General features: G+C 39.5%; 51 protein-coding genes and 1 riboswitch (2 of these 52 cut by a window edge). Of the genes, 23 read left to right on the top strand and 28 right to left on the bottom strand.

Annotation, left to right across the window (positions count from 1 at the left end; genetic code table 11):
• The 3 genes from A6J77_RS08560 to A6J77_RS08550 all read left to right on the top strand — a co-directional run.
• A protein-coding gene (locus tag A6J77_RS08560; RefSeq protein WP_083069975.1) for a fructose-specific PTS transporter subunit EIIC crosses the window boundary here: on the top strand, positions 1 to 471 show its final stretch. The gene continues 1443 nt to the left of window position 1, outside the view; the window shows 471 of its 1914 coding nt (coding positions 1444-1914); its start codon lies off the left edge, out of view; the stop codon is at positions 469 to 471.
• A 289-nt stretch (positions 472 to 760) separates the two neighbouring features.
• Complete coding sequence (locus A6J77_RS08555; RefSeq protein ID WP_083069973.1) at positions 761 to 2470, top strand: ABC transporter ATP-binding protein; 1710 nt, start codon at positions 761 to 763, stop codon at positions 2468 to 2470.
• Between the two features lie 3 nt (positions 2471 to 2473).
• Positions 2474 to 4213 carry an ABC transporter ATP-binding protein gene (locus A6J77_RS08550; RefSeq protein WP_083069970.1) on the top strand — a complete coding sequence of 580 codons (1740 nt, stop codon included), beginning with the start codon at positions 2474 to 2476 and terminating at the stop codon, positions 4211 to 4213.
• 71 nt (positions 4214 to 4284) lie between these two features.
• Here A6J77_RS08550 and A6J77_RS08545 read toward each other — a convergent pair whose 3' ends face one another.
• Positions 4285 to 5046 carry an HPP family protein gene (locus A6J77_RS08545; protein ID WP_003142673.1) on the bottom strand — a complete coding sequence of 254 codons (762 nt, stop codon included), beginning with the start codon at positions 5044 to 5046 and terminating at the stop codon, positions 4285 to 4287.
• 108 nt (positions 5047 to 5154) lie between these two features.
• Between A6J77_RS08545 and A6J77_RS08540 the strand changes: the two genes are divergently transcribed.
• Complete coding sequence (locus A6J77_RS08540) at positions 5155 to 5877, top strand: amino acid ABC transporter ATP-binding protein (protein WP_083069968.1); 723 nt, start codon at positions 5155 to 5157, stop codon at positions 5875 to 5877.
• Positions 5878 to 6098: 221 nt separating this feature from the next.
• A complete protein-coding gene (locus A6J77_RS08535; protein WP_083069966.1) occupies positions 6099 to 6695 on the top strand; it encodes a nitroreductase family protein in 597 nt (198 codons plus the stop codon).
• Between the two features lie 64 nt (positions 6696 to 6759).
• On the opposite strand, the gene A6J77_RS08530 is transcribed toward A6J77_RS08535, so the two are convergent.
• On the bottom strand, positions 6760 to 7587 hold the full coding sequence (locus A6J77_RS08530) for an AraC family transcriptional regulator (protein WP_083069964.1): 828 nt from the start codon (positions 7585 to 7587) through the stop codon (positions 6760 to 6762).
• Between the two features lie 136 nt (positions 7588 to 7723).
• Between A6J77_RS08530 and A6J77_RS08525 the strand changes: the two genes are divergently transcribed.
• The 7 genes from A6J77_RS08525 to dexB all read left to right on the top strand — a co-directional run bounded on the left by A6J77_RS08525 (position 7724) and on the right by dexB (position 17279).
• Entirely contained in the window at positions 7724 to 9922 is a 2199-nt protein-coding gene (locus tag A6J77_RS08525) for an alpha-galactosidase (RefSeq protein WP_083069962.1), read from the top strand.
• Between the two features lie 12 nt (positions 9923 to 9934).
• Complete coding sequence (locus A6J77_RS08520; protein WP_083069961.1) at positions 9935 to 11194, top strand: extracellular solute-binding protein; 1260 nt, start codon at positions 9935 to 9937, stop codon at positions 11192 to 11194.
• 13 nt (positions 11195 to 11207) lie between these two features.
• Complete coding sequence (locus tag A6J77_RS08515; protein ID WP_016897140.1) at positions 11208 to 12074, top strand: carbohydrate ABC transporter permease; 867 nt, start codon at positions 11208 to 11210, stop codon at positions 12072 to 12074.
• A gap of 12 nt (positions 12075 to 12086) precedes the next feature.
• Positions 12087 to 12920, top strand: a complete 834-nt coding sequence (locus A6J77_RS08510) for a carbohydrate ABC transporter permease (protein WP_083069958.1) — start codon at positions 12087 to 12089, stop codon at positions 12918 to 12920.
• 27 nt (positions 12921 to 12947) lie between these two features.
• Positions 12948 to 14393 (top strand): sucrose phosphorylase, encoded by a 1446-nt coding sequence (gene gtfA / locus A6J77_RS08505; RefSeq protein WP_083069956.1) that lies wholly within the window; start codon positions 12948 to 12950, stop codon positions 14391 to 14393.
• A 14-nt stretch (positions 14394 to 14407) separates the two neighbouring features.
• Complete coding sequence (locus A6J77_RS08500) at positions 14408 to 15541, top strand: ABC transporter ATP-binding protein (RefSeq protein ID WP_083069954.1); 1134 nt, start codon at positions 14408 to 14410, stop codon at positions 15539 to 15541.
• 124 nt (positions 15542 to 15665) lie between these two features.
• Positions 15666 to 17279 carry a glucan 1,6-alpha-glucosidase DexB gene (gene dexB / locus A6J77_RS08495; RefSeq protein ID WP_083069952.1) on the top strand — a complete coding sequence of 538 codons (1614 nt, stop codon included), beginning with the start codon at positions 15666 to 15668 and terminating at the stop codon, positions 17277 to 17279.
• A 57-nt stretch (positions 17280 to 17336) separates the two neighbouring features.
• Here the strand turns inward: dexB and A6J77_RS08490 are convergent, their stop codons facing one another.
• Positions 17337 to 18335 carry a LacI family DNA-binding transcriptional regulator gene (locus A6J77_RS08490; RefSeq protein ID WP_083069950.1) on the bottom strand — a complete coding sequence of 333 codons (999 nt, stop codon included), beginning with the start codon at positions 18333 to 18335 and terminating at the stop codon, positions 17337 to 17339.
• A 138-nt stretch (positions 18336 to 18473) separates the two neighbouring features.
• On the opposite strand from A6J77_RS08490, the gene A6J77_RS08485 reads away from it, so the two are divergent.
• From A6J77_RS08485 to A6J77_RS08460, 6 genes are all read left to right on the top strand, one after another.
• Positions 18474 to 19646, top strand: coding sequence for a galactokinase (locus A6J77_RS08485; protein WP_083069947.1), 1173 nt, complete (start codon positions 18474 to 18476; stop codon positions 19644 to 19646).
• Between the two features lie 4 nt (positions 19647 to 19650).
• Positions 19651 to 21132, top strand: coding sequence for a UDP-glucose--hexose-1-phosphate uridylyltransferase (galT, locus tag A6J77_RS08480; protein ID WP_083069937.1), 1482 nt, complete (start codon positions 19651 to 19653; stop codon positions 21130 to 21132).
• 108 nt (positions 21133 to 21240) lie between these two features.
• Complete coding sequence (locus A6J77_RS08475) at positions 21241 to 22170, top strand: alpha/beta hydrolase (protein ID WP_083069934.1); 930 nt, start codon at positions 21241 to 21243, stop codon at positions 22168 to 22170.
• 47 nt (positions 22171 to 22217) lie between these two features.
• Positions 22218 to 22895, top strand: a complete 678-nt coding sequence (locus A6J77_RS08470) for a YjjG family noncanonical pyrimidine nucleotidase (protein ID WP_083069931.1) — start codon at positions 22218 to 22220, stop codon at positions 22893 to 22895.
• 119 nt (positions 22896 to 23014) lie between these two features.
• Positions 23015 to 23165, top strand: a riboswitch (Lysine riboswitch).
• A 94-nt stretch (positions 23166 to 23259) separates the two neighbouring features.
• Complete coding sequence (locus tag A6J77_RS08465; RefSeq protein WP_083070292.1) at positions 23260 to 24675, top strand: YfcC family protein; 1416 nt, start codon at positions 23260 to 23262, stop codon at positions 24673 to 24675.
• An 18-nt stretch (positions 24676 to 24693) separates the two neighbouring features.
• The gene (locus A6J77_RS08460) at positions 24694 to 25866 is read left to right on the top strand and encodes a M20 family metallopeptidase (protein WP_083069929.1); all 1173 of its coding nucleotides are present in this window, start codon (positions 24694 to 24696) and stop codon (positions 25864 to 25866) included.
• An 81-nt stretch (positions 25867 to 25947) separates the two neighbouring features.
• Here A6J77_RS08460 and A6J77_RS08455 read toward each other — a convergent pair whose 3' ends face one another.
• The gene (locus tag A6J77_RS08455; protein ID WP_083069927.1) at positions 25948 to 26226 is read right to left on the bottom strand and encodes a chorismate mutase; all 279 of its coding nucleotides are present in this window, start codon (positions 26224 to 26226) and stop codon (positions 25948 to 25950) included.
• Positions 26227 to 26552: 326 nt separating this feature from the next.
• Between A6J77_RS08455 and A6J77_RS08450 the strand changes: the two genes are divergently transcribed.
• Positions 26553 to 27905: a D-serine ammonia-lyase gene (locus A6J77_RS08450; protein WP_083069926.1), complete on the top strand. Its 1353-nt coding sequence runs from the start codon at positions 26553 to 26555 to the stop codon at positions 27903 to 27905.
• Positions 27906 to 27975: 70 nt separating this feature from the next.
• Here A6J77_RS08450 and A6J77_RS08445 read toward each other — a convergent pair whose 3' ends face one another.
• Both A6J77_RS08445 and A6J77_RS08440 read right to left on the bottom strand, forming a co-directional pair.
• Positions 27976 to 28146 carry a DUF3307 domain-containing protein gene (locus tag A6J77_RS08445; protein ID WP_083069924.1) on the bottom strand — a complete coding sequence of 57 codons (171 nt, stop codon included), beginning with the start codon at positions 28144 to 28146 and terminating at the stop codon, positions 27976 to 27978.
• Positions 28130 to 28795, bottom strand: coding sequence for a SatD family protein (locus tag A6J77_RS08440; protein ID WP_083069921.1), 666 nt, complete (start codon positions 28793 to 28795; stop codon positions 28130 to 28132). Before A6J77_RS08440 ends, A6J77_RS08445 begins: the two co-directional genes overlap by 17 nt.
• A 327-nt stretch (positions 28796 to 29122) precedes the next feature.
• On the opposite strand from A6J77_RS08440, the gene A6J77_RS08435 reads away from it, so the two are divergent.
• Both A6J77_RS08435 and A6J77_RS08430 read left to right on the top strand, forming a co-directional pair.
• Entirely contained in the window at positions 29123 to 30226 is a 1104-nt protein-coding gene (locus A6J77_RS08435) for a dicarboxylate/amino acid:cation symporter (protein WP_083069920.1), read from the top strand.
• Positions 30223 to 31155, top strand: a complete 933-nt coding sequence (locus A6J77_RS08430; protein ID WP_083069917.1) for an ATP-grasp domain-containing protein — start codon at positions 30223 to 30225, stop codon at positions 31153 to 31155. Before A6J77_RS08435 ends, A6J77_RS08430 begins: the two co-directional genes overlap by 4 nt.
• A gap of 187 nt (positions 31156 to 31342) precedes the next feature.
• On the opposite strand, the gene A6J77_RS08425 is transcribed toward A6J77_RS08430, so the two are convergent.
• On the bottom strand, positions 31343 to 32413 hold the full coding sequence (locus A6J77_RS08425; protein ID WP_083069915.1) for a tyrosine-type recombinase/integrase: 1071 nt from the start codon (positions 32411 to 32413) through the stop codon (positions 31343 to 31345).
• Positions 32414 to 32907: 494 nt separating this feature from the next.
• Between A6J77_RS08425 and A6J77_RS08420 the strand changes: the two genes are divergently transcribed.
• Positions 32908 to 33468, top strand: coding sequence for a GNAT family N-acetyltransferase (locus tag A6J77_RS08420; RefSeq protein WP_083069913.1), 561 nt, complete (start codon positions 32908 to 32910; stop codon positions 33466 to 33468).
• 66 nt (positions 33469 to 33534) lie between these two features.
• Here the strand turns inward: A6J77_RS08420 and A6J77_RS08415 are convergent, their stop codons facing one another.
• The 10 genes from A6J77_RS08415 to parE form a co-directional block, all read right to left on the bottom strand.
• Positions 33535 to 34239 (bottom strand): MIP/aquaporin family protein, encoded by a 705-nt coding sequence (locus A6J77_RS08415; protein WP_083069911.1) that lies wholly within the window; start codon positions 34237 to 34239, stop codon positions 33535 to 33537.
• Positions 34240 to 34303: 64 nt separating this feature from the next.
• Positions 34304 to 36139: a type 1 glycerol-3-phosphate oxidase gene (gene glpO, locus A6J77_RS08410; protein WP_083069908.1), complete on the bottom strand. Its 1836-nt coding sequence runs from the start codon at positions 36137 to 36139 to the stop codon at positions 34304 to 34306.
• 21 nt (positions 36140 to 36160) lie between these two features.
• Entirely contained in the window at positions 36161 to 37687 is a 1527-nt protein-coding gene (gene glpK, locus A6J77_RS08405) for a glycerol kinase GlpK (protein WP_083069907.1), read from the bottom strand.
• A 240-nt stretch (positions 37688 to 37927) separates the two neighbouring features.
• Positions 37928 to 38479 (bottom strand): potassium transporter TrkG, encoded by a 552-nt coding sequence (locus A6J77_RS08400; protein WP_227645169.1) that lies wholly within the window; start codon positions 38477 to 38479, stop codon positions 37928 to 37930.
• 57 nt (positions 38480 to 38536) lie between these two features.
• Entirely contained in the window at positions 38537 to 38782 is a 246-nt protein-coding gene (locus A6J77_RS09465) for a hypothetical protein (protein ID WP_227645168.1), read from the bottom strand.
• A gap of 106 nt (positions 38783 to 38888) precedes the next feature.
• Positions 38889 to 39818, bottom strand: a complete 930-nt coding sequence (locus A6J77_RS08395) for a manganese-dependent inorganic pyrophosphatase (protein ID WP_083069904.1) — start codon at positions 39816 to 39818, stop codon at positions 38889 to 38891.
• Between the two features lie 132 nt (positions 39819 to 39950).
• The gene (locus A6J77_RS08390) at positions 39951 to 40802 is read right to left on the bottom strand and encodes an aldo/keto reductase (RefSeq protein ID WP_083069901.1); all 852 of its coding nucleotides are present in this window, start codon (positions 40800 to 40802) and stop codon (positions 39951 to 39953) included.
• Between the two features lie 120 nt (positions 40803 to 40922).
• Entirely contained in the window at positions 40923 to 42104 is a 1182-nt protein-coding gene (locus A6J77_RS08385) for an acetyl-CoA C-acetyltransferase (protein ID WP_083069890.1), read from the bottom strand.
• Positions 42105 to 42309: 205 nt separating this feature from the next.
• Positions 42310 to 44772: a DNA topoisomerase IV subunit A gene (gene parC / locus A6J77_RS08380; protein WP_083069889.1), complete on the bottom strand. Its 2463-nt coding sequence runs from the start codon at positions 44770 to 44772 to the stop codon at positions 42310 to 42312.
• Positions 44772 to 46862 (bottom strand): DNA topoisomerase IV subunit B, encoded by a 2091-nt coding sequence (gene parE / locus A6J77_RS08375; RefSeq protein WP_193756677.1) that lies wholly within the window; start codon positions 46860 to 46862, stop codon positions 44772 to 44774. The genes parC and parE overlap by 1 nt, the downstream gene beginning before the upstream one ends.
• A 273-nt stretch (positions 46863 to 47135) precedes the next feature.
• Between parE and plsY the strand changes: the two genes are divergently transcribed.
• Positions 47136 to 47738 carry a glycerol-3-phosphate 1-O-acyltransferase PlsY gene (gene plsY, locus A6J77_RS08370; RefSeq protein WP_083069884.1) on the top strand — a complete coding sequence of 201 codons (603 nt, stop codon included), beginning with the start codon at positions 47136 to 47138 and terminating at the stop codon, positions 47736 to 47738.
• A 53-nt stretch (positions 47739 to 47791) separates the two neighbouring features.
• Here the strand turns inward: plsY and xerC are convergent, their stop codons facing one another.
• The 11 genes from xerC to A6J77_RS08315 all read right to left on the bottom strand — a co-directional run.
• Positions 47792 to 48727, bottom strand: coding sequence for a tyrosine recombinase XerC (gene xerC / locus A6J77_RS08365; protein WP_083069882.1), 936 nt, complete (start codon positions 48725 to 48727; stop codon positions 47792 to 47794).
• Between the two features lie 84 nt (positions 48728 to 48811).
• Positions 48812 to 50890 (bottom strand): type I DNA topoisomerase, encoded by a 2079-nt coding sequence (gene topA / locus A6J77_RS08360; protein WP_083069873.1) that lies wholly within the window; start codon positions 50888 to 50890, stop codon positions 48812 to 48814.
• 195 nt (positions 50891 to 51085) lie between these two features.
• A complete protein-coding gene (dprA, locus tag A6J77_RS08355) occupies positions 51086 to 52006 on the bottom strand; it encodes a DNA-processing protein DprA (protein WP_227645167.1) in 921 nt (306 codons plus the stop codon).
• A 67-nt stretch (positions 52007 to 52073) separates the two neighbouring features.
• Positions 52074 to 52883 carry a ribonuclease HII gene (locus A6J77_RS08350; RefSeq protein ID WP_083069870.1) on the bottom strand — a complete coding sequence of 270 codons (810 nt, stop codon included), beginning with the start codon at positions 52881 to 52883 and terminating at the stop codon, positions 52074 to 52076.
• Entirely contained in the window at positions 52884 to 53759 is an 876-nt protein-coding gene (gene ylqF, locus A6J77_RS08345; protein ID WP_083069868.1) for a ribosome biogenesis GTPase YlqF, read from the bottom strand.
• 105 nt (positions 53760 to 53864) lie between these two features.
• The gene (lepB, locus tag A6J77_RS08340; RefSeq protein ID WP_083069865.1) at positions 53865 to 54425 is read right to left on the bottom strand and encodes a signal peptidase I; all 561 of its coding nucleotides are present in this window, start codon (positions 54423 to 54425) and stop codon (positions 53865 to 53867) included.
• Between the two features lie 94 nt (positions 54426 to 54519).
• Positions 54520 to 56115: a S41 family peptidase gene (locus tag A6J77_RS08335; RefSeq protein WP_083069863.1), complete on the bottom strand. Its 1596-nt coding sequence runs from the start codon at positions 56113 to 56115 to the stop codon at positions 54520 to 54522.
• 58 nt (positions 56116 to 56173) lie between these two features.
• On the bottom strand, positions 56174 to 56407 hold the full coding sequence (locus A6J77_RS08330; protein WP_083069861.1) for a YozE family protein: 234 nt from the start codon (positions 56405 to 56407) through the stop codon (positions 56174 to 56176).
• Between the two features lie 24 nt (positions 56408 to 56431).
• Positions 56432 to 57085: a YpmS family protein gene (locus A6J77_RS08325; RefSeq protein ID WP_083069860.1), complete on the bottom strand. Its 654-nt coding sequence runs from the start codon at positions 57083 to 57085 to the stop codon at positions 56432 to 56434.
• 17 nt (positions 57086 to 57102) lie between these two features.
• Positions 57103 to 57606, bottom strand: coding sequence for a dihydrofolate reductase (locus A6J77_RS08320; protein WP_083069859.1), 504 nt, complete (start codon positions 57604 to 57606; stop codon positions 57103 to 57105).
• A gap of 55 nt (positions 57607 to 57661) precedes the next feature.
• A protein-coding gene (locus A6J77_RS08315) for a thymidylate synthase (RefSeq protein WP_083069857.1) crosses the window boundary here: on the bottom strand, positions 57662 to 57671 show its final stretch. It continues 944 nt past the right edge of the window; only the last 10 of its 954 coding nucleotides appear in the window; its start codon lies beyond the right edge, outside the window — the gene reads right to left on this strand; its stop codon occupies positions 57662 to 57664.

The following is a 57671-nucleotide window of genomic DNA, read 5'->3' as shown; positions in this document are numbered from 1 at the left end:
ATCGACATGGGTGGACCATTCAATAAAGCAGCTTATGCCTTCTCTATCGGTATCTTTACAGATACTGGTGATGGTAAATTCATGGCGGCAGTTATGGCTGGTGGTATGGTGCCACCATTAGCAATCGCTTTGGCGTCAGTTTTATTCAAAAATAAATTTACTAAGACCGAAAAACAATCAGGTTTAACAAACTTCATTATGGGTCTAACATTCATTACAGAAGGTGCTATCCCATTTGCTGCTGCTGATCCATTACGCGTGATCACTTCTAGTGTACTAGGAGCTGCAGTTGCTGGTGGTTTAACACAATTCTGGGCAACTAATGTACCTGCACCACATGGTGGTATCATCACTATGGTGGCGTTAGGTAACCAACCATTACTACTAATCTTAGCGGTAATTATCGGTTCAATTATCTCAGCCTTAGTTTTAGGTTTCTGGAAAAAACCAGTAGCTGAAGAAGATAGATAATCACTTAAAATAAAAAAATGCACGAAATTGCCGAGAGGTGAGTTTCGTGCATTTTTTTGGTTAATAATATCATGTATTGCAAAATTGGAAAGAGAATCTGCTGTATGAGCAATAAAGTATCAAATATATTTTAAAGCGCCCCTGTTGATTGTCCTGTTTTTGTATTTTTTGAAAAATAAGCTAGTAAAGAATTGTTTAAGAAAGTTGATAGAGGCTTAATACTGCCAACTAATCAAAAATTAGTGGTATGATATTTTAGAATGAGAATAATCGTGCTAGGAGAGAGTGTATGCGGGTTAAAGATATATTACTTAAAAATAAAGGCCAAGCCTTTTTGGCATTTATGGCTAAAGTAGCCGAAGCCATTTTAGAGTTATTAGTGCCTATCGTGATGGCTACATTAATTAACATGGGGATTAATCAAGACAATCCATCAGTAATCATAAGACAAGGGATCTTGTTAGCGGTATTGCCTTTACTAGGTTATTTAACGGCCTTGGTTTGTCAATATTTGGCTTCTAAAGTTGCCCAGGATATTGGGACTGAAGTGCGGTTAGAAATGTTTAAAACATTAAACCGTATGGATAGAAAGCAATTGGATAGTATTACAGCTTCGTCAGTGGTTCTAAGAATCGAAAATGATACACAAAACTTACAATTGGCCATTGCCTTAATGATTCGACTGGGTTCTCGTGTGCCAGTTTTATTAATCGGTTCAATTGTGATGGCGTTTTATGTGAGTCCAACCTTGGCGCCTATATTTATCATCGGTGGATTGGTCATTGGTGCTATCTTGATATACATTAATATTTTTACCAATAAACAAAATGGCCAAATCCAACGTCGTATGGATCAATTATCACGTATTGTGCGTGAAAACTTTTCAGGCATCCGGGACATTCGTGCCTTCGCCAACGAAAAACATGAAGTCGACCGATTCGAAAAACAAAACCTGACTTTAAGAGGCGAGCAATTAACCATGGGCGCCTTCCAAGCGCTAGCTAACCCGTCAAGCCTTTTCTTAGTCAACTTAGCCATTGCCTTTATCTTGTTCTTCGGAGGAAGATTGGTAAATAATGGCCAGTTTATGCAAGGGGATGTCGTTGCCTTAGTTCAATATATGAATAATATTCTCTTGGCTTTAAATGTACTTGTGAATATCTTGCTTGTATTTAGTCGCGGGATTGCTGGGATTAACCGAATTGATGAGGTTTTAGCCATTAAACCAGAAATCTTAAGTGGCCAGGACAAACTTTCTGGGCATGAACCCTTAGCCATTCAATTTGATGATGTAACTTTTGGATACGGAGAGCGTAATACCATTGAAAATATCACAGCTGATATCAAACCTGGTTCCTTCTTTGGGATTATCGGGGGGACGGCATCCGGTAAATCGACCTTAGTTAACCTGTTGTTACGTAATGACGATGTCAACCAGGGCCAAATTATCATTAACGATAGCTTGATTCAAAACTTAGACCTGAATGCCTACCGTCAAAAAATCGGTCTAGTCCCTCAATCAGCCTCTTTATTTACAGGGACCCTTAGAGATAATCTATTGATGGGCAAAAAGGATATCAGTGACCAAGACTTGTGGCAAGCTTTAGAAATTGCACAAGCGAAGGACTTTGTCGCTCAAAATGACCAGGGCTTAGACATGCCCGTTCGACAAGGTGGTAAAAACTTTTCAGGTGGACAAAAGCAAAGGCTAACGATTGCCCGTGCCCTAGTTGGCCAACCGCAAGTTTTAATACTAGATGATTCATCAAGTGCCTTAGACTTCGCCACTGAATCGAAATTACGCCAAGCATTAAGCAAATTAAATACCACGATTATCATGATTTCACAGCGAGTATCTTCAGTACAACAGGCTGATCAAATTTTAGTCATGAATAATGGGCGCAGTGCTGGTGTTGGTAGTCACGATGACTTATTAGCAACCAGTGATATATATCAAGCGATTGTTGCTTCACAGATGCAAGAAGAAAAGGAGGACTAGCAGATGGATAAAACAACATTCTCGTGGCTGATGGATTACATTAAACGTTACCGTTGGACTACAATCGGCTTATTCCTATTTTCAACAATTACTGTTCTTTTTCAAGTTTTAATACCCATTCAAATCGGACAGGCAGTGAATGAAATCGTTGGCCTGGACCAAGTGGATTTTAAAGTTCTGTGGCAAGCCATTATCTGGCTGGGTGTGTTCGCCTTAATTGCAGCCCTAGCTCAGTATTTACAAAACCAGATGTCTAACCGATTAACCTACCATATTATTGCGGACTTACATAGAGACGCTTTTAATAAGATACAAAAACTGCCTTTATCATACGTGGATAACCATTCTTTAGGGGATCTCGTTTCTCGCGTCATTAATGATGTCGATTTAGTCGGTAATGGTTTATTACAGAGTTTTAATAACTTATTCTCTGGAGTGATTTTAATTATCGGGGTTATCGTGATGATGTTATCCCTAGATGTTAAAATCGGGCTAATTGTCATTATTTTGACCCCAATTTCTGTGGTTGTTTCTTATATTATTGCCAGTAGAACCTACCACCGCTTTACTGAACAGGTCAATTTACGTGGGGAACTCGGTGGATACGTGGATGAAATGGCCCAAGGGCAAATGATTGTCCGTGCCTTTACCTTTGAAGACGACGCCATTGAACAATTTACCAGTATTAACCAAAAAGTGCATGAGTCAGGTCTGTGGTCACAATTTTATGGGGCCTTAATTAACCCTACGTCTCGTGTTTTAAACTCCATTGTGTATGCTGTTGTGGGTGTAGTTGGTGCTTTTACTGTATTATCTGGCCAATTGAGTGTGGGGATTTTCTCTTCATTCTTAACTTACGCCAACCAATACAACAAGCCATTTAATGATATTTCTTCTATTATTAATGAAATGCAAACATCTTTAGCTGCGGCTGCTCGCGTCCATGAACTGATGGGAGCTAAGGAAGAGACACCTTCACGCGATCAAGCAGAAATTGCATCGGTTGAAGGTGCAGTTGATTTTAAAGACTTAACCTTCCATTATGATAGCCAACGACCTTTAATTGAAGACTTAAACGTCCATATAAAGGCTGGGGATACAGTAGCCATTGTAGGTCCTACTGGGGCTGGGAAAACGACCCTTATCAACCTTCTGATGCGGTTTTATGACCCAGTAGCCGGCGGGATTCATATTGACGGTGTCAACACCTTAGATATGCAACGTAGCTATCTACGACAAAACTTTGGGATGGTTTTACAGGATTCTTGGATTTTTGAAGGAACCATTTTCGATAATATTGCATACGGTAAGTCGGGCGCAACCATGGAAGACGTGGTTGCTGTGGCTAAAAAAGCCCAAATCCATGACATGATCATGCAGATGGACCAAGATTATCAGTTTAAATTAAGTGAAAGCGGGGCTAATATATCTAAAGGACAACAACAATTAATTTGTATAGCGCGAATTATGCTGACAGACCCAGATATGTTGATATTGGATGAGGCGACATCTTCAATTGATACGATGACGGAGAAGGCGATTCAAGAAACCTTTGATGCAATGATGGTCAACCATACAACCTTTATCGTAGCCCACCGATTGTCAACGATTGAAAATGCCGACCAAATCTTATATATGGAAAACGGCCATGTCTTAGAACAAGGCAGCCATCAAAGTTTATTAGAAAAAGAGGGTAAGTACTTCAATCTATACCAATCGCAATTTGATCATCAAGCTGAATAAGTCCTTGTTGAAGAAGGCACACATCAAAAAGCTAGCGGCAATTTTCGCTAGCTTTTTTGTCTACCCTCATCTTATAAATAATTTAGAATCGTCGTAATATCCCGTTGAGTGACAATTCCAATAATATCTTTAGGTTTTCGGACATCGTCTTCTTCCGAAATCAATAAGACTTCATTTCGGTTGTTGCGCATCAAGTCGACCATTAAATCATCTAATTCAAAAATTGGGGTATCGGGTGAGATGATTTGTTTACTGGTAATTTTCTTATGATGGCTATGATTGATGATTTGCCTTACTTGATATTTGGAGAAGTCCATATAGAACCAAGCATTTTTGGTAATTTCATCCGCAATAAATTTGGTGATGAGTTCTGCAGAAATAACGGATACCAAGCGTTCCTTATTGAAGACGGGTAATTGGGATACTTGATGGTGGTGTAAATCAGTCAAGGCTTTTTCTAGACTATCATCCATATTAATGGCAAAAACTGGTTTGATAAATTTTCTAGTTGACGGTATTTCTGTCAGTAATTTGTTGATTTCAAAGAGTTGTTGATTGGTTTCTTCAGAAGGATAAGCCAGGTTTACTTCAACCTCTGTCTTGTGGTGGGTCAACAAGTTGCGTAACTGGCGAATCTGGTCTAAAAATTGATGGTTACGTTTGATTACTTGGTTTGTTTTGGCCAATTCTTCTACACATTGGAAGAAAGTAGCATCATCATCCGCTAATAATCTCTTCATGGTTTGGTGTAAGGCGTTAAAGTGGCTAATAAAGGCGACTGTTACTGAATAGGGTTTATCCCTAGTAAATTCTTCAGAATAATGACTGGTCATCTTGGCAACCTCCTTCTATCTACTACTTTAATTATAACAAAAAGATGATGGAATAATGAATTGCAATAGTCTTAAGCAAATAAATTACAACCTTAGGTGTGCTAGCTGATTCTGACGTCCAAGCGATTGAAGACTTGGAAGGGAAAAAAATTTAATGATAACACTGTATTGAAGGGGATTGACTTTCAAGTGAACGAAGAGGAAGTTGTCGCGATTATTGGGCCGTCAGGTTCAGGAAAATCGACCTTTTTGCGGAGTTTAAGCTTACTGGAATCACCAGAATCAGGAACCATTGAAATTAACGGGGTTAAAGTCATAGCACCGGATATCAAGAAGCAAGATGCCTTTGCCTTAAGACAGCAAACTGCCATGGTATTCCAACACTATAATTTGTTCAGAAATAAGACAGCTTTAGAGAACGTTACTTTATCGTTAATTTCAAATAATGTCATGAAAAAAGACGAAGCTGCTGAGTTTGGTGAAAAATTATTGAAACAAGTGGGCTTGTCGAAACAAAAAAATCAGTACCCAGTGACTTTATCAGGTGGGCAACAACAACGGGTAAGTATTGCCCGGGCACTTGCCGTACAACCTAAATCAATTCTACTAGATGAGCCAACGTCTGCCTTAGACCCAGAATTAGTGAATGAGGTACTTGAAACCATCGAACACTTGGCAAAAGGACACACAATACTAGTCATCGTGACGCACGAAATGGATTTTGCCCGCAAAGTTGCGGACTGGGTTGTCTTTATGAACGATGGGGTGGTCGTTGAATCAGGACGGCCGGATGAAATCTTCACTAATCCAAAAGAAGAGAGAACCAAGTAATTCCTAAAAGAATATATTGGGGCCAATGAGTATGTTATCTAAATTGTTTTGATATGGTACCAAAAGCGTACCGAATATAGTCCTTTGATAACTTAAAAGTAGAAGATTGCACATTGATGAACTTGATAATTGACTTTTAAAAAGTAAGCATGTAGACTATAAATAGTTCTAATTGGAACTTGTTTTTTAAAAAATTTGAAATTAAGAGGAGTATTTAATTTATGTCAGCTTTTAAAGATTTATTAACTAAACGTCGTTCTCACTACGCTATCGGTGCTAACACTGATGTGACTGCTTCAGATGTAGCTGCTGCTTTAAACGAAGTGATTCCAACTGTACCAAGTGCATTTAACTCACAAGGTGTACGTGTTGTTGTCGTTTCTGGTGAAAAAAACCAACAACTTTGGGACTTGATTAAAGGTGTACAAACAGAAGTATTAGACGCAGGTACATTAAACTACATGACACCAATCATGGATGGTGCGCGTGAAGCAGTTGGTACAATCTTATTCTTCGAAGACCGTGACGCTGTTGAAGCAGGTATCCCTGGTAACCCAGAACGTCGTTCAGTTTACAAAAATCACGAATCAGCAAATGCGCAATTAACAGCTTGGTTAGCATTAACTGAATTAGGTTTAGGTGCAAACTTACAACATTTCAACATTGGCTACGAGCAAGGATTTGACGCAGCAATTCGTGAATTGTTAGATTTACCTGAAGCTTGGGAATTAGTTGCTGAAATGCCATTCGGTTCTATTGAAGCACCAGCTGCAGAAAAAGAAGTTATTGCTGCTGAAGAACAAGTTATCTTAAAATAATCACGTCATATTAGACGTTAACAAAAAGGATCATTTACCTCATGGTAAGTGATCCTTTTTGTGTTCATTCATTGATTTTACGGAATTGAAGGGGACTAACCTGATAAGTTTTCTTAAATGCCTTACTAAATGCTAAAGGATCAGTAAAACCCACGGAACTAGCAATTTGAGAAATGGTCAAGGAGGAATTGATTAACAAATCACAACTTTTCTTCATTTTGACCATTAATATATAATCTTTTATTGACTGTCCTGTTTCTTCCTTAAATATCTTATAAAGATAACTGCGGTTCAAATTTAATTTTTCAGCTATTGTGGTAACTTGTAGGGGGGTATCATATTGACTATGAATAATCTTCAAAGCTTGCTTCATATACTTCTTGTGGTTGTTATGACTTTCCTGCGCTTCCTGGTTTGGAAATTCTTCAATTAAGAAAGCTAACAATTTATATAATTCACCTATAATTTCTAATTCATTACTTTCAGTAAATTTTTTATCCGCATAGGCAATTAAACGATACATTTGATTCAAAATTTTTGAATCCTTTTGACTTGTGGCAAAACATTTTGCCATAAGACTAGATTGCAATAAAATGCTTTCCGCTCTCGATCCGGAAAAACCAACCCATATGTAAGACCACGGCTGATCACCATCTGCTTGATAGTAAGTGACGGCATCTTTAGGTAGGATAAAAATATCTCCAGCACCTAATGACGTCACCTTATTATATATAGTGAATTGCCCACTACCTTCAATAATATAATGTAGTACAAAGTTATTACGAACGCTTGGACCGAAAGCATAATTCGGGGGACAGGATTCAAACCCATAATGATCAATGTTTAAATCAAAATTATTATTATCAAATTCATTGTATGTATTTAAAGTCATCTTTTATGCCTCCCTAATTAGGCAACATTATACCATGTTTAGGAAACAAAATGCCATTTGTAAAGCGCTTACTTATTGGTAAACTTTTAGTAAATAAATTAGTAAATCAATACTAATGAATCAAAAGGAGAAAATTATGGCTCATTTCATCACATTTGATACGGAAACACAGGTTTTTCACCTGAGAAATGCAAGTATTTCATATCTGTTAAGCGTTGAAGAAGGTGGCTTATTAAGTCATCTGTATTTCGGATCACGTATTGAAAACTATCATGGACAAAGAAAATACCCACGTATTGACCGTGGTTTTTCAGGTAATTTACCAGATAGTGTAGATAGAGGCTATTCACCTGATACTTTGCTGAGAGAATATAGTGGCACTGGTGAAGGTGACTACCGTATTCCAGCGATATTAGTGAAACAAGAGAATGGGAGTCAAGCCACTCGATTCATATATAGTCGCTACGAAATCATTTCAGGCAAGCCCGAACTAGAGGGACTTCCGTCATCTTACGTAGGCCATGATGATGAGGCTGAAACGTTAGTCATTTGGTTAGTGGATCCCCATGCTGGTCTCGAATTAGCTTTATCCTATACCATATATGCTGAACGTTCTGTCATTACGCGGTCAGTAAAATTACAAAATATTTCCAATCAAACTATTATGATTGATAAAATCGCATCTATGGCACTCGATTTACCTGCGCAAGATTTTGATTTGATTTCCTTACCTGGAGCTCATGTCAATGAACGTCATATTAGCCGACAATCATTGACATATGGCCAAACACGTTTAGCAAGTCGTCGCGGCACCTCAAGTCATCAAATGAATAATACGATGATTTTGGCGCAAAGACATACAGACGAGTTTCATGGTGAAGCCTATGGTTTTGCGCTTGTATATTCAGGAAATCATGCGTTAGAAATTGAACGCGATCAAATTCAACAAACCCGTGTGGTGATTGGTATTAATGAAGAACTTTTTTCTTGGCAACTTGCATCCGGCGAAAGCTTCCAAACACCTGAAGTCATCATGGTGTATGCCAATAACGGGTTAAATCAAATGAGTCAAACATTCCACGGATTGATTCGTGACCGCGTGGCTCGAGGAAATCATCAACACGCACTTCGCCCAATCTTGGTGAATAATTGGGAAGCAACTTATTTTGATTTTAACGAGGAAAAATTGCGTCCAATCGTAGATGAAGCCAAGCAATTAGGTATTGAAATGTTCGTATTAGATGATGGTTGGTTTGGACACCGAGATAATGATGATAGTTCACTTGGAGATTGGTTCGTAGATAAACGGAAATTCCCTAAAGGATTACGTCAATTTGCCGATTATGTCCACGGTCAAGATTTAAAATTTGGCTTATGGTTTGAACCAGAAATGATTTCTGAAGATTCTGAATTGTTACGTAAACATCCTGACTATCGTTTAGCAGTCCCAGGACGCACACCATACCCGAGTCGTCAACAATTTGTATTAGATATTGGCCGTAAAGAGGTTAGAGATAATGTCATCGCCCAAATTGAAGCCATTTTAGATGAAGGCTACATTGACTATATTAAATGGGATATGAACCGACATATTTCAGATATTTATTCGGCCAATTTACCTGCACATCAACAGGGCGAAGTCTTACATCGATATACTTTAGGTTTGTATGAAATGCTAGAACATTTAACAACAAAATATCCTGATATTTTATGGGAAGGCTGTTCAGGTGGTGGTGGTCGTTTTGATGTTGGTTTCGCATATTATATGCCCCAATCATGGACGAGTGATAATACAGATGCCCTTGCACGGTTAAATATCCAATACGGAACATCCTTATTTTATCCAACTTCCTTGATGACATCACATGTATCCGCAGTACCCAATCATCAAACAGGGCGAATTACACCGTTTGATACCCGCGGTGACGTAGCAATGAGTGGCGTATTGGGCTATGAGTTGGATTTAACGCAACTAAGTTCGGCAGAAAAAGACTTAGTCAAATCACAAGTCGCCGTTTATAAAGAGATCCGACCACTCGTACAATACGGTGATTTCACTCGTTTAGAAAGTCCTTTTGAAGGTAACGCAACGGCATGGATGTTTACCAATGAAGACAAATCTGAAATATTAGTTTTTACTTTTGGGGTATTGAATACAGCCCAAGCATCGATTCATCAAGTGAAATTACATGGACTTCAATCAGATAAAATCTATGAAAATGTGGCTAGTAAAGAAGTTTTTACGGGTAGCGAATTGGAGTGGATGGGATGGTATGAAGCGCCAATGACAGAAGATTTTGTTTCGCACCGTTATCATTTTAAAGCAATGAATTAGGAGGAAAGTGGCATGGAAAGGTTTAAAAAGCTCCGTTATTTGGGTATTGCCTCTGCCAGTGTGCTTGCGTTAGCTGCATGCGGTAATACTGAAGAAACAAGTACGAATGGCAAAACGGTCATTGAATTTTTTAATCAAAAGAAGGAGATGGAGGGTACTCTAGAAGAAATTATTCAAGATTTTGAAAAATCACATCCGGATATAGATGTGCAAATGACGAGTGTACCGGATGCTGGTACTGTCTTAAAAACAAGAATGCTATCAGGTGACGTTCCTGATGTTATCAACTTATATCCACAAAATATTGACTTCCAAGAATGGGCAAATGCTGGTTTCTTCTATGATATGACTGGTCAAGATTATCTAGATAATTTAAAAAATCAATACGCTGATAAATATGCCATTAACGGCAAGGTATACAATGTGCCCTTAACAGCGAATGTATCAGGCATATATTACAATAAGACAAAATTTGAAGCCTTAGGGTTAAAAGCACCTGAAACATGGGATGAATTTGTCCAACTTGTGGATGACATCAAGGCAGCCGGTGAAACACCATTTGCTATCGCAGGGACAGAAGGTTGGACCTTGAATGGTTACCATCAATTATCTTTAATTACGACAACTGGCGGCGCAGATGCTGCAAATGAATACTTGCGATATTCACAACCAAACAGTATCTCAGCTGATGATGATATCTTAAAAGTTGATGCTGCAAAACTAGATTTACTAGCTGATGAAGGCAATCAACAAGCGAATTGGAAAGGTGCCTCTTATAACGATGCCATTGTTGCATTTACATCTGAAGATGCTTTAATGACGACCAATGGATCATGGGCACTAGCAGCGATGCGACAACAAGAGCCTACTTTTGAAATTTCTACCTTTGCGTTCCCAGGTGAAGAGCCCGGACAAAGTGCTACTGTGGGAGCTGGTGATTTTGCCTTGTCTATCGCTGCAGAGACGGAAAATTTAGAAGCAGCAGAAACTTTTGTTGCCTACATGACAACGCCAGAGCCTATGCAGAAATACTATGACGTGGATGGTTCGCCAGTTGCCGTAATTGGGGTGGAAGAAGATAGTGATTCACCACTAAAAGCCTTAAATGAACTAGCCTTCACTGACAAACATTATGTATGGATGGCGCAACATTGGACGAGTGAAGATGACTTCTTCACCGCAACAGCCAACTACTTAATGACGCAAGATATAGAAGCTTTAGCGGATGAACTGAATGCCTTCTTCAATCCAATGAAAGCAGACCTAGACTAGGGGGAAAGATCACATGAGAAAAACAATTAATAAATATTGGGGTTGGGCCTTTTTAATTGTCCCACTACTACTTCAAGCTATTTTCTTCTATTTCCCCATGTTTCAGGGGGCCTTTTACAGTTTTACCAACTGGACTGGGTTAACATATAACTTTGATTTTGTTGGCCTAAACAACTACATTATCTTGATGTCTGATAGTAAATTTATGAAAGCTATTGGTTTCACCTTGATTTTAACTGTGTCTTTAATCGTCGGTGAAATTGTGATTGGCATTTTAATTGCCCGGTTATTAAATTCAAAAATCAAGGGACGCACCTTTTTTAGAGCCTGGTATTTCTTTCCAGCAGTGCTCTCCGGATTGACCGTATCGTTAATTTTTAAACAGGTATTTAACTATGGTTTACCGGCTATTGGTCAAGCATTGAATATTGGCTGGTTACAAGAGTCTCTACTAGGTTCAACTAGTGGCGCCGTATTTGCAGCTATCTTTGTCCTTTTATGGCAAGGTGTGGCTATGCCAATTATCATTTTCTTAGCTGGTTTACAAAGTATTCCCGAAGAAATAATTGAAGCGTCTGCCATTGACGGTGCTAACAGCCAACAAACATTCTTCAGTATCGAATTACCGTACTTGTTACCAAGTATCTCTATGGTATTCATCATGGCATTAAAAGGTGGCTTAACAGCCTTTGATCAAATTTTTGCCTTAACCGGTGGTGGTCCAAGTAATTCAACAACTTCAATCGGTCTGTTAGTTTACAACTATGCCTTTAAGAGTAATCAATATGGTTATGCCAACGCAATTGCCATCGTCTTATTCTTAATTATCGCTGTTGTCTCTATTATTCAAATTCGTTTGTCACGTCGCTTTGAAATCTAGGAGGAAAACCATATGAAAAATGAAGAACGATTCAATCTAATTTGGAAATACGTCCTCCTAATTGTTGGAGCAATCTTAGTCTTGATTCCGCTTTTAGCGACAGTATTTTCATCATTTAAAACAACACAAGACATCATGCAACATTTCTTTGCCTTTCCAAATCCAGCAACACTTGATAATTATGCTCGGTTGATTGCAGATGGTATAGGGCATTATTTCTGGAATTCCGCGGTTATTACGGTACTGTCTGTAATCCTTGTAACCCTATTTATCCCAGCAGCAGCCTATTCTATCGCCCGAAACATGTCGAAACATAGAGCCTTTGCGATTATGTATTCACTATTGATCTTGGGAATCTTTGTACCATTCCAAGTAATTATGATTCCAATCACTGTCATGATGAGTCGCTTAGGCTTAGCAAATATGTGGGGTTTAATCATCTTGTACCTAACATATGCCATTCCTCAAACCTTATTCCTATACGTGGGCTATATCAAATTGAGTGTACCGGATACTTTAGATGAAGCCGCTATGATTGATGGTGCAGATCGTTTTACGACTTATCGTAAAATAATCTTCCCAATGCTGAAACCAATGCACGCAACGACACTCATCATTAATGCTTTATGGTTCTGGAACGACTTCATGCTACCTTTGCTGATTCTAAACAAAAATGCTGAAATGTGGACATTACCTCTATTCCAGTACAACTATACAGGCCAATACTTCAACGATTACGGTCCAAGTTTTGCATCATATGTGGTCGGTATCATCACGATCACAATCGTTTACCTGATTTTCCAAAAGAATATTATCTCTGGTATGAGCAACGGGGCCATCAAATAATCTACTACTGAGAAGAGGAGCATATACATGACATTTCAAAACAAAACCATGTTGATTACCTATTCTGATAGTTTAGGTAGCAACTTAAAAGAATTGAAGACGAATATCGACCAATATTTTGGTCAAGCCATCGGTGGTGTGCATCTACTGCCATTCTTTCCCTCTACAGGCGATAGAGGGTTTGCTCCGGTTGACTACGGTCAAGTTGATCCAGCATTTGGTAACTGGGATGATATCAAAGCCCTAGGTGACAAATACTATCTCATGTTCGATTTTATGATTAATCACATCTCCCGCCAGTCCACGTATTACAAAGACTTTCAGGAGAAAAAGGACGCTTCTGACTATGCCGATTTATTTCTAAGATGGGAAAAATTCTGGCCAAGTGGACGACCAACACAGGCCGACATCGACTTAATCTATAAAAGAAAAGATAAAGCCCCCATGCAAGCCATCACCTTCGCCGATGGTACTACGGAACATTTATGGAATACTTTTGGGGAAGAGCAAATCGACCTAGATATACGCCATCAAGTCACAATGGACTTCATCAAAGATACGATTGAACAGCTAGTGGCAAACGGTTGCGATTTGATTCGACTTGATGCCTTTGCCTATGCAATTAAAAAACTAGATACCAATGATTTTTTCGTGGAACCAGAAATTTGGGACTTACTAGACCGAGTGCAAGCGGTTGCCCAAGAAGCAGGAGCGGATATTTTACCTGAAATTCATGAACACTATACAATTCCTTTTAAACTTGCTGATCACGGCTACTTTGTTTATGACTTTGCTTTACCAATGGTTACCTTGTATTCACTGTTCTCGGGTAACGTAGACCAATTAGCTAAGTGGTTGAAGATGAGCCCCATGAAGCAATTTACCACCTTGGATACCCATGACGGAATAGGGGTTGTCGATGTAAAGGATATTTTAACCGATGAAGAAATTGATTTTACATCCAAAGCCCTTTATAAGGTAGGGGCTAACGTTAAACGTAAGTATTCTTCTGCAGAATATAATAATTTAGACATCTATCAAATCAATACCACCTATTATTCAGCGCTAGGTGACGATGATAAGAAATATTTCATCGCGCGATTGATTCAAGCTTTCGCACCAGGAATTCCACAAGTGTATTATGTGGGTCTACTTGCTGGTAAAAATGATCTAGAACTCTTAGAAAATACCAAAGAGGGGCGTAATATCAATCGCCACTATTACACTAGTGATGAAATTGGACGTGAAATACAACGTCCATTGGTCCAAAAATTATTGCAATTATTTAACTTTCGTAATGAAAGTGAAGCTTTTGATTTAGCTGGTGGTATCGAGGTTGCTACACCGGATGCACATACGATAATCATTACACGCTATAATGCTGACAAATCAGTAATTGCTGAAGCAAACATAAACTTACTTGATTTACGCTACAGTATCTTTGAAAACGACCGTCCCGTTCATTTTGAATAGAAAGAGAGTTTAACATGGTAGAATTAAACCTAAACCATATTTACAAAAAATACCCCGGCGCCACTGACTACGCTGTAGAAGATTTTAATTTAGATATTAAAGATAAAGAATTCATTGTATTTGTCGGACCTTCTGGTTGTGGTAAATCCACTACATTACGTATGGTCGCTGGATTAGAGGAAATAAGCCAGGGGGAACTAAAAATTGATGGTGAAGTAGTGAATAACAAATCACCTAAAGATCGTGATATTGCGATGGTATTCCAAAACTATGCTTTATACCCACATATGACGGTTTACGATAACATGGCTTTTGGTTTGAAATTACGTAAATACGACAAAGCTGAAATTGACCGTCGCGTGAATGAAGCAGGAGAAATACTAGGTTTAACTGATTTCTTACAACGTAAACCAGCAGACCTATCAGGTGGGCAACGACAACGTGTAGCTATGGGACGAGCAATTGTCCGAGATGCTAAAGTATTCCTAATGGATGAACCTTTATCAAACCTTGATGCCAAGTTACGTGTTTCCATGCGGACAGAAATTGCCAAAATCACCCGTAAAATTGAGGCAACGACCATTTATGTTACACATGATCAAACCGAAGCAATGACATTGGCAGATCGAATTGTGATTATGAATGCAACGAAAAATTCTGATGGTTCAGGCACAATTGGTCGCATTGAACAAATCGGTACACCACAAGAATTATATAATAAACCCGTAAGTAAATTCGTAGCTGGCTTTATTGGTAGTCCTTCAATGAACTTCTTTACAGTAACAGTAGGGGAGAATCGTATTTCCAATCAAGATGGTTTGGACATTGCTATACCAGAAGGCCAAGCTAAAATCTTACGTGACCGTGGTTACCTGGGTAAAGAAGTCATTTTCGGTATTCGTCCAGAAGATATTTTGGATACTAACATTGCTATTGAAGCCTACCCAGAGGATACCGTGACAGGTGAGATAGTCGTTTCTGAATTACTTGGTTCTGAAACCATGTTATACCTAAAATTAGGTCAAACTGAATACATTGCACGTGTATCTACTCGTGACACATTTGAAGCGGGTGACAAAGTTACCCTAACCTTTAACATTACGAAGGGACATTTCTTCGACTTGGCAACAGAACAAGCAATTCGTTAATATGCGAAGCATATCTTAGCTGGGGACAAAACTTCCCAGCTATTTTTGATATTATTAGTGCAAGCGCTTGCACAAACTGGTAGAATGGACTTAACAACATAAAACATCATAAGGAGTGCGTGAAATGGAAAAACATTGGTGGCACAAAGCAACTATCTATCAAATCTATCCTAAATCCTTTGCAGATGCGAATGGCGATGGTATTGGGGATTTAAAGGGCATTACCAGCAAATTAGACTACTTGCAAGAATTGGGCATAACTGCCATCTGGTTATCACCAGTTTATGATAGCCCTATGGACGATAACGGTTATGATATTGCGAATTATGAAGCAATAGCAGACATGTTTGGTGACATGAATGATATGGATTTGTTACTAGCCGAAGCCAATCAACGTGGTATTCGTATTATCATGGACCTCGTCGTAAACCATACATCAGATGAACATGCCTGGTTCATGGAAGCTCGCGACAATCCGACAAGCTCAGAACGTGATTATTATATTTGGCGTGACGAACCCAATGACCTAACTTCAATATTTAGTGGCTCAGCATGGGAAAAAGATGAAGCATCTGGTCAATATTACCTGCACTTCTTCAGCAAAAAGCAACCTGATTTAAACTGGGAGAATGCCTCTTTACGTCAAAAAATTTATGATATGATGAATTTTTGGATCGATAAGGGTATCGGTGGGTTCCGTATGGATGTTATCGACATGGTTGGTAAAGTACCTGATCAAGGGATTGTCAATAATGGCCCTAAATTACACGATCATATAAAGGAAATGAACGCTGCATCCTTTGGTAAACATGATTTATTAACTGTAGGTGAGACGTGGGGTGCTACGCCGGAAATTGCCCAATTATACTCAAATCCTGACAGTCATGAACTATCTATGGTATTTCAGTTCGAGCATATTGGTCTGCAACATAAGCCGGATGCAGCTAAATGGGATTTTGAAGACGAACTAGATGTACCTGCATTAAAAAAGATTTTTAATAAATGGCAGACAGAATTAGGGCTTGGTCAAGGTTGGAACTCTTTATTCTGGAACAACCATGATTTACCACGTGTCCTTTCTATTTGGGGCTCAACTGGCCCAAACCGAGTGAAATCAGCCAAGGCATTAGCCATTCTCCTACATCTGATGCGAGGTACACCTTATATTTACCAAGGTGAAGAAATAGGAATGACCAATTATCCTTTTAATAATTTAGATGAAATTGATGATATTGAATCCTTAAACTATGCACGAGAAGCTACGGCAAATGGTCAATCTATGGGGCAAGTCATGGACAGTATCCGCATGATTGGTCGAGACAATGCTCGGACACCTATGCAGTGGGATGAAACGAAACATGCCGGATTCTCAAGTGGAGACACAACTTGGCTACCAGTAAATCCAAATTATCATGAAATTAACGTCAAAAACGCCTTAGCTGATCAGGACAGTATTTTTTATACTTATCAAAAATTGGTTCAATTACGCCAAACTTCAGACTGGTTAATCGATGGCGATTTTGAGCTATTAGATACTAGCGATAAAGTATTTGCCTACATCAGAAGGACACCAAGTGAAGCATACTTAGTAGTCGTGAATGTATCTGATGTAGCACAAACATTTAGTTTTAATGGTACGTATGAAACAATTATTATCAGCAATCATGTGGTGCCAACCGATTTACAACAAATCACCTTGGATGCTTGGGATGCATTTTGTGTTAAGCTGACAAAATAAAAAAATAATATCAAAAAGGGTAACCGCAATCGTTTGTGGTTACCCTTTTTTTGATATTTATCCACTGGAATCACGTATTGTTAGCCGAGTGGCAAGTCTAGTCATAGTAGGTACTACTTCCGGGTTTATCAATTGACGATTCAGGGTATCCACAGCAATTCGACCCATTTCCTCAGTAAAAACGGTCACACTGGATAGGGCGGGGAAAATCTGTTTCGTCAACGGGGTATCATTAAATGAAATAAGGCTCACCCGTTCAGGGACAGCAATACGCGCCTCCTGAAGGGCACGTAAAGCACCAATAGCTAATGTATCATTAGCTACAAAGAAAGCTTGTGGAAGGGCTTCTCCATGTTCAGTGATGGCCTGTTTCATCAAATTATACCCGGCTTGTGCTGAAAAATCACCAATATACGTATATTTTGCATGGTAAACACCAAGTTCAGATGCATAGTTTCGGAAAGTTCTGAACCGTTGATCAATTAACTGTTCCTTACCATCTGTCGTTTTCTCTTCACCGGCAATCATACCTATCGATGTTAACCCATGCTGCATAAAATAATCTAATACTTGAATCACGGCATTATCAAAATCAGTTGTCACACAGGGATGACCAGCATTTAAGGTATCTGAATCCACAAAAACCAATTTGCGATTATAGGACTCTAACCGTTTAATTTGTTGATTAGAAAATTTACCGATGGCAATAATTCCAGCAATATCATCAGCAATTTGAATAATTTGATTATTGAAATAACGGACAATGTCATAGGTTAAATCTTCGGCACGTTTTTCTATCCCAATCCGAATAGCGTAATAATATAAATCATTTAATTCTTCTTGCTCACTATACCATTGGACAACAGCAATTTTTTGTCGCTGTTTTGGTATATTCGTCGTCTTTTGATGTTTGGTATAGCCCAAGTCGTCTGCAATGGCTAGAATACGATGTTTCGTGTCTTCACCAACAGAAAGGGTTTCATCACGGTTCAACACACGTGAAACGGTCGCTTGCGAAACTTTTGCTAATTTTGCAATATCTTTAAGAGTAGCCATATCCTTACTTCCTTTATCATTTATTTTTATCCATTATAACACATTTGCAGCTACATTAGTAAAAGTTTAGTAAATATATCGAATATTTTATCTGAATAATCTATAATAAAATTATCATATAAATCAAGGAGATTGCTTATGGACACGACAACATTAAATCAAGCTTTTACAGACATTTTCAACGAACAAGCTGATGCAACTTTTTTCTCACCAGGACGTATTAACCTAATTGGTGAACATACAGATTACAACGGGGGCCACGTATTCCCAGCAGCTATTTCACTGGGCACTTATGGGGTTGCCCGTAAACGAGATGACCAAATCTGTCGCTTTTATTCAGCAAATTTCAAAGATGATGGCATTATTGAAATTAACCTAAATCAACTGATTCTAACAAAGGAAGATAGTTGGACGAACTATCCTAAAGGGGTCATTAAATTTTTAATAGAAGCGGGTCATCCAATTGATACCGGTTTTGACCTATACGTATATGGGAATATTCCAAATGGTTCCGGTCTTTCATCATCAGCTTCACTTGAATTACTCATAGGGATAGTTGCGGAAGAATTGTATGATTTAACACTAGAAAGACTAGATTTAGTAAAAATTGGTAAAAAAACCGAAAATGATTTTATCGGTGTGAATTCGGGTATTATGGATCAATTTGCCGTCGGGATGGGGGCAGATAAACGTGCGATTTATCTGGATACAAATTCTCTCGACTATGAACTCGTTCCGCTAGATTTAGCTGATAACGTAATTGTAATCATGAATACCAATAAACGCCGTGAATTAGCCGATTCTAAATACAATGAACGCCGGACTGAATGTGAAACAGCACTCGCCGAACTTAACCAAAAGTTGACCATCGATTCACTGGGTGCGATTGATGCCAACACCTTTGATCAATATGCTTATTTAGTTCAAGATAGTAATCGTTTGAAACGTGCACGACATGCTGTTTGGGAAAACCAACGAACGTCACTTGCACGACAAGCATTGCAAACTGGGGATCTATTAGCATTTGGTCGCTTAATGAATGCCTCCCATGTATCATTAGAACACGATTATGAAGTTACCGGAATCGAGCTAGATACCTTGGTCCATACAGCGTGGGCACAGGAGGGTGTATTAGGCGCGCGTATGACGGGCGCAGGCTTTGGAGGATGTGGCATTGCCATCGTCGCAAAAGACAAGGTGGATGCTTTTAAAGAGCAAGTAGGGTGTGTATATACTGAAACAATCGGCTATCCACCACAATTTTATATCGCAGAAATCTCAAGTGGCGCGCGTGTACTAACAAGGAGATGATGACATGGCAAAACTAATTGATGCCTTTGTTACACAGGTTATTGAAAATAGTGATTATACAATAGACGATCATTTTTATTTACGCAATCGAATCTTAGCATTAACTGGTGAAGCAGGTGCCAATCAAGAAACAACTAGAACCACCCTTATTTCCTTACGTGATGCCTTAGTAGATGTTGCTGTTGACAACGGAAAAGTAGGGGATTTAATAGAAGAGCGAGATACTTTAGGTGCTGCATTAATGGATTTTATCACGCCAGCCCCTAGTGTTTTAAATCAACACTTTTGGGATACCTATCAAATTTCTCCAGAAGAGGCAATCCAGGAATTTTATGCGCTGAGTCAACGTAATGACTATATTAAAGTAGGGGCCATTGCTAAGAACATTGCGTATACAAGTCAAACGGCCTATGGACCAGTGGAAATTACCATTAACCTATCAAAACCTGAAAAAGATCCCAAGGCAATCGCTGCCGCCAAAAAAGCGCAATCTTCTAGTTATCCTCTTTGCCAGCTATGCATGGAAAATGAAGGATATCAAGGCAGGATCAACCATCCGGCGCGCGCTAACCACAGAATTATTCGTCTTCAATTAGGCGATGAGAAGTGGGGGTTCCAATATTCACCATATGCCTATTTCAATGAGCATAGTATTGTATTAAACACACAGCATGTCCCCATGGTCATTTCAAAACAAACATTTGAACAATTATTAGACATTGTAGCTATTTTTCCTGGATATTTTGCTGGATCTAATGCCGATTTGCCGATTGTAGGAGGTTCAATTCTAACGCATAATCATTATCAAACGGGACGTCATGATTTCCCTATGGCTAAGGCGCCCTTTGAAAGTCAATTCACGTTTGAAGGTTACCCAAACATCCAAGCTGGGATTGTCAAATGGCCCATGTCTGTGATACGTCTACAAGGAAAAGAGCGCGGAGATTTGGTGACCCTGGCCGATAAAATCCGACTGGCTTGGCAAACATATGAAGATCCAAATCTAGATGTAATTGCATATACAGGGGACGAAGCTCATCATACAATTACACCTATCGCCCGCAAAAATGGGGACAAATTCGAACTAGATTTGGTTTTACGTGATAATCATACTTCATCACAATATCCAGATGGCGTTTATCATCCACATCAAGATGTGCAACATATTAAACAGGAAAATATCGGTTTAATTGAAGTAATGGGCTTAGCTATATTACCCCCACGCTTAAAGGATGAACTCTCGGCAGTTACTGACTATCTATTAGATAAAGAAAATAATATTGCAGCTTACCATTTAACATGGGCACAAGAATTAAAGCAAAATTATCGCCATACTTTGACTCCAGATACAGTGCATACTATTTTAAAAGATGAAATTGCAAATGTTTTTGTACGCGTCTTAGAAGATGCTGGTGTGTATAAAGATACACCAGCAGGAAAAGATGGCTTTAATCGATTTATTCAATCGGTAGGTATCGTTTCTTAAACTTCTCATGGCCTCGTTTCTTACTATTTGGAGACGGGGGTTTTCTTTTTCTCTAATGAAAATCAAATGCTATAATGGCATTAATGAAATTTAGAGGAGAGAAGTCTGATGCAAAAAGAAGTAATAAAGCTATATAATGATCGTGATGATGTGACCTTAACTAGCTACGTGATTGATCCAATCCGCACAAGTAATGTGAATATTGAACGACCGGCCGTGATTATCTGTCCCGGTGGTTCATATATGTACTGTTCAGATAGAGAAGCTGAACCAGTGGCATTGGCATTTAATGCTATGGGCTTTCACGCATTTGTCTTGCGATATTCGGTCTATGGGCAAGGGAAAACAACTGCAGAAATCATTGCAGAAGGGCAATTTCCGGTTAAACCTGATGTTATTTTCCCCCATGCGCTACAAGAAACTGCTAAGGCATTTGAAATTTTGCATCAATATGCGACTGAGTGGCGCATTGATACTGATAAGATTGGCCTAGCAGGATTTTCTGCTGGTGGTCACAATACCGGGATGTACAGTAATGTATGGCATGAAGATGTGATTCAAAATGCAACAAATTTGAAGGGCAAAGCCTTGAAACCAGCATTTAATATTTCTGCCTACGCCCTAACTGATATTGCCTATTATTATCACCAAAACATTGCCAATCCTGACCCAAATATCAAGGCCTATGCAACAGCTATGTCTTTAGCTTGCTTTGGAAAACCACTACCTAGTGAAGCAGAAATTGAACGTTATTCTGTCCCAGCTACTGTGAATGAACATACTGCACCAACTTTTATTTGGGCAACACGTGAAGATGATGTTGTTAATGTACGTGATTCCTTATCACTAGCCTTAGCATTAGAAGAAAATCAAATTCCGTTTGAAATGCATATCTTCCAAGAAGGACCACACGGCCTTTCAGTGGCTAACGAGCTTTCTGCAACCATGCCCAATCAAGTGAATAAAACTGCCGCACAATGGCTACCACTAGCTGAAAATTGGTTGAAAGAAATCATCTTAAAAAGCGTTTATTCCTGAGCGCTTAGGATGATACTATGGTTTTAGCATAATAAAAAGAGGTAAATATGAAGTATAAAAACTTATTATTTGATGTAGATGATACCTTATTAGATTTCCAAGATGCGCAAAAGGTTGCATTGAAATCTTTATTTGAGTCTATGGATATTCCTTATAATGAAGAAACTGAGAAAATGTATAATACCATGAATCAAAGTCTCTGGCGTCAATTCGAACAAGGGATTTTAACCTCAGAACAAGTTGTAAATGATAGATTTGGTATTTTCTTCAATCAACTAGGCATTGAAGTGAATAGTGTTGAAATGGAAAGAAATTACCGGCAGTGTCTAAAAGAAGGTATAAAACCTGTTGAAAATAGTTTGGAACTAGTGAATTCACTTTCTAAACAGGCAAATTTATATATCGTTACAAATGGTATTGCTGAAACGCAATCTTATCGTTTACAAAAATCTGGTTTGATCCCGTACTTTAAAGATGTGTTCATATCTGAGGAACTGAATGCGCAAAAGCCTAGTATAAATTTCTTTAATACAGTATTTTCAAGAATCCCGTATTTTAAAAAAGAAGAAACAGCCATTATTGGGGATTCGCTTACGTCAGATATTCAAGGAGGTATTAATGCTGGAATCGACACCATTTGGTATAACCCAAAAAGGAAAAAAGTAAAAGATCCAGTAATACCAACCTATGATATTGCGCAATTAAATGAAATATACGATTTATAGTTTTTGACTTAATATAACCAATTTTTGTCATGAATGCACAATAGCATATAACATCGATTGTAAAATTTCTTGACATTGTACCTTTTATTTCATAAGATTAGACTTAAATGAATAAATGCGGAATAGAAAGAGGCCGCTAATCACATCAGTATCCATTTGGAGAAAGGGTTATTAGCCGAAACAGTATGATTTACTGTTGGGGGTGTATTAAAAAAATGCATCACTGCCAAAAAGGAATGCCCAATTCCTTCCAGGAGCGCTTTCTATTTTGCGGGCAAAAGTGATTTCTGTATTAAACCAATACCAAGTCGAGCTTTTGCTTGCCTTGGTATTTTTTATTCAAATTTTTAAAAGGAGCTTTTTTATGAAATCAAAACTTTTTCCAAAAAAGTTACAAATGCCTAATGCATTAGTGCTTTTATTTTCAATCATGGTCATCATGATGGTCTTAACCTGGGTTATTCCAGCAGGGGCGTTCGAACGGACACTGGTCGATGATCGGACTGTTTTAGTCCCAGATTCTTTCCATTTTATTGATTCTAGCCCACAAAGTCCCTTCCAGTTGATTCTGGCCTTACCGCAAGCTTTTATTGAGGTAGGATCTATCGTATTCTTCCTCTTTATCACAGGTGGATCATTCAAATTGATTAACGAAACAGGCATTCTTGAAGCCTTAATGGGACGTTTAGTCCGTGCCTTAAAAGGACGCGAGGAAGTTTTCATTCCCATTCTTGTTTTTGTGACTGGTTTAGGTGGTGCCACTTTAGGTTTATCAGAGGAAATTATCCTTTTCATCCCAATCGGTATCGCACTAGCTAGAGCTTTAGGCTACGACGCCATGACAGGGATTGCCGTTTTAATTCTTGGGGCTGCAGTCGGCTTTAATGCCGGTTTTATGAACCCATTCTCAGTAGGCGTTGCCCAAGCCTTAGCCGAATTACCATTATTCTCAGGTGTTGGCTTACGTATCGCCTTATTCATTGTTCTTTGGGCAGTGACAACGATTTTTATTATGCGTTATGCGAAAAAAGTCAAAGCTGATCCAAGCAAAAGCGACGTTGCTGATTTAGAAGCTGCTGATAAAGCTGCAGATGATTACAAAGACTTAAGCGAACAAGAATTACCAGCATTTTCAGCACGTCACAAGTGGATTTCGGTGGCTTTGTTAGCTGGTTTTGCCATGATGGTTTACGGTGTCTTCCAAATTGGTTGGTTTATCGACGAACTAGTCGCAATGTTCTTTACCATGGCAGTTGTTTCCGCATTAATTGGGGGTCTTTCAACTGGCAAAATAGCCGACACATTCGTTTCGGGGGCCGGTGAAATGATGTTCTCAGTACTTGCCATTGTATTTGCCCGCGGTATTTTAGTAGTCATGGAAAATGGGATGATCTTAGATACAATTATTTACTATCTTGTACAAGTAGTGAACATTTTCCCAGCTATTCTAGGTTCAGTTGGTATGTACGTGATTCAAATCTTGATCAATTTCTTTATCCCATCTGGTTCAGGACAAGCAGCAGCAACGATGCCAATCATGTTACCAATTGCAGACTCACTAGATGTCACAAGACAAACAGCTGTACTTGCTTTCCAATTAGGTTCAGGTTTCATGGATGCCATTATTCCAACATCCGGTGTCCTGATGGCTGAATTATCACTGGCTAAAATTCCATATAACAAATGGTTTAAATGGTTTATGCCATTACTAACCATTTATATTTTAATTGGATTGGCATTTTTAATCTTCGCCCATTTTGTAGGCTATGGGCCATTCTAGAAAGGAAGAGTAAATTTTATGACTGTAAAAGAAACATTACATCAAGAAGTTAGCGCCCTAGAAACAGATTTAAGAGGATTGAGCGATTATATTTTTGCTAATCCAGAACTAGGCCATCAAGAATTTAAATCGTCAAAAGCCCATATTGCATTGCTTGAAAAACATGGTTTCACTGTTGAAACCCCGTATGCTGGCTTTGATACGGCCTTTAGAGCGACTTTTGATTCAGGTCAACCTGGCCCCACAATTGCTTACTTGTCTGAGTACGACGCCTTACCGTCAATTGGGCATGGCTGTGGTCATAATATGCTTGGGACTGTAGACACTGGTGCTGGTATCGCCTTATCTAAGGTGATCAACCAGACTGGCGGCCGAGTGATTGTTTTAGGAACGCCCGCTGAAGAAACAACTGGAACTAAGGTAGATATGGCTAATTCAGGCGTATTTGACGACGTAGATGTGGCTATGTGTACCCATCCTTCAGATGAAAATACTATGTCTGGCACATCAATGGCTATCCACCCAATTGCTTTTGAATTTTTCGGTAAACCGGCCCATGCTGCAGAAGCGCCAGAAGAGGGGATTAACGCCCTAGATGCTATGTTAAACCTATTTAATAATATCAATAGCTTACGCCAAGAAATGCGGTCCTCTGCTCGTGTACATGGGATTATTACCCACGGTGGAGACGCAGCCAACGTGATCCCTGAATACACACGCGCTGAATTCTATGTCCGCGCCTTGGATACGCCTTATATGGAAGTTTTATCGGAGAAAATCATCAACTGTGCTAAGGCCGCAGCACTTGCAAGTGGTTGTACCATGAAGCACACAGACTTTGAAAATATCTACAAGGATATGATTACTAACGAGACTTTATCTGCAGTTTACAACGAAAATGCAAGTGAATTAGGTATTGAAATGGTTCCCGAGAAATTAGGGGAAAATGGGTCAATTGATATGGGTGACGTCAGCCATGTAGTCCCTTCAATCCATTCTTACTATTCAATCACAAATGGTAAGCGTGTTATCGGGCACACACCTGAATTTAGAGACTGTACCCAAACACCATTTGCCTATGACATGATGATGAAAGTTGTTGAAACACTGGCGCTTACTGGTGTTGATGTTATCAGCAAACCAGAATTACTAGTTGAGATACAAACAGAATTTGCTAATCGAAAAGTATAGGAAATAGAAAAAATCGCCTGGAGAAACCCGGGCGATTTTCTTAATGCAAACATTTGTATTTGCTTTATTGATTTATAGCGGTTATTTTTCTTCTTGTTTAGCCATCCAACGCTCTTGATGACCGCGAGATATACGCATGATTTCAGTATATAAATCAGCTAATTCTTCTTTAAGTTCAGGGTTTTCTAAGTAGCTTTGAACTTTCTCAATGACTAATGCTTCACGACCAGCATCCAAAATGTCTTTATTGTTGGCTAGCTTAACTTCAGCTACCTTTTCAACCATTTTCGTTCTTTCCTCAAATAATTTCACGATTTCTCGGTCAAGGCGGTCAATCTCAATACGTTCTTTTTCTAACATATCTTTCTCCTTTAGTGGATCATTTAATTTTGTGATTTTTTGTAAGTCTAAAATTTTATATTGGGAGGCAGACGACGACCAAGTTCATTATACTGGCTAGCTTGTCCGAACAATCCGCTTTATCTAAGATATTCATTTTTCATAATATTGATTTAAACATCACTACTTCGCCTAATTCATTATAAATAAGGACCAAATCAAAAGCAATTACAAATGAGGATTGTCTACACTATCTGGATTTATTGACGAACGCGGAAAATATCGTTATAATTTTTGAGTTGAAAAATGTGCATTGTACGAATAAATAATATGAAGGGTGGATAGATATGTCAACAGAATCTATATATGAAACAAGAGAACAGGTGAATCAAAGAACATTGGGTGATATTCGTGACCGTAAGCCCGTTTTTTGGGAGAATGATAGCCATGTACCTTTCAAGAACTTAAAAGGGCAACTGGATGTGTCAGTCCTAGAGATTAAAGACGCAGAGGCACGATTAAAACGATTTGCACCATTTATCAAAGCCGTCTTCGAAGATACGGTGGCTTTAGATGGTCTGATTGAATCGCCAATTTCTGACATTGACAAATTCAAGACTGCGTTAGAAACCACTTATGATTTTTCATTTCCTGGCCAAATGTTCCTAAAACGGGATGACTTATTACCGATTGCCGGTACTATTAAGGCTCGAGGGGCTATTTATGAAGTCTTGCATCATGCTGAAGCATTAGCCTTTGAAGAGAAATTATTATCAGGTTATGACGATGACTACTCGAAATTTGCGACTAAGACATTCCAAGATTTCTTTAAACAGTACACTGTAGTTGTAGGGACTACAGGTAACTTGGGGATTTCTTCAGGTGTGATGTCTGCCAAAATTGGTTTCAATGTCCAAGTTCATATGTCCCACGAAGCCAAGCAATGGAAGAAAGACTACTTAAGAAGCCACGGTGTCCAAGTAATCGAACATAAGACCAACTTCACAGAAGCCGTAGACCAAGGGCGTCAATCAGCTCAATCTGATCCATATGCTTACTTTATTGATGACGAACATTCAATTCAATTGTTCTTAGGTTATACAACAGCAGCATCAAGACTTGAAAAACAGTTAGCTGATCAAGGAATCGTTGTCGATGAAGACCATCCACTTATGGTGTATCTACCATGTGGTGTGGGCGGTAGTCCAGGTGGTATTACTTATGGTTTGAAACAAATTTACGGGGATCATGTTCACTGCTTCTTTGCTCAACCAACCCATGTACCATCTATGTTATTAGGATTAATCTCTAAGAAATTTGCAGATATTTCAGTCTATGACTTTGGGATTGATGGCTTAACCGTTATGGACGGTCTAGCAGTACCTAGAACCTCTCAAATAGTAGCTAAATTAATGTCAGGCATCTTTGATGGTGGTTATACATTGACTGACAAAGAGTCTAATCGCCTACTAACAACATTGAAAGATGTAGAAGATATTTTTGTAGAGCCAGCAGCCACAGCAGGATTAGTTGGTCCTCAAAGACTCTTCACTACTGAAGCGGGGCAAAACTATCTGCGTCATAAGAACTTAACAGATAAAGTAGCTAACATGACCCATATTGCATGGGCAACTGGTGGGTCAATGGTACCAGCAGATGAGCAAGTGTTATTTTACGAAAATGGTAAAGCCAATCAATAATGTGAATCGATAAGTCGAAATCACTATGGAAAAAAGAGTAATTGAGTGTCAAAACTCACTTACTCTTTTTTTATTTTGCCCAATTTTTTACAACAATTGCCCCATGGATGGCTAGGTGTCTAGCAAGAGCGGCGTGACTCTTTCCCTTGGCTTCTGACCGTTTCTCACTTTGAAAATGGTAATCACCTAGAAAGTGGGCAGTTAATAATACGAGTGTGATGGCATTATGAATCAGTATCATCGACCTCCTGAATGAAACGTGCCAGCTGTTCTTTTCCAGCTAGATAGATTTTAATATTGGCTGAATTTAGTCGTTTACTTAAAGCTGAGGGAGATAATTCTAATTTTTTAGCAAGTGCTTTTTGATTAAATGATGGCTGGTAAATTCCCGCCGCTAAAAGTCCATTGAAGACATATAGCTGGGTTTTAGTCCAACTTGACCGGATAGTATCTGTCAGTAAGAGCATGATATTGATAGTGTCATCTTTTCCCTCTAGACCAATAAAGGCTTGACGTAAATTACCGCTGTAATCGTGTTGCTTGACTGATTCAATAGCGCTCCTAGCGTGCCAGTATGCGGGGCCATCTGCGCCTATACTGATCTCAGGATCAATCTCTGTGTCTATTGACCCGTAACCAATCCCAAAGCGAATGGGGTGGGGAATAAGTCGTTGGATGTCATCTATCATTTGAAACACTTGATGATGGGGTTTAATCAACACTTGAAATTCATCACCTAAGGTTAGCGTTAATTTTGATGCGATGATGTCACCGTAGTTTCGGTTAATTGTAGCAAAACTTTCTAATAAGTTTTCTTGTAAGTTTTCTCGGTCAGCTGATTTTTTTGAATCAATTAAGTCTCCGATAATCGCTATATAGTTTTTAGACATGAGGCACCTCCTTAATATCCATTATAACGGAAATTATATTTAATTGCCGATATAATGGAAAATAAAACGTTTGAAATATCCGTTATTTAGGAAATTTTATAAAAATTGCCCTTATTTCCGGCATACTTCGCATGTATACACTACATCGCATCTGTTCGGTAATTGATGTGTTTCATTTTTAGACCAATAATGACCGATATTCGATCATTTACCATAAAATCCTAAGAGCTATACTATGAGACAAGCTATAAGAGACCTATTGTTAACAAATTAAAGTAGGTCTTGATAGATAATTGGAGGAACATGTATGTTTAAAAAACCTATTTATTGGTACAGATACTCATAGTTGCCATTTTAGGTATTGCCGTTGGATACTTTTTCCCAGGCATCAGTAGTCATTTTGGTATTCTGGGGAATCTCTTTATGAACTTCATCCAAATGCTTGTCGTACCGCTCGTTTTCCCATTAATTGTCTTATCAGTAGTAGAAATCGGTGGTGGAAATCAACTTGGGAAGGTCATCTTTAAGGCAATTGGCTACTTTTTTCTCGTAACCACATTTTTGATCGCCTTGACCCTGGTCTTTGGTAAACTAGTGAATGTTGGCGGTGATGTAGCACTTGGTGAAATCTCTACCGAATCACTCGATGGGATTGCGACTGGGATTAACTTACAAGATTTTGTCTTAAGTATTATTCCAAGCAATATCTTTCAAACTTTCGCAGATGGTAGCTTATTGCCAATCATCTTCTTTGCTATTTTCCTTGCCGGAGGCCTGATCGCAATTGATAATGATGCAACTTATGGAATTTCAGGTATTTCTTCTGTATTCAGTTTCCTATTCTGGCTATACGTCGCATACCTAACAGTCGCCTTAGTAATCTATCCCATCATTGCGTACAGTTTTGGCGTATCCTATATTTCATTGTTTAAATCTATCTCTGAATTGAGCTTTATCGCCTTTATTACAGGCGGTTCAAGCGTTGTATTACCTTCACTTATCGAACGCTTAGAAGAAAATAAAGTCCCAAAAGTGATCTCATCTGGCGTAACGTGCCTAGGCTACACACTAAATCTAGGTGGTGCAGCTATCTATGTATCTTTAGCTATTTCCTTTATAATGAACGTATATGATGCTTCTTTAACAATTTCTGATTTTGTCGTTTTAGTAGTATTTCTTACTTTTATTACCAAAACAATCGCTACAGTACCATCAGGGGCCATTGTCGTGCTTCTTGCTACGGCAAACCAATTAGGCTTACCATCTGAAGCAGTTGCCTTACTGGTATCAATTGATTTCTTCGCAAATGCAGGTAGAACAGCCTTGAATGTGGTTGGAAATGCTTTAGCAGCGACTATTATTGCCAAAACAGAAGGCGCAAAATTGCCAGTATTCACTAAAATTAAAAAGAAAGAAGGCGCAACAATTTGACCGACAAGAAAGTATATATCATCCACGAAAATGATGATTGGACAAAACATTTAACTAGACGACTAGACCAACTGTCCATTCCTTATGACACTTGGTTTCTAGACACAGGGCTAGTAGACATTCAAGATACCCCACCAGCAGGCATTTTCTATAACCGGATTTCTGCTTCGTCACACACAAGAGACCATCGCTATGCACCTGAATTAACTAGCCAAGTTTTACCATGGTTAGAAAGCCATCAGGCCAGTGTAGTGAACGGTAGTCGCGCAATTGAACTTGAAGTCAGCAAGATTAAGCAGTATTTAGCCTTACAAAAAGCAGGTATCCAAACGCCTAAAACGATTGCTGCAGTTGGTAAGGAAGAAATTATCCAAGCAGCTAAAAAACTCGATACTTTCCCATTTATTATTAAACATAACCGGGCGGGTAAAGGGCTTGGGGTAAACCTATTTGACCGAATTGAAGAGCTAGAAGACTACGTTAATAGTGATTACTTTGAAGATTCAGTTGATGGGATTAGTTTACTTCAAGCCTACGTTAAGCCAGTAAATGGTAGGGTGTACCGGTCAGAATTTATTGGTGGTAAATTTCATTATGTTGTCAGCATCGATTCTTCAGACGGTTTTGAACTATGCCCAGCAGATAACTGCCAGATTCCAATTGCAGGGCAGGTCCAATCTACACCAGATAAATTCCAAATCGTTGACGGGGTATTAAGTAAAGAAGAAATTCAAAAGATTGAAAACTTCTTAAAGGCTGAAAATATCCAGGTAGCAGCAGTGGAATTTATTGAAACGGCAGACGGGCAGAAGTGGGCTTACGATGTCAACACCAATACAAATTACAATGCAGACGCTGAAGAAGTTGCACAAAAATTTGGCATGTTAGCACTAGCTGAATATCCTGGTGACTTATTAGCAAAAGTGTAAACAAATACTGATAGCAAATCAACATATTTTCTATGTCTGCTAATTACCCTTAGCGGACATAGAAGGGAATTTAAATAGCAAGCCAATGCCCTTGCTATATTTATATAGTCAAACAGCTATTTATTCAGCTTTTTAGTAATCGCCCCCAAATCTATGGTATAGAGAGGGGGCTTTTTGTCATTTATAATCAGGGTGTTTGCAAATCATTTTCTTTGCTTTTATCTTCTAAATCTTTGAGAATTCTTGATTGGTCAATAAGATCTTCAATCAACTGACTAGAAGTATTCAAGTCTTCATTTAGATCTTGGGCGTAGATTTCCGTCGTTCGAACACTAGAATGCCGTAGCATCTTTTGCGTTTCCCGTAAGTTACCGCCGTTAATTAAACTTAAGGTTGCAGCGGTATGTCTCAGTGAATGTGGCGTAATTTTAGATGAATGAATCCCAACAGCTTCATAAGCATTCGCGATCACTCTAGAAATTGACCGAGCTGACATACGACCACTTTTATTACGATTACCGTGCGAAGCGAATAAAGGCGCTAAGTCAGTGTTAATCATGATACCTTGGTCCTCACGAAAGCGTGTATAATCTCGAATAACTTCCTTGGTTTTACGAGGAATTATGACGAATTCATCTTTTTCACGGCGACCTTTACCTTGTACATAAATAACAGTGTTCAAACCGCGTCGTTGGACGTCTTCAAAATTGGCACGACTGAGTTCAATAGTTCTAAGTCCAGTAGTAACAGCTAGTAATATAAGTGCATAATTACGTTTACCAATTAGTGTATCCGTGGTTGATTTAAGGTAATCTAGCAACTTTTCAACATCCTCAATATCCAGTGCATCCTTAGCGTGGCCGTGTGGTATAGGGATATTATTATTGGCTTTAGCAACAATATTCTCATATAGATTTTCTCGTTCTAACCATTTAAAGAATTGGTTGAGCATGTTACGGTACGACTTAATGGTCCGATCCTTGTAGCGAAATTGGTCCAGTGCACGACGCTGCTCCTCAGAGACGTCATCATAAGCTATATCGTTGATTAAGATGTAGGTCTTACTTGGGTGATTGATTAAATCGTCAAAATAGCGCTCAATGTCATGATAAGTTGGATGCGTGATAGCTTGTTTTTCCAGGTAAATAAAAAAAGGTTTGATGTTCTTCAAATAGCTTTCTTTAGTGCTGGATTGCTTCTGTGATAGATAGTCGGCGTATAGTTCGTAGAAAGATTCCTTATCAAAGTAATTGTCCATATGTAAAACTCCTTAAAATACTAAAAATAATTATACCAAACATACGTTCTAAATCATAGATTGATAGTATGAAATAAATGAAGAAGCTGACTGGATTTGCTGATATTTATAATAATAAGTCGATGAATCAATTAATTGTAGAAAGTTAGCGCTATAAAGTATAGTAATTGAAGTGAATAGCAAAACAATAGAATCATACTTTATAAGATAGCTTATGATAAATCTAAAACAGTCTATGAGCATTAATCCATATAAACAGAGTCAAAATGCGTCAAAACCGTCTGTGTAGTCATGCGTATTCCTATAGATACCTGTCTATATTTATTAGTTTACATAACATATATTATTTAAAGCTATAAGTGTTTTAAATATACAATTTCTATGTCCAAACTATGATGTCCTCCACCTATCATTCGTCGACAATATTTTGTATTAGCCTCAATTAATCTCTAGTGATATGATGGTATTAAACTAAAAAGTTAGGAAGATTTTTTATGACAGACCCATTATCTTATACTGAAACGACCATAGATACTATAGAAAACGACCAAGTGACCATCCGTCCTGCTGAACTTGCTGATGCAGCTCAGTTAACGGCTATCTACAATTATTACATTCAAAATACTACCATTTCTTTTAGAATTGCCTTAACTGACGTTTCCTTAAAGGAAGAACAAATTACTGAACGTATTGGAATCAATCCCTTTCTAGTGGCTGATTATAACGGCGATGTTATCGGTTTTGCTTACACCTCTGACGCTGGTTCCTATGAAGGCTATCGGCCTTCTAAAGAGATTTCTATCTATCTAGATGCCCACGTTAAGGCTAAAGGCATTGGTAGCCGCTTATATCAAGCGCTAGAGCAAGAAATCATCGACAATTACCCTGATATCTACAAACTCGTGTCACAGGTCACAGGAACCAACGAATCATCGTTGAAATTCCATAAGAAACATGGCTTTGAACAATTCGGTGTCTGTAAGAACATGGGTTACAAATTCGACCAATGGCTAGACGTTGTCTACCTGGAAAAAGACATTCGCCCTCTTGTTTAAATTGTAAAAATAACCAAAAAAAATCCAGAACGTTTGTTCTGGATTTTTTGTATACTTAAAATTTTATTATAATACCAAGTTATATACTAAGGCTGCAATGATTGCACCAATGATAGGACCTACAATTGGAACCCAAGCGTAGCCCCAGTTAGAACCACCCTTACCTGAAATTGGTAGGAAGGCATGGGCAATACGAGGACCTAAGTCACGAGCCGGGTTGATGGCGTATCCCGTAGGACCACCTAATGAAAGTCCTACCGCCCCTACTATGATACCAACGATCATTGGGTTTAAACCGTCTGAAATTTGGTTTGCACCTAAGGCCATAACACCAATAACCAAAACAGCGGTACCAATGATTTCAGTCATTAGGTTCCATACAGGACTTTCAACTTGAGGACCAGTTGCGAAAGTACCTAAGATTGAACCTTCTTCGTTAGTTGCTTCAAATTGCTCGTGGTAAGCTAACCAAACTGTCGTAGCACCTAGAATTGCCCCAATCATTTGACCAGCAATATAAGGGATCACTTCAGCCCAAGCAAATGAACCGTTTACAGCGAAAGCAATAGTAACCGCTGGGTTTAAGTGGGCGTCTGACAAGAAACCAGAAGCGTATACACCAATAGTTACAGCTAAAGCCCAACCCATGGTAATAACAATCCATCCACTTTCTTTGGAATTCGATTTGTTTAAGTTTACACCAGCATTAACCCCACACCCTAATAAGACCAGTAAAAAAGTACCAATTAATTCACCAATAAATCCATCCATATCAAAACCTCCTGTGTTTTTATTAAAATATATTATTTATAGAATTTTTACGCTAAAATATAAATTATTTTAAGTACTGTAATTCAGCCTTAGCAATTTCAGCATCTAAAGCGGCTGTTTGTTGGTCTGCGCTTGCTTGGTCTAATTCAAAGTAATCAACGATTGTTTGGCTTACAGCATCTTTCACTTCAAGCATCTTGTCGTGTTGGAACAACATTAATGTTGTACGACGAGCGAAGAAGTCTGATGGTGTGTATACCCCTTCTTCCTCTAAGGCGTAAATTAGACTGACAGCAATATCAACTGGATAGTCATATTTTGCTGCATATTCTTTGGCTACTGGTAGGTATGAAATCACACGGTTCATATTTGAACCATACAATTTAGCTAATTTAAGTGACTGTCCGTAAGTTAAACCACGAGCTACACCTACATTGGCAAAAGTTTCCATAGCAGTTTCATAGCTATTTGGATCAAATTGACCACCAGATACTGGGTAAGTCGATGACTGTACTAAATCATAGTTTTTACCAGTAAGGTCAGCTACAGCAGGGATTATTTTTTCCATTGCTCCTTTAGCCATCTTACGGTAGTCAGTGATTTTACCACCAGCTAATGTAAATAATCCTGAGTCAGAAATAGATAAGTCTGAGCCACGTGATACGCTTGATGGGCTTCCATCACCACGTTCAGAAGTATTAGAGCCTAAATCTTGTAATTTATCTTCAACCGCGCTACGTTCAACTTTATCTTTGCTGTAGTCATCGAATAAAGCCACTAATTCGTCAAATGTACGTTCTGATAAACGACCAGCGTCACCACCATTGTAGTCAGAGGCGTTATTTGAATCAATTAAAGGTCGTAAACCTGCCCATGAAGCTTCAATATCATTGATAGATAAGTTGGCATATGGGAAGCGGTGGTTAACAACACGTAATAGGTAATCAACGTCTTCTTGAGTCACTGTTGGGTTTTCAAAATCACCTGTGTAGTCAGTATCTGTTGTACCAAAGTAAGTTTTATTTTCACGAGGTAAAACAAAGACCATACGGCCATCTTGTTCGCCTGTGTCAAAGTAAATTGGTTGCGATACTGTCAATTTAGATTTATCTACGACAAAATGCACACCTTTTGTTGGACGCATTTGCGCTGGTTTCTCATCAGACCCATCTAATTGACGGATTGTATCTGACCAAGGACCAGTCGTGTTGATCACAACGTGAGATTTCACAGTAAACGTTTCACCAGATAGTAAATCTTCAACTTTAACCGCAACGATTTTGTCATTTTCATATTCAAAACCAACAACTTTAGCGTGGCTTAATAAATCAGCGCCATCATCGTTTGCCTGTTTGATATTTTCAATTACTAAACGTGAGTCATTGTTGTTGAAATCTAGGTATTTACCACCACCGATTAAACCTTCAGCCATTAAGTCTGGTTGACGACTTAAAACTTCATCTTTAGACAACATTTCGTTGGCGTATTGAGAATCTTTTACACCAGCTAGTGAGTCATAGATATCCATAGCGATTTGTAAGCGTAATGGATTGAAAGTAACTTTTGGTTCGTCATATAAAGGCATTAACATTGGATCTGGTTGCGGGATATGTGGTGCAATGTTATGTACAGTTGCACGCTCAGTTACTGTATCTGAAACCACTTCTAGGTCGAAATTTTTCAAGTAACGGATACCCCCGTGTACTAATTTCGTAGAACGACTTGAAGTCCCTTCAGAGAAGTCTTGCATGTCCACCAAGGCTGTTTTTAGGCCTGATGCAGCGGCTTGAATCGCTACACCTGCACCTGTGATACCACCTCCAATAATGAATAAATCATATTGGTTTTCTTTTAATTGTTCGACTGTTTCTTTTCTATACTTAAATGATAATTTAGACATTTAAACTATACCTCCTATGTATTAGTCGTTAGTTTCTTCTTTAAAATATTGTGAGTAGGCACGTGTAGCACGAACTGCATTTGTCCAACCCGAATATAGATCTTCTTTATGTGAGTCATTCATCTTAGGTTTGAAAATCTGTCCTGGTTGGGTAAACGATTTCAATTCATCGATATCTTTCCAGTAACCAACTGCTAACCCTGCTAGATAAGCAGCACCCAAAGCTGTTGTTTCAAGGTTTGCAGCTCGAGCAATTTCGATACCTGTAATATCTGATTGGAACTGCATCAAATAACCATTCATTGCTGCACCACCATCAACTTTTAGTAATGGAATATCGATACCAGTATCCTTATTCATTGTATCAGTAATATCACGAACTTGGTATGCAATTGATTGTAAAGTTGCTTTGGCGAAGTCAGCTTTTGTTGTTCCACGTGTGATACCAAATGCAGCACCACGAGCATCAGAATCCCAGTATGGCGCCCCTAAACCAGTAAAGGCTGGTACTAAGTAAACTTCATCTTCATTTGTTGATTGGTAGGCTAAAGCTTCAGTTTCAGCTGCATTATCAATTAACTCTAAACCATCGCGGATCCATTGAATAGCTGAACCAGCCACGAATACAGACCCTTCTAAGGCGTAAGTTACCTTGTCACCAATCACGAAACCAACTGTTGTTAACAGGTTATTCTGAGATAGTTTTAACTCGCTACCCGCGTTCATCACAATGAAGGCACCAGTACCGTAAGTTGATTTCACTGTACCCTCTTCAGTTGCTAATTGACCAAATAATGCCCCTTGTTGGTCCCCTACCATACCAGAAATTGGTACTTCGTAGCCATAGAAATGGAAGCCAACAGTATGTCCGTAAACCTCTGAGTTTGAGCGAATTTCTGGCATCATGGCTTTCGGAATGTCTAACATAGCTAACATTTCCTCGTCCCACTCAAGCTTTTCAATGTTCATTAGCATCGTACGAGAAGCATTTGAGTAGTCAGTCGCGTGAACTTCACCATTAGTTAATTTCCAAAGTAACCAAGTATCAATAGTACCAAATAATAATTCGCCTCTCTCTGCGCGCTCTTGAGCGCCGTCAACATGGTCTAAAATCCAGCGGATCTTAGTTGCAGAGAAATAAGCGTCAACCACTAGACCAGTATGTTGTTGAATTTTGTCTTTTAACCCTTGCTCAATTAAGTTATCACTAATTGGCGCGGACTGACGAGACTGCCAAACGATTGCGTTATAGATTGGTCTACCCGTTTTTTTGTCCCAAACAACAGTTGTTTCACGTTGGTTAGTAATCCCAATACCAGCGATTTGATCAGGACGTAAACCACCATCAATAAATGCACCAGCGATTACTGCCTGTACTGAGTTCCAAATTTCAATCGCATTGTGTTCTACCCAACCAGATTTAGGGAAAATTTGCTCAAACTCTTTCTGACTTGAAGCAATAGGTTCGGCCTTATGGTTGTAAATTACTGCACGTGATGAAGTTGTCCCTTGGTCAATCGCCATGATATATTTTTCTTGTTCACTCATTATAATTCCTCCTACTTAATAAACAATGGATAAATAAGCGTTTTCATTACTTAGAAAGTTTAACCCAGAAAAATGACAAATGCCAGAAATCTGATTAATAAAAATACAAATCTGCATTTCAAAATATTGGCGCCAAGTCCCAGAAGTGGCGATAAATATATAAAAAATGGGTATGCGCTTTCGTAGCACAATCCCCTTTTTATAATCAGATTAAAACAAAATTGTATATACAAGTGGTGGTTAGAATTTTCGCCAAGTCGATCTGGATAATAAAATGATCACTGGATAAATTTCTAGACGGCCGATAATCATACCTACTGACATCACGATTTTTGAAAAATTAGACAAGGACGCATAATCTTGTGATGGCCCTAGTAAATCAAGAGACCCACCGATATTTGAAATAGTAGCGATGGTCGCTGAGAATGCGGATGAAAAGTTCTGTGCATCAAATGACAGAACCACTAGGAGTAAAACGAATACGGCTAGATAGGTCATCAGATAGTAAACAATCCCATAGTGGACATTTTTCTCAATACGTTTGCCGTTATAGGTCATAGGAATCACCCTATTTGGTGCAAGTAAATGTTGAATTTCCTGTTTAATAGACCGCAAATAAATGCCTATCCGGATAACTTTTAGACCCGATGCTGTAGACCCTGACATGGCACCGACAAACATCAACAATAGAATGGTGGTATGGGCAGCTAGCGGCCATTCCAAAATATCTACTGTGGTATAAGTCGTGGTTGACATGATGGACACTATATTAAAGAGCACATCGTGTATCATGCGGAAGAAGTTATCGTAATAAGAGATTAAGGCCAAAGAAATAATGGCTAAAAACCCTTAAATAATATAGACATACCATTTCAACTCTTCGTCTTTAAAGATTTCCTTACAACGTCTTTCGTAAGCAAGGTAGAAGAAGTTGAAATTTAACCCAAAGGTAAACATGGCGATCATCAAAATCGTCTCAACCACTCTTGAATCATATTGGGCAATGGAGGCGGGATACAGGTTGTGACCATCTTTAATTAACCCGTGAAGGATGTCCTCTCCGAGTTTTCCCCCTCCTACAACGACAATATCCATATGCCCTCCTAGAACTTGCGATAAAAGTTATGGTAAAAAAGCACAAAATGCCCCCCTAAACAACTTGTTTGGGAGGCACTTCGTGATTTTACTTAAAAAATCTTAATTAAAATGTTGCTTGTAATGGTGGTACAACTTGTTTTTTACGTGATACAACGCCTGGTAAAGCAATTTGGTTGTCATTTACTTGACCGCCAAAGGCTTGTTCAGCATGTTGCATAAAGTCTTCAGAACCCACTAAAAGACCTTCTGAATCACTTGTTAAAATGTTTGTTACCACTAATAAGAATGCGGCATATTCGTTTTCAGCTACTAAGTCTTTCATTGCTGCAATCACTTCGTCTTTACGTTTCAAGACATCGTCAACATCTACGACATTGATTTGACCAATACGTACTGGTTTGTCGTCCATTTCAAATGATTTAGCGTCGCCATCAGCAATTTCACTTGCAGATTTAGCGTCTACGTTTGTACCTGATTTCAATAAAGCTAAACCGTAAGCTTCAACATCTACGCCAGCGATCTCTGCTAAAGCTAAACCAACTTCTTGATCTTTTTCCGTTGTCGTTGGTGATTTGAACAATAAAGTATCAGAGATGATAGCTGATAGCATTAAACCAGCGATTTCTTTAGGTATTTCGATACCTTTTTCTTGGAACAATTCGAAAATAATTGTTTGAGAACAACCGTATGGTTTAGCAATGAAAGTTAATGGTGCGGCACTTGTGAAATCACCAATTTTGTGGTGGTCAACAACTGAATGCACTTCAACTTCTGCTAAGTCAGCGACTGATTGTTGCGACTCGTTGTGGTCTACTAAAGCAACTGTATCTGTTTGCGTTCCAATAGATTCAATTACACGTGGTGCCACTTGACCAAATTCATTCAAGGCATAGGCAGTTTCTTCGTTAACTTGTCCTAAGGCAACCGCTTCTGCTTCAAGTCCTTGTTGGTTTAATAAATAGGCATATGAAATAGCAGATGTAATAGCATCTGTATCTGGATTTTGATGTCCGAAAACTAAAATTTTATTCACGTTTATTGCTCCTTTTTGAATTCAATGATAATCACATTTTAACATAGATTAATTCGAAAAAAGGAACTTTTCGAAAAATCCGAAAAATTCCTTTTAAGCTGATTTTTTGACTATATTTCAGGTCATATTTGCCTAAAACTCTTGGTACACCGCTGGATCTTGATTGGCTGCACGGCCGTCTGGCTTATCTAAACGGTCAAATACGGCCAAGTCTTCTTCATCCAGTTTGAAGTCAAAGAAGTCTAAGTTTTCGATTTGACGCGCTTTCTTGCTTGATTTAGGGATTGGCATAGCCCCTAATTGCGTTTGCCAGCGTAAAATTGTTTGACCAGCAGACTTACCGTATTTAGCAGCTACTGCTTTGATGTCTTCATTTTCTAGAACTGACTTATCAATCTTTTCATTCGCGCGAACAAAAGGAGACCAAGATTGAGTAATAATGCCCTTCTCCTCATGGTAAGCGCGTTGCGCTTTTTGTTGGAAGTAAGGGTGCATTTCTACTTGGTTAACCACTGGTAAGACGCCAGTTTCACGCTCAATGCGGTCAATATGTTCTGGTAAGAAGTTGCTGACACCTATATTTTTGATGTAGCCACGTCTTTGGGCTTCAATTAGTGCTTGCCAAGCTTCAACATAGGTGTCTTCTTTTGGATTTGGCCAGTGAATCAAATAAAAATCATAGCAGTCTAAGTTAGCCCGCATTAATGATTCTTGAATAGTCACTAGGGCATCATCGTATTTGTGGTAACGACCAGGTAATTTTGAAGCCACTTGGATCTCGTCTCTTGGAATACCAGATCGGCGAATAGCTTCACCTACTGTTGCTTCATTTTCATAGTTGTAGGCTGAATCTAGGTAACGGTAACCTGCTTCTAAGGCTGACTGGATAGAATCTACCCCATCATATCCTTTAAGTTTGTAGGTACCAAAGCCGATTTGTGGGACTTGGGTCCCGTCATGCGCCGTATAAGTTGGTATTGTCATCGAATAGCTCCCTTCAAATTCAAAATTCTACTCTTAGTTTACCATGATCTCATTTAAGACTAAATCATTTGCTTGTGCAGGACTCTAAATCTTGGAGAAAGGGCTAGTGCACACTACTTGTTAAACTGCTTGCTTTACAATGACGGATACCCCTTGACCGCCGCCCACACATAGGGTCGCTAAACCATAAACTGACTGACGTTTTTGCATTTCATGGATCAAAGTAACCAAGATACGGGCGCCTGACGCACCAATCGGATGACCAAGGGCAATTGCCCCACCGTTCACGTTAACCTTTTCAGCTGGCAATTCTAGGCTTGTAGTTACACATAATGCTTGGGATGCAAAGGCTTCATTGGCCTCAATTAAATCTAGGTCTCCTGCTGTAATATTGGCCTTTTCTAAGGCCTTGATCGTTGTTGGGATTGGGCCTGTCCCCATAATTGAAGGATCTACCCCACCCGTTGCGTAAGAAGCAATGGATACCATGGGTTTAAGCCCTAGTTCATCGGCCTTACGCTTAGACATTAAGACAAGCATTGCTGCCCCATCATTGATACCTGATGAGTTACCTGCTGTCACTGTCCCCTCTTCTTTAAAAGCTGGTTGCAATTTACCCAAACGTTTTGGTGTAATACCCGAACGTGGCCCCTCATCTTCAGTCACTACTTGCGTGCCATTTTTTTGTTGGATAGTCACTGGGACAATTTCTTCTACAAAACGTCCAGCCTCTTTCGCTGCTACAGCTTTGACTTGGCTAGCTGCTGCAAATTCATCTTGGGCTTCACGGGAAATCCCGTATTGGTCCGCAATATTTTCTGCTGTGATCCCCATCGCATCGTTTGAGAAGGCATCAGTTAGACCATCGTGTAGCATAGTGTCAATCATTTGACCGTTGCCCATACGCTGACCCCAACGAGCGGAATCAACCACGTAAGGTGCACGAGTCATATTTTCCGTACCACCTGCGACAACAATATCAGCGTCACCGAGCATGATAGCTTGTGCGCCCATCATGACAGTACGCAATCCTGAACCACAAACTTGGTTAATGGTTACGGCAGTTGATTCGTTAGACAAACCTGATTTTAGGGCAACTTGGCGGGCAACGTTTTGGCCAAGTCCTGCACTTAATACATTCCCCAAGATCACTTGTTCAACTTTTGTTGGGTCTAAATCAATTGAAGCGAGTGTTTCTCTTAATACTTCTACCCCTAAATCGACTGCTGAAATGCCTTTAAATTGGCCACCAAATTTTCCAATTGCAGAACGTTTCGCTGCAACAATGACTACTTCTTCCATAAAACTCTCCTTTATCAACTATTCATTTTCTTGATTGAGATACGCGAATAAATGTTCATATCTTTCATTATAGCGAAGAACGCTATTAATATCTAATTATCAATACTAAGTTAAGTAATTGTCTTTTTTTCTAAACTGAGCCTATAACAAAACGCCTACCAAAACAATAAAAATTTGGCAGACGTTCGTATTCTTAATTGAAAATTTACTTTTCTGGATCAAAAGACGTGAAGTCGATTAACGGCGTTACTAAGCTAATTTGGCCATGGTCTTTCTCGTCTACAAGCATAGATCCGTTTGAATAACGGTTGGCAATAGCCACGTCACCTGCTCTAAAGTTTTCACGATGAGATTGGCTTGTAATGACTTCAAATACCTGTTTAGTATCAATGACTTCAAAGGCAGCAATAATACGATGTGGGTTTGTTTTCAATTCTTTCAAGGCCACTAAACCACGTTTAGCACGACCAAGAACGTTAATTTCAGCCCATTTCAATCGTTTCATATGCCCTCTTTGGGTCACCATCATCAATTGCAAGTTGTCATCTGGAACGGCTGCGTAGGACAATCCAACCACATAATCATCTTGTTTCAAGTTAATGGATTTAACCCCTTTAGCACGCGCACCAATAATTGAAATTTCATCAATGCTGTATCTTAAGGTAAAACCATAATACGTCACTAGGATGACTTGAGCTTGGCTTTGGTCAGTTGCGCCGTCAATACGGTAGACACCAATTACTTGGTCAGTGTCAGAGGATAAATTCATAGCTAAAGATGATTTGTTTTTGTAACCGCGGAATTCCTTGAATTCTGACAATGCCGTTTGTTTAATCATACCAGCAGCCGATGCAAGCAACAGATTATCTTTGCTATTTTCATCGTATTTAAAGACACCGATAATTGATTCGTCACTCGCAAAGGCAATTCTTTGCGAAATATGCTCCCCTAAGTCTTTCCAACGGATGTCTTGTAATTCATAAACTGGTTGGAAGATGTAGTTCCCTTTATTGGTTATGAATACTAACTGATCCAAAGTAGACATTTTTTCAAGGAATCGGACATGGTCTCCCTCACGTAAACCGACTTCTTCAATACCAGAAGCTTTAAATGATCGCAGACTAGATCGTTTGATATAACCACCACGGGTTACTACAACGACAACGTCTTCTTCAGGAATCAATAATTGTTTCTTCACGATGACTTCTTGGATTTCGTCTTGAATCTCAGTACGACGTTCAGAAGCGTAAGCTTTCTTAATCGCTTTTAGTTCAGACTTCATCCGGCCATAAAGGACTTTATCATCAGACAAGATCGCTTGGTAAGAAGCAATATCCTCGTTTAATTGTAGGCGTTCATTTTCCAAAGCAGTAACGTCTGTATTGGTTAAACGGTACAATTGTAGGCTTACGATCGCTTCTGCTTGGGCTTCTGAGAAATCAAAAGCTTCAATCAAGTTGTATTTAGAGTCTGATTTATTTTTAGAGTTTCTAATCGTCGCAATCACTTGGTCTAGAATAGTCATGGCTTTGACCAATCCGTCTACGATATGTAAACGACGTTGGGCCTTGTTTAAATCAAAGGTTGTCCGGCGACGAATAATTTCATAACGGTGGCCGATATAAGCGTTTAAAGCTTCTCTAATCCCGACTAATTCAGGACGTTGGTTATTAATGGCTACCATGTTGAAGTTATAGTTGATTTGCAGGTCAGAATTTTTGTAGAAGTAATTTAGAATGGCGTCAGAACTCGCATCCTTTTTCAATTCAATCACGATTTGTAGACCGTTACGGTCCGTTTCATCGCGGACTTCTTGAATCCCGTCAATCGACCGATTCAACCGTAACTCATCCATCCGACGTACTAGGTTAGCCTTATTTACTTCATATGGAATTTCTGTAATCACGATTTTCTCTTTACCACCTCGGTCTGTTTCAATATGGTGCTTAGACCGAACAACGACTTTCCCGCGTCCAGAAGTATAAGCTTTCTTCAACTCCTCTTTCCCTTGGATAATAGCCCCTGTTGGGAAATCTGGCCCAGGAACAAAGTCCATCAACTTATTGACTGTGGCATTTGGATGGTCGATTAGGTAAGTTGTTGCATCAATAATTTCACCTAGATTATGCGGCGGAATTTCAGTCGCGTAACCAGCGGAAATACCAGTTGCCCCGTTAACCAATAGGTTTGGGAAACCTGCTGGTAAAACAGTTGGTTCTTCAGCCGTGTCATCAAAGTTTAGGATCATTTCGACCGTGTCTTTATCAAGATCACGCAATAATTCATCGGCAATCTTCGATAAACGGGCTTCTGTATACCGCATAGCAGCTGCAGAGTCACCGTCCATAGACCCGTTATTCCCGTGCATTTCTACTAAAACTTCACGGTTCTTCCAGTCTTGAGACATACGGACCATGGCATCATAAACTGATGAATCACCGTGGGGGTGGTAGTTACCAATTACATTACCGACTGTTTTGGCCGATTTACGGAAGTTTGAAGAAGAGGTATTCCCCTCCTGAAACATTGCGAACAAAATCCGGCGTTGTACTGGCTTTAATCCATCCCGAATGTCAGGTAGCGCCCGGTCTTGGATGATGTATTTAGAATACCGTCCGAAACGGTCACCCATTACCTCTTCTAATGTTAATTTTTGAATTTCAACCATTAATAATCACCATCTTCATCAAATAAATTAATTTGCCCACCAGCTAAGTCATTCGCATCTTCGTTAGCAGTGATACTGGTTTGATTTTGGTTTTCTAAAATCTCGACAACGTCTTCCTTGTCGCCAGCATCAGTATCTGAGACATTTTCAAGTAGGGTATCATCCTCATCCATGGTGAAGGCCACATTGTCTTCAATCCATTTCCGTCTAGGTTCAACCTTGTTCCCCATTAAAACAGATACCCGTCTTTCAGCTAGGGATAAATCGTCAATTGTTACCCGGACTAGGGTACGAGTTTCAGGATCCATAGTTGTTTCCCATAATTGGTCCGCATTCATCTCACCCAAACCCTTGTACCGTTGTAAGATATAGCCTTTGCCGACTTTATCAGTCACAGCTTTTAACTCGTCATCCGTCCAAGCATATTCAGTGACCTCGTTTTTCCCTTTACCCTTAGACACCTTATACAATGGTGGCATAGCGAGATAGACTTTACCAGCCTCTACTAAAGGTTTCATGTAGCGGAAGAAGAAGGTCAGCAGTAGCACCTGGATATGGGCCCCATCGGTATCAGCATCGGTCATGATGATGACTTTATCGTAGTTAGCATCTTCAACCTCAAATTCAGCCCCTACACCTGCACCAATGGTATAGATGATGGTGTTCAACTCTTCATTTTTTAGAATATCTTGAATGCTGGCTTTTTCAGTGTTTAATACCTTACCACGCAATGGCAAGATAGCCTGGAATTTACGGTCACGCCCTTGTTTAGCAGAACCACCGGCAGAATCTCCCTCCACTAGGAAAAGTTCATTCTTCTTGGCATTACGGCCCTGTGCCGGCGTTAATTTACCAGATAATAGGACTTCCTTACGTTTCCCCTTAGCGCCACGAGACGCTTCACGTGCTTTACGGGCAGCATCTCTCGCTTCACGTGCTTTTAAAGCTTTACGGACCAGCATTTGTGCTGTTTCCCCGTTTTCAATTAGGTAAACCGCTAAGTTTTCAGATACGATTTTATCAGAAGCTGAACGCGCTTGTGGTGTCCCTAATTTAGACTTGGTTTGCCCTTCAAACTGCAAGATTTCTTCAGGAACCCGTAACGATAAGACAGCTGTATACCCTTCTCGTACGTCAGACCCTTCAAGGTTCTTTTCTTTAGTCTTCAACAAGTCCACCTTACGGGCGTACTCATTGAAAGATTTGGTTAAACCTGTTCGCATCCCCGATTCATGGGTCCCGCCGTCTGCAGTTCTTACGTTATTGACGAATGATAAGACTGTTTCCGAATAACCATCGTTATATTGGAAGGCCAATTCAATTTCAATCCCGTTTTCAACCCCTTGGAAAAAGACGACATCATGTAAAACGTCTTTGTCTTCATTTAAGTAATCGACAAAAGCCTTGATCCCTTCTGCATAATGGAAGGTTTCCTCAGTCTCGTTAATTTCATCAATAAAGTCGATACGTAAGTCTTTTAATAAAAAGGCTGATTCACGTAAGTGTTCCCGAATAGTTGACGGGTCAAATTTAATATTGCCAAAAATTTCAGCATCCGGATAAAATTGGATTTTAGTGCCGGTGTTTTTGCTTTTAAAGGCTTTTGTTTTGGGTTTGCCTGGTTTACCACCATTGGTAAATTCCTGGTGGTATTCCTTGCCGTCCCGGTGAACTGTGGCAATAAATTTGCTGGACAAGGCATTTACTACAGATGAACCTACACCGTGTAGACCCCCTGAAGTTTTATAACCTGAACCACCGAATTTACCACCCGCATGAAGGACCGTTAAGATGACCTCAACAGTCGGCTTACCGCTAGTATGTTTACCAATCGGCATCCCACGTCCATTATCGGTAACAATTGCTGAACCGTCTTTAGCAAGGGTTACTGTAATATGGTCAGCATACCCACTCAAGGCCTCATCAATTGAGTTATCGACAATCTCATACACTAAATGGTGTAAACCACGTGCATCTGTTGACCCGATATACATACCAGGACGTTTTCTAACTGCTTCCAGGCCTTCTAATACCTGGATCGAACTTTCATCATAAGTTGATTTATTATTTTGGTTTGTTGGTTTGGCCAAATCGTTTACCCCACTTTCAATCTTTTTCATCATATATTAAAACCGCTGATTTGCCAAATAGAATCAATATCAATAGGCCCATTTATTTGCGAGCAACTCATCCATTATAGCCTAAAAATATTCGAAAGAAAGAAAATATTCTTGGGAAAATTTTTGATTTTCATAACTAGCTAATTAGGTTTGCTATATTTAAATTTGTCTCATATAACTGTATTCTTTCCAATTAATGATATAATGTAAGAAGCCCATAGATTTATTGAAAGGAATTAAATCATGTTAACGATTCTATTACTAGTCGTCGCTTACCTATTGGGGTCTATTCCCTTTGGTTTAGTTATCGGCAAACTCATCTATAAAAAAGATATTCGCCAATTTGGCTCAGGAAATATCGGTACGACAAATGCCTTCCGAGCTTTTGGGACCACTGGAGGCGTCCTTGTTTTCATCTGTGATATGGTAAAAGGGGCAATACCCGTCTTACTAGCCATCTGGTTGAATCTTGGCTTACACCCTTTACTATTTGGTGGTATGGCCATCGTTGGTCACTCATTCCCACTATTCCTGAAATTTAATGGTGGTAAAGCAGTAGCAACCTCATTTGGTGTAGTTTTAGCCTATCATCCCGTATTTGCCTTGATTTCAATCGCATCATTCTTTGTATCCTTATTCATCACAAGTATGGTAAGCTTCTCCTCTATCTTTGCGGTGATTTTTGCAACGATTTTAAGCTTATTCTACCAAGACTTGGGCTTAACAATTGCGACTGTTTTAGTCTTAATCCTGGTTGTTGTCCGTCATAAAGATAACATTAAACGGATTCGTCAAGGGACAGAGTCAAAAGTGCCCTTTGGTTTAAACAAAGCCAAGAAAAAATAGATTACTCAAAATCAATAAAATAAAGAGCGATCCCAGATTAGCACTTCAACAAGCTAATCTTTGGGACGCTCTTTTTTCTGTTTGGCATGAGGATGAAACTGTAGGTAATTATCCCGCAATTTTTCCTTAGATAAATGGGTGTAGATTTGTGTCGTGGATAAGGAAGCATGGCCTAGTAGCTCTTGAACAGTTCTTATATCCGCCCCATTGTTGAGTAAATGAGTGGCAAATGAATGCCGTAATTTATGGGGATGGATGGACAAAGTGGTGGCTGACTTTTTGACAATTTGGTCTAAAATGTAAGCAATCCCTTGGCTAGTCAACTGTTCGCCCTTGTAATTAACGAATACGAACGCGTGTTCTGTATCATCAAAATGGCCCTTAGCCAAGAGTTGGCTTCTGCCATTTTCCAGGTAATCTACTAAGGCATCGTGGCAAAATGACCCAATTGGTACATAACGGTCTTTGTTGCCTTTCCCGCGTAAGAGGACCATATCTGCTGTTAGGTCGACTTGATTGATGGCTAAGTCTCTTACTTCAGAAACCCGGGCGCCGGTCCCGTACAAGAATTCTAATAAGGCGCGGTTTCTAAGGGCAATCGGATCGTTTCCTTGGACCGAATCAAATAATGACTGAATTTCTGATTCATAGAAAAAATCAGGCAATTTAAGGCCTGTTTTAGCAGTTTTCACATAATTAAAGGGATTTTCACTGACTAATTCACGGTCAAGCAGCAAATTGTAGGCAGAACGCAAACTGGATAGGTGGCGGGAAATAGATTTCCTTGACAGACCGTCTCGCTGCAGATTACCTAGATAAATCCGGATATCCCTGTAAGCCACTTGGTCTAATTGGTCTATACCCGCATCCTTCATAAAGGCTTGAAAGCTGTCTAGATCGGCTAGGTAGGCCTTGATGGTTTCCAGTGAATATTGTCTTTCATGGGTTAAGTAGTCGCTGAATAAGCCTTTAAAGTCATCTATTGGCATTAAAAAAACACCCTCTCTATTAGTGGCTAAAATATACCACAACGAAAAGGATGTTTTCAAATTTTGACATCATTTTTAAAAGGCTTAACCTTCTACTGCTTCACCTTTTTGCACGTCTTCTTCGTAGTCACCGTTTGGACAAACGATTTGTTTACCACCACGGATTTTCTTCTCAACCAAGTAATGGTCACATTTTGGACATGCACGAGCGATTGGTTTGTTCCAGTCAGTAAAGTCACAGTCTGGGTACCTAGAGCAACCGTAGAAGATACGATTTTTCTTCGATTTACGTTCAACTACTTGACCTTCATGACATTTCGGACAAGTTACACCAATTTCTTTCACAATAGCTTCGGTGTGGCGGCAATCAGGGAAGTTGGCGCAGGCATAGAATTTACCGAAACGACCCATTTTAATGACCATTTCACCGCCATCAACTGGACATTTAAAGCCAGCTGGTTCATCTTTAATTTCAATTTTTTCCATTTCCACTTCCGCTTTTTCCAGCTCTTTTTGGAATGGTTTAAAGAAGGCATCGATGACTTCAACCCATTCTTTTTGGTCCGTTTCAATTTCATCTAATTCTTTTTCAAGATCAGCTGTAAAAGACGTATCCACGATTTCTGGGAAGAATTCAGTGATCATCTTATCAACAATTTCACCTAGTTCAGTTGGTTCAAATCGTTTGGCTTCTAATTTTACGTAGTAGCGCTTGATCAGTGTTTCAATGGTTGGTGAGTATGTTGACGGACGGCCAACGCCATCTTCTTCTAGTTTCTTGATTAAAGAAGCCTCAGTATAGCGAGCTGGTGGTTGGGTGAAGTGTTGACTTGGTTCTAGGTCTTTTGACTTCACTGTTTCACCGTTAACTAATTCTGGTAAGATATTGTCTTTGTTGTTGGCTTCTGTATAAACTTTTTGGTAACCTTCAAACTTAATTTTAGAACCATTTGCTCTAAAAGTCGCTTCGTTTTGTACCAAATCAGCAGATACAGTGTCATAGATGGCTGGTGCCATTTGACTGGCCATAAAACGAGACCAAATTAATGAATACAAGCGGAATTGATCACGAGACAAGTAATCTTTAACAGCATCCGGCGTCCGGTCAGCTGATGAAGGACGAATCGCTTCATGGGCATCTTGTGATCCTTGGGCTTGCTTACTTGCTGGTTGGTAACCTAAGTATTCCTTACCATAAGTACTGGTAATATATGATTTTGCACCGGCCTTAGCTGAATCAGAGATACGGGTTGAATCGGTACGCATATAGGTAATTAAACCTACTGGCGCTCCGCTAGCTAGTTTGATCCCTTCATACAGTTGTTGGGCCACCATCATAGTTTTACGGGTTCGGAAGTTTAATTTTTTCGCCGCTTCTTGTTGCATTGATGATGTGGTAAAAGGTTTTTGTGGGTTACGCTTACGTTCCTTTTCCGTCACGTTTTCAACAGTGAAGTCTTGGGTTTTAATTTCCGCCATAAACGCTTTAACGTCCGCTTCGTTTTTCAAATCAAGTTTTTTACCCTTGAATTTTGAAGCGTTAGCTTTAAAGGTCTTACGGTCTTTAATAAATGACCCTTCAACTGTCCAGTACTCTTCAGGTTTGAAAGCACGGATTTCATTTTCCCGGTTGATAATCATATGTAAAGCAACGGATTGTACCCGACCAGCAGATAAACCTTTCTTCACTTTCTTCCATAACATTGGGGATAAATTGTAACCTACTAAGCGGTCTAACACACGACGTGCTTGTTGAGCGTCTACTAGGTCCATATTTATTGGACGTGGGTTCGCGATCGCCTCTTTAACAGCTTCTTTGGTTACCTCATTATAGGTGACACGGATTGGGTCTTCAGGGTTTAAGCCTAAAATGTGGGCTAAATGGAAAGCAATTGCTTCCCCTTCTCGGTCCGGGTCACTCGCAAGAAAGACTTTTTCAGCTTTCTTTGCATCTTTACGTAACTCTTTGATTAAAGGCCCTTTACCACGGATGTTGATGTAGTCCGGTTCATAGTCATTTTCAATATCAATTCCCATACGCGATTTTGGTAAATCACGTAAATGACCTTTGCTGGCTACAACTCTATAATTTCTGCCTAAGTACTTATCTATAGTTTTGGCTTTCGTCGGAGATTCTACGATTACTAAATATTTATATGCCAACGACAAGCTCCTTTCTGATATCCATTTCTAAATCGCTTTACATATTATGCTAGAAGAATAGCTTTTGTCAAATATGAAAATTAATAGCTACAAATGAATATATAACCTAAAGATAAAATAAGCAAGCAATAAATGCACAATTTATATAGAAGAAAGTTGTTTGTTGACAAATTCAAAGGCAAAAATTAAGTTTTTCTATACATTGAAAAATAAGTCGCGCAATATTTCTGAAGCCTGTAATGCCGGTGTGGCACCGTAGTAAATTAATTGGTTGGTCCCTGCGGATAAAGGGTTCGAAATAGGCCCTGGCACTGCAAAAACCAGTCTATTTTCTTGTAAGGCATAATTAGCCGTTATTAAAGAACCAGATTTTTCTGCCGCCTCAATAACCATCGTCGCTTGACTGAGTCCGGCAATAGCTAGATTCCGGTAAGGGAAATGCCAGCGTTGAATTTTAGCGTGGTTGGGTAGCGGTGAAACGAGTAAATGGTCATGGGCAATTTTTGCCTGCAATTTGTGGTGTTCACTCGGGTAGGTGGTCAGTAAGCCCGTCCCAATAACCGCAATGGTTTCGCCCCCAGGCATGGCTGCTTGGTGGGTATAGGCATCCACCCCTTTGGCTAAGCCAGAGACAATAACCAAGGCTTCACTTAATTTAGGGATCAGTTGGTCAATAGCTGCTTTACCGTAGACAGACATTTTTCTTGATCCTACAACAGCCATAGCAGGTTTTTGAAAAATAGCTAAATCGCCCTGACAAAATAAAACTAAATTAGGTTGGTATGTTTGCAGTAAGGCCTTTGGATATGTTTGCGTACTAAGGATGGTCACCGGATGAATATGGTAGCTTTCGTACAATTTTCTAAAATAAGCAAGTGAATACTTTTGCTTAAATCGCCCCCAGGCCTTTATTTTTTGCGTATCTTGGATTCCATGAATATGCCTGTCTAAGTCTTCAACACTAGTCACTTGGGCTTGAATGATATCGGCCAATTCCCGGTAGGTAAATAGACCAGATTCAAAGGCATAAACCAGCATAGATTCTGTCATAGCTAAAACATCTTCCTCATTTTTGAGCATCATATCCATATACGGATTTTCAATTTCAAATAACACAAAACCACCCCTTTACATGTATATACGTAGGAGGTGGTTGAAATTGACCATTTAGATTGATTGATTTTTATACATAATTTTTCACTGGTGCAAAAGTCTTGCGGTGAATTGGACTTGGACCGTATTTCTCTAGGCCATCTAGGTGTTGTTTAGTCCCGTACCCAGCATTGGCTTCAAAGCCGTAACCTGGATATAAGCCTGCGTATTCTGCCATCAATTTATCCCGGTATTCCTTAGCATAAATGGAGGCTGCTGCAATGGCATAAACTGTCGCGTCGCCCTTGATAATGGCCTCTTGCGGCGCCTTCTTGTAGTCATTCAAATGTACAGCATCGACCAAGACATAATCAGGTGCCGGATGCAATTGATCTAAAGCAGATATCATGGCTTGCTTTGTGGCAATTAAAATGTTGGTTTGGTCAATTTCTTCAGCTGTTTGGATCCCGATTGTTTTTGCAATAGCATATTTTTCAATATCTGCCACCAATGCTTGGCGTTTTGTATGGGATAACTGTTTAGAGTCATTAAAGTAGACAGGAGGCATGTCACTAGGCAAAATAACGGCACTTGTCACAACCGGGCCAGCTAAAGGACCACGTCCAACTTCATCTACCCCAGCAATCAATTGGTAGCCTTGTTGACGCAATTCATTCTCCTTCATTTTTAGCTGTTCAACTTGGTCTGAGATTGCTTGCTGCTTAAGTAAGGCCTTGTCGTAGCGTAATAAGGCAGTCTGCACCCCTTTGCGGCTATCTTCTCGTAAGGCCTGTACGTAGACTGGATCAATCTCACTTGAGGCCAAGTAGGCTTGAATTTGGCCGATTTTTAAATTGCTCAAGTCAGCGAGGTCAAAGGCTGTCTTTTTGTCATCGGTCATTTAATCACTTACCTCAATATTTTCTGAAATTTGGTATTCTTCAATCCGGTCTAGGGTCATGCGGCCCAACTTACCGTCTCGATAGTCACGGATAATCTTGTCTGAAGCCCGGTCGTAGTCTTCTAACATGCCCATACGCTTAGTTAAGGCCATGAGTAGGTCAGGATAAGGCGGATGGACGTCTTCAGCCTTGATTGGGTAGTGGTTGCTGATGGCATCCGGGTAATGATGTAGGAAGAATTCTAGGGCGAATAAGGCCACATCATCCTTGTAGAAATGGGTGTCTTTAATCCCACCAGTTAGGGCCAATTTGTCAGCTACTTCCTGGTCTTCAAATTTCGGCCATAAAATACCTGGTGTGTCCAATAGTTCAAAATCTTCATCGATTTTAATCCATTGTTGACCTTTAGTAACCCCTGGTTTATTCCCTACTTGGGCTTTCTTTTGCTTGGTAAACTGGTTGATAAAGGTTGATTTACCAACGTTTGGAATCCCGATAACCATTACTCGGATTGACTTGTGTAGAATACCTTTGTTGCGCCATTTGTCTTGGATGTCTTGGGTGAAATCTTTTAGGGCTTGGCGGAAAATTTTCATGTCGCCTAATTTTTTAGAATCCAAAGCAATGGCCAATTTGTTTTCACCGCTCAGAGCTTTGACCCACTCTTTGGTTTGTTGGGGGTCGGCCAAATCTTGTTTATTTAAAACAATCATGTGGCGTTTATTTTTTATGATTTCATCTAACATGGGGTTCATACTGGCTATTGGAATACGGGCGTCCCTAATTTCAAGGACGATATCCACTGCGCTAAGTTGACTTTGAACCTCTTTTTTCGCCTTAGCCATATGGCCAGGATACCATTGAATATGTGCCATGGTTAAGCTCCTTTCATTTAAAAAAGTTGGCTGAGTGCGCCAACTTTTTAATGCATATTTGTTACTGTTTTTACATTTCAAATCTATTTTTACTATATATTTACTTTATTGTACACTACCGAAGTCGGAAAATGGCCAATATCTAAAGTGGGTTGTTCCTTCCACGCTATCAGCATCAATAAAGCCGAAGTATCGTGAGTCATGAGACACTTCACGGTTGTCTCCTAATACGAAGTACATACCTTCTGGGACAGTTGTTTCACCCGTAATTTCTTCAAGCGTGAAGTCATTAGTGAAAGTAGAATCATCTGGGAATCGTTCAAAGTAGTCTTCTTTAATAGAATCTAAATAAGGTTCATCAATCGCTTCGTCATTGATATATAAAACATCATCTTTGTATTCAATCGTGTCACCTGGAACCCCAATAATCCGTTTCACATACTCGTCGCCAGACCCATCTGGTGCTGGGAAAACGACAATATCTGATTGGTCAATTTCATCCGTTAAACTTAGGACAAACCGGTCCCCATCTATCATTGTGTTAGCCATCGAATCGCCGTCTACTCTAAAGGGATAGAAGAAATAAGTTCTAACCACCCAGAAGATAACAAGCGCGATCACAACAGAAATCACAACTGAAAATACTTCATCAAAAAACTTTTTCATAAGGTCAATCCTTTTCACTGGGTTCTATTACCCATTCTTTTAGCATAGTCATTTGTACCTATAGCACCCTACTATTTTAGCGCTTTTGTCCTTATTATTCCAGAACTTCTACTGCTTTGTCTAGTTGGGTGTCATTACTAGCAATTAATGCTTGGATAGCCGAAATCATGGCACTTGCTGTTTCCGTATCAATCACACCTGTTTCAGCGAGTTCTTGGTCCGCTTGGAAAGCTAGCACAGCACTAGTTGTATCCTCTGCAAAAACAGCATCCACTTGGCTATCTTGGTAGCCTAAAGCCACTAGAATCGCTTCAATATTTTGAATCGCTTCTGAAACATCGCCCTCTTGGTAAGTTTGGCTCGTATCAATTAAGGTTAGAGATGCATAATCCGGTAAGCTAGCTTCAACATCCGGCGTTACCCCTGTTTCATTGATCCAAGTACCATTTGGTGTTAACCATTTGGCAATAGTAATTTTCAGTTCTGAATCAGATTCAAGGGAGAAGACATTTTGCACGGTCCCCTTACCAAATGTTTGGCTACCAACTACTGGTACACCTGCAGATTCTTGTAGAGCTGCAGCTAGGATTTCTGAAGCTGAAGCAGACCCTTCGTCTACTAATAAGACCACATCTTCATCAACTTGGAAGTCGCCGTAATCAGCGTCTGATGCTTCATATACATAAGGATCCGCATCTTTTTCTTGGACTTGCATAATGGTATCCCCATCATTTAGGAACATATTGGCGATTTGTAGGGCAGAAGTTAATAAACCACCTGGGTTACTGCGAACGTCTAGGACAAATTTCTCCGCCCCTTGTGATCTTAAATCTTCAATAGCTGCAACCAATTCGTCGTATGTTGGGGTCGAAAAACTAGTAATTTGAACATAACCAGTGTTATCTTGCCCTTCTAACATTTCATAATAAACGGTTTGAATTGGAACGGTATCTCTAGTGACGGTCACGTCAAAACTATCTTCACCACGTTGAATCGTTAAAACGACATCACTGCCCGCTTCACCGCGGATTAAAGCGACTGCTTCGGTTGCGGTATAGCCTTGAATAGACTCTCCGTCAACGGCTGTGATGATATCATTGGCCATTAAGCCGGCTTCTTCAGCAGGAGACCCTTTAATTGGGCTGACAATTTGAATGTAGTCGTCTTTTTCCATGATTTCAGCCCCGATACCTTCAAATGAGCCTTCGATGGTTTCATCTAATTGTTGGGCAGATTGGTCGGTTAAATACTGAGAATATGGGTCTTCTAGGACTTCTGTCATCCCAGATATAGCCCCGTCAACCACCGCATCTCGGTCCACATCTTCCACGTAGTCTCCCACAATGGTAGAGAAGCCAGCTTGAATTTTCTGGATTTCACTGGTGGTTAGCGCCGTACTTGAAGACCCTGTAATAACACTTTGACCAGGTAAACGGCCAGTTAAGACGTAAGATGTCCCAACAAAAGTTCCCCCACCAACGATAAGGATGGTCAGGATATATACTAGCCAAGAAACACCACGTTTTTTAGGTTTTTGGTCATTACCCAGATCATGTCCGTCTAAACCACTTGCATCAGTTTGGTTTTGACCATTTGAATGGATTTCTTCCTCAGTAACTGCTTTTTTATCTAATTCTTCATTACTATTTTTATTATTTTCTTTGTTTTTTAAATCTTCATTTTCTGACATATGATTCACTACTTTCTGATAGACATGTTGGTTTCAAATATTTACCCAATATTTCCTCCTACACTTGGTATTTATCGGCGTAGGATTGCCAGGCTTCATCAAATGTCGATACGTAGTCAGAATAGCGTTGGTTTAATTCAATATAATTGCTAATTGTTTCAAAATCGCTAGCTGATTTCGGAAAATCGCCATCTAAAAAGACCAGCTCAGCAAACTGCGCCTGCTGGTCACTCTCTAGTAAATCGGCATTTCTAAATATTTGTACATAATGATAAAAGGACTGCGTAATCATCACTCTTTCTAATTGTTGACTATATTACTGGTTACTTTCCGCCTCTGTCCCGATTTGTTCCTCGATATAAGTCAATGGCACATCCAGTAAGATGTTGATTTCATCGTTAGCTAAATCAATATCGCTGGCCCGGATAGCGAAATCCATGTCTTCAGACACTTGGTCCAATCGGATAATAATTTGCTCTTCACCGGATAATACTTGTAGCGGTAAATCTGTAGGTAAGGTCAATTGGAAAATGGCCAATACTGTTGAGGTTGGCAATTGTAAGCCCGCTAATTCAATATTGGTCACGTCAATAGCAATATTCCCATCTTCCATGACTGACGGCTGCCCTTGCATAGTATAAGCCCCTTCAGTCCCCCAAGCGTCTATCGTACCAGCAAATGACACTTCGTCATCCACCGTTAACTGATAAGGCACATCATCCCCACCAATCACTGCTGATACTAGTCGGTTAAAGGAAACAGTCGACAGGTTGGCTTCTGCTGTGATCGTTTCATCACTCACTTCTTCTGTCGTTGCTGGTTCACCCACGCTGGCAGTTTCTTGATCAGCTGTTTGTATATACAGGTAAAAAGCAACTACAGGTATCAAAATTGCCAATAGTAATAACCAAAAAGCCCACTTCCAAGGATTTAATGGTTTCTTCGTCTTAGTGTTATTTTGTTTAGCCAAATAACCTACTCCTTCTTCTAGTCCTCGTCTTCTTTTCGGTAGAATACGGATTTGTGTGGGTAGGCATTCTTCTCATCCACCACCCCTTCGATAACCTCGTAAGCTTCAAAGTCATCTAGGTTCGGGTCAAAATGGACATCCCCATCAAATTCATGGTTAATTGTTGTCACGCGTAATTCAGAAATATAAGGCCAAAATAGGCGGTAAATAGACTGGCCACCCATAATAATCACATCTTCTTTTTCAGCTAGCGCCAAGATGTTATCGATAGAATCGGTTAATTCAACATCCGTTTGGTCATAGTCTGATTCAAAAGGTGATTTCTGGCGGGTAATAATAATATTATGACGGTTTGGTAACGGCTTATAATTCAAACCTGCGTATGTCTTACGCCCCATCACAACAGTCTTACCAATTGTTTGTTCTTTAAAGAACTTCAAGTCGTTTGGTAAGTGCCAAGGTAGTTTGCCACCTTTTCCGATTAAATGGTTGATATCTTGTGCCCAGATTGCAATTAACATAGTAATTCCTCCTTATCAACTTGTGACAGAAATAGGTCTTGATCGTTATCTATTATTATACCGCT

This window comes from Aerococcus viridans, assembly GCF_002083135.2.
Taxonomy (GTDB): domain Bacteria; phylum Bacillota; class Bacilli; order Lactobacillales; family Aerococcaceae; genus Aerococcus; species Aerococcus viridans_C.
This window is presented reverse-complemented; position numbering and strand designations above follow the sequence as displayed.

Excerpts from the sequence above, each read along its gene's own strand:
- A6J77_RS08555 (WP_083069973.1), top strand. The coding sequence starts at position 761 with ATGCGGGTTAAAGATATATTACTTAAAAATAAAGGCCAAGCCTTTTTG.
- A6J77_RS08550 (WP_083069970.1), top strand. The coding sequence starts at position 2,474 with ATGGATAAAACAACATTCTCGTGGCTGATGGATTACATTAAACGTTAC.
- A6J77_RS08545 (WP_003142673.1), bottom strand. The coding sequence starts at position 5,046 with ATGACCAGTCATTATTCTGAAGAATTTACTAGGGATAAACCCTATTCA.
- A6J77_RS08535 (WP_083069966.1), top strand. The coding sequence starts at position 6,099 with ATGTCAGCTTTTAAAGATTTATTAACTAAACGTCGTTCTCACTACGCT.
- A6J77_RS08530 (WP_083069964.1), bottom strand. The coding sequence starts at position 7,587 with ATGACTTTAAATACATACAATGAATTTGATAATAATAATTTTGATTTA.
- A6J77_RS08525 (WP_083069962.1), top strand. The coding sequence starts at position 7,724 with ATGGCTCATTTCATCACATTTGATACGGAAACACAGGTTTTTCACCTG.
- A6J77_RS08520 (WP_083069961.1), top strand. The coding sequence starts at position 9,935 with ATGGAAAGGTTTAAAAAGCTCCGTTATTTGGGTATTGCCTCTGCCAGT.
- A6J77_RS08515 (WP_016897140.1), top strand. The coding sequence starts at position 11,208 with ATGAGAAAAACAATTAATAAATATTGGGGTTGGGCCTTTTTAATTGTC.
- A6J77_RS08510 (WP_083069958.1), top strand. The coding sequence starts at position 12,087 with ATGAAAAATGAAGAACGATTCAATCTAATTTGGAAATACGTCCTCCTA.
- gtfA (WP_083069956.1), top strand. The coding sequence starts at position 12,948 with ATGACATTTCAAAACAAAACCATGTTGATTACCTATTCTGATAGTTTA.
- A6J77_RS08500 (WP_083069954.1), top strand. The coding sequence starts at position 14,408 with ATGGTAGAATTAAACCTAAACCATATTTACAAAAAATACCCCGGCGCC.
- dexB (WP_083069952.1), top strand. The coding sequence starts at position 15,666 with ATGGAAAAACATTGGTGGCACAAAGCAACTATCTATCAAATCTATCCT.
- A6J77_RS08490 (WP_083069950.1), bottom strand. The coding sequence starts at position 18,335 with ATGGCTACTCTTAAAGATATTGCAAAATTAGCAAAAGTTTCGCAAGCG.
- A6J77_RS08485 (WP_083069947.1), top strand. The coding sequence starts at position 18,474 with ATGGACACGACAACATTAAATCAAGCTTTTACAGACATTTTCAACGAA.
- galT (WP_083069937.1), top strand. The coding sequence starts at position 19,651 with ATGGCAAAACTAATTGATGCCTTTGTTACACAGGTTATTGAAAATAGT.
- A6J77_RS08475 (WP_083069934.1), top strand. The coding sequence starts at position 21,241 with ATGCAAAAAGAAGTAATAAAGCTATATAATGATCGTGATGATGTGACC.
- A6J77_RS08470 (WP_083069931.1), top strand. The coding sequence starts at position 22,218 with ATGAAGTATAAAAACTTATTATTTGATGTAGATGATACCTTATTAGAT.
- A6J77_RS08465 (WP_083070292.1), top strand. The coding sequence starts at position 23,260 with ATGAAATCAAAACTTTTTCCAAAAAAGTTACAAATGCCTAATGCATTA.
- A6J77_RS08460 (WP_083069929.1), top strand. The coding sequence starts at position 24,694 with ATGACTGTAAAAGAAACATTACATCAAGAAGTTAGCGCCCTAGAAACA.
- A6J77_RS08455 (WP_083069927.1), bottom strand. The coding sequence starts at position 26,226 with ATGTTAGAAAAAGAACGTATTGAGATTGACCGCCTTGACCGAGAAATC.
- A6J77_RS08450 (WP_083069926.1), top strand. The coding sequence starts at position 26,553 with ATGTCAACAGAATCTATATATGAAACAAGAGAACAGGTGAATCAAAGA.
- A6J77_RS08445 (WP_083069924.1), bottom strand. The coding sequence starts at position 28,146 with ATGATACTGATTCATAATGCCATCACACTCGTATTATTAACTGCCCAC.
- A6J77_RS08440 (WP_083069921.1), bottom strand. The coding sequence starts at position 28,795 with ATGTCTAAAAACTATATAGCGATTATCGGAGACTTAATTGATTCAAAA.
- A6J77_RS08425 (WP_083069915.1), bottom strand. The coding sequence starts at position 32,413 with ATGGACAATTACTTTGATAAGGAATCTTTCTACGAACTATACGCCGAC.
- A6J77_RS08420 (WP_083069913.1), top strand. The coding sequence starts at position 32,908 with ATGACAGACCCATTATCTTATACTGAAACGACCATAGATACTATAGAA.
- A6J77_RS08415 (WP_083069911.1), bottom strand. The coding sequence starts at position 34,239 with ATGGATGGATTTATTGGTGAATTAATTGGTACTTTTTTACTGGTCTTA.
- glpO (WP_083069908.1), bottom strand. The coding sequence starts at position 36,139 with ATGTCTAAATTATCATTTAAGTATAGAAAAGAAACAGTCGAACAATTA.
- glpK (WP_083069907.1), bottom strand. The coding sequence starts at position 37,687 with ATGAGTGAACAAGAAAAATATATCATGGCGATTGACCAAGGGACAACT.
- A6J77_RS08400 (WP_227645169.1), bottom strand. The coding sequence starts at position 38,479 with ATGATACACGATGTGCTCTTTAATATAGTGTCCATCATGTCAACCACG.
- A6J77_RS09465 (WP_227645168.1), bottom strand. The coding sequence starts at position 38,782 with ATGGATATTGTCGTTGTAGGAGGGGGAAAACTCGGAGAGGACATCCTT.
- A6J77_RS08390 (WP_083069901.1), bottom strand. The coding sequence starts at position 40,802 with ATGACAATACCAACTTATACGGCGCATGACGGGACCCAAGTCCCACAA.
- A6J77_RS08385 (WP_083069890.1), bottom strand. The coding sequence starts at position 42,104 with ATGGAAGAAGTAGTCATTGTTGCAGCGAAACGTTCTGCAATTGGAAAA.
- parC (WP_083069889.1), bottom strand. The coding sequence starts at position 44,772 with ATGGTTGAAATTCAAAAATTAACATTAGAAGAGGTAATGGGTGACCGT.
- plsY (WP_083069884.1), top strand. The coding sequence starts at position 47,136 with ATGTTAACGATTCTATTACTAGTCGTCGCTTACCTATTGGGGTCTATT.
- xerC (WP_083069882.1), bottom strand. The coding sequence starts at position 48,727 with ATGCCAATAGATGACTTTAAAGGCTTATTCAGCGACTACTTAACCCAT.
- A6J77_RS08350 (WP_083069870.1), bottom strand. The coding sequence starts at position 52,883 with ATGACCGATGACAAAAAGACAGCCTTTGACCTCGCTGACTTGAGCAAT.
- ylqF (WP_083069868.1), bottom strand. The coding sequence starts at position 53,759 with ATGGCACATATTCAATGGTATCCTGGCCATATGGCTAAGGCGAAAAAA.
- lepB (WP_083069865.1), bottom strand. The coding sequence starts at position 54,425 with ATGAAAAAGTTTTTTGATGAAGTATTTTCAGTTGTGATTTCTGTTGTG.
- A6J77_RS08335 (WP_083069863.1), bottom strand. The coding sequence starts at position 56,115 with ATGTCAGAAAATGAAGATTTAAAAAACAAAGAAAATAATAAAAATAGT.
- A6J77_RS08330 (WP_083069861.1), bottom strand. The coding sequence starts at position 56,407 with ATGATTACGCAGTCCTTTTATCATTATGTACAAATATTTAGAAATGCC.
- A6J77_RS08320 (WP_083069859.1), bottom strand. The coding sequence starts at position 57,606 with ATGTTAATTGCAATCTGGGCACAAGATATCAACCATTTAATCGGAAAA.